This is a genomic window from Spirochaeta isovalerica, assembly GCF_014207565.1.
Classification (GTDB): Bacteria; Spirochaetota; Spirochaetia; order DSM-2461; family DSM-2461; genus Spirochaeta_F; species Spirochaeta_F isovalerica.
Map to the genome: position 1 here is coordinate 1 of NZ_JACHGJ010000001.1, position 57,671 is coordinate 57,671.

48 protein-coding genes and 2 rRNA genes (1 of these 50 running past the window's edge) are annotated in these 57,671 nt (G+C 44.5%); 21 read left to right on the forward strand and 29 right to left on the reverse strand.

Annotated features, from left to right (window positions below; genetic code table 11):
- From HNR50_RS00005 to HNR50_RS00025, 5 genes are all read left to right on the forward strand, one after another.
- A 23S ribosomal RNA gene (locus HNR50_RS00005) occupies window positions 1-89 on the forward strand; the annotation flags it as partial.
- A gap of 199 nt (window positions 90-288) precedes the next feature.
- A 5S ribosomal RNA gene (gene rrf / locus HNR50_RS00010) occupies window positions 289-399 on the forward strand.
- Window positions 400-1,045: 646 nt separating this feature from the next.
- Window positions 1,046-2,371 (forward strand): TrkH family potassium uptake protein, encoded by a 1,326-nt coding sequence (locus HNR50_RS00015; protein ID WP_184742139.1) that lies wholly within the window; start codon window positions 1,046-1,048, stop codon window positions 2,369-2,371.
- Window positions 2,371-3,084: a potassium channel family protein gene (locus tag HNR50_RS00020; RefSeq protein ID WP_184742140.1), complete on the forward strand. Its 714-nt coding sequence runs from the start codon at window positions 2,371-2,373 to the stop codon at window positions 3,082-3,084. Before HNR50_RS00015 ends, HNR50_RS00020 begins: the two co-directional genes overlap by 1 nt.
- Before the next feature lie 32 nt (window positions 3,085-3,116).
- Window positions 3,117-3,284, forward strand: coding sequence for an ATP-binding protein (locus HNR50_RS00025; RefSeq protein ID WP_281389008.1), 168 nt, complete (start codon window positions 3,117-3,119; stop codon window positions 3,282-3,284).
- A 44-nt stretch (window positions 3,285-3,328) separates the two neighbouring features.
- On the opposite strand, the gene nifJ is transcribed toward HNR50_RS00025, so the two are convergent.
- The 3 genes from nifJ to HNR50_RS00040 all read right to left on the reverse strand — a co-directional run bounded on the left by nifJ (window position 3,329) and on the right by HNR50_RS00040 (window position 9,806).
- Window positions 3,329-6,853, reverse strand: a complete 3,525-nt coding sequence (gene nifJ, locus HNR50_RS00030) for a pyruvate:ferredoxin (flavodoxin) oxidoreductase (protein ID WP_184742144.1) — start codon at window positions 6,851-6,853, stop codon at window positions 3,329-3,331.
- A gap of 131 nt (window positions 6,854-6,984) precedes the next feature.
- The gene (locus HNR50_RS00035; protein WP_184742146.1) at window positions 6,985-8,538 is read right to left on the reverse strand and encodes a glycosyltransferase family protein; all 1,554 of its coding nucleotides are present in this window, start codon (window positions 8,536-8,538) and stop codon (window positions 6,985-6,987) included.
- A gap of 5 nt (window positions 8,539-8,543) precedes the next feature.
- Entirely contained in the window at window positions 8,544-9,806 is a 1,263-nt protein-coding gene (locus HNR50_RS00040) for a glycosyltransferase family 4 protein (RefSeq protein ID WP_184742148.1), read from the reverse strand.
- Window positions 9,807-10,300: 494 nt separating this feature from the next.
- Between HNR50_RS00040 and HNR50_RS00045 the strand changes: the two genes are divergently transcribed.
- From HNR50_RS00045 to HNR50_RS00060, 4 genes are all read left to right on the forward strand, one after another.
- On the forward strand, window positions 10,301-11,068 hold the full coding sequence (locus HNR50_RS00045; RefSeq protein WP_184742149.1) for a head GIN domain-containing protein: 768 nt from the start codon (window positions 10,301-10,303) through the stop codon (window positions 11,066-11,068).
- Between the two features lie 82 nt (window positions 11,069-11,150).
- A complete protein-coding gene (locus HNR50_RS00050; RefSeq protein ID WP_184742151.1) occupies window positions 11,151-11,846 on the forward strand; it encodes a GIN domain-containing protein in 696 nt (231 codons plus the stop codon).
- 72 nt (window positions 11,847-11,918) lie between these two features.
- A complete protein-coding gene (pyrF, locus tag HNR50_RS00055) occupies window positions 11,919-13,337 on the forward strand; it encodes an orotidine-5'-phosphate decarboxylase (protein WP_184742154.1) in 1,419 nt (472 codons plus the stop codon).
- Between the two features lie 3 nt (window positions 13,338-13,340).
- Window positions 13,341-14,495, forward strand: coding sequence for a mechanosensitive ion channel family protein (locus HNR50_RS00060; RefSeq protein ID WP_184742156.1), 1,155 nt, complete (start codon window positions 13,341-13,343; stop codon window positions 14,493-14,495).
- A 1-nt stretch (window position 14,496) separates the two neighbouring features.
- On the opposite strand, the gene HNR50_RS00065 is transcribed toward HNR50_RS00060, so the two are convergent.
- The 10 genes from HNR50_RS00065 to mtnN all read right to left on the reverse strand — a co-directional run bounded on the left by HNR50_RS00065 (window position 14,497) and on the right by mtnN (window position 21,890).
- Window positions 14,497-15,633, reverse strand: a complete 1,137-nt coding sequence (locus HNR50_RS00065) for a methyltransferase (protein WP_184742158.1) — start codon at window positions 15,631-15,633, stop codon at window positions 14,497-14,499.
- 53 nt (window positions 15,634-15,686) lie between these two features.
- Entirely contained in the window at window positions 15,687-16,256 is a 570-nt protein-coding gene (gene efp, locus HNR50_RS00070; protein WP_184742160.1) for an elongation factor P, read from the reverse strand.
- Window positions 16,257-16,298: 42 nt separating this feature from the next.
- Window positions 16,299-17,255 (reverse strand): EF-P lysine aminoacylase EpmA, encoded by a 957-nt coding sequence (gene epmA / locus HNR50_RS00075; protein ID WP_184742162.1) that lies wholly within the window; start codon window positions 17,253-17,255, stop codon window positions 16,299-16,301.
- 73 nt (window positions 17,256-17,328) lie between these two features.
- Window positions 17,329-17,502, reverse strand: a complete 174-nt coding sequence (locus tag HNR50_RS00080) for a ferredoxin family protein (RefSeq protein ID WP_184742164.1) — start codon at window positions 17,500-17,502, stop codon at window positions 17,329-17,331.
- 108 nt (window positions 17,503-17,610) lie between these two features.
- A complete protein-coding gene (locus HNR50_RS00085; RefSeq protein WP_184742166.1) occupies window positions 17,611-18,030 on the reverse strand; it encodes a GNAT family N-acetyltransferase in 420 nt (139 codons plus the stop codon).
- Entirely contained in the window at window positions 18,021-18,950 is a 930-nt protein-coding gene (locus HNR50_RS00090; protein ID WP_184742168.1) for a cation diffusion facilitator family transporter, read from the reverse strand. Before HNR50_RS00090 ends, HNR50_RS00085 begins: the two co-directional genes overlap by 10 nt.
- A gap of 3 nt (window positions 18,951-18,953) precedes the next feature.
- Complete coding sequence (locus HNR50_RS00095; RefSeq protein ID WP_184742170.1) at window positions 18,954-19,916, reverse strand: PilZ domain-containing protein; 963 nt, start codon at window positions 19,914-19,916, stop codon at window positions 18,954-18,956.
- Window positions 19,917-19,930: 14 nt separating this feature from the next.
- A complete protein-coding gene (pgl, locus tag HNR50_RS00100; protein ID WP_184742172.1) occupies window positions 19,931-20,641 on the reverse strand; it encodes a 6-phosphogluconolactonase in 711 nt (236 codons plus the stop codon).
- Window positions 20,642-20,683: 42 nt separating this feature from the next.
- Window positions 20,684-21,163 (reverse strand): S-ribosylhomocysteine lyase, encoded by a 480-nt coding sequence (locus HNR50_RS00105; RefSeq protein WP_184742174.1) that lies wholly within the window; start codon window positions 21,161-21,163, stop codon window positions 20,684-20,686.
- 1 nt (window position 21,164) lies between these two features.
- Window positions 21,165-21,890 carry a 5'-methylthioadenosine/S-adenosylhomocysteine nucleosidase gene (mtnN, locus tag HNR50_RS00110; RefSeq protein ID WP_184742176.1) on the reverse strand — a complete coding sequence of 242 codons (726 nt, stop codon included), beginning with the start codon at window positions 21,888-21,890 and terminating at the stop codon, window positions 21,165-21,167.
- Between the two features lie 105 nt (window positions 21,891-21,995).
- Here mtnN and ahcY point away from each other — a divergent pair, with 105 nt between their 5' ends.
- Complete coding sequence (gene ahcY / locus HNR50_RS00115) at window positions 21,996-23,411, forward strand: adenosylhomocysteinase (RefSeq protein WP_184742178.1); 1,416 nt, start codon at window positions 21,996-21,998, stop codon at window positions 23,409-23,411.
- On the opposite strand, the gene HNR50_RS00120 is transcribed toward ahcY, so the two are convergent.
- From HNR50_RS00120 to HNR50_RS00130, 3 genes are read right to left on the reverse strand one after another with little or no spacing between them, the layout of a single operon-like run.
- Complete coding sequence (locus tag HNR50_RS00120) at window positions 23,405-24,352, reverse strand: VanZ family protein (RefSeq protein ID WP_184742180.1); 948 nt, start codon at window positions 24,350-24,352, stop codon at window positions 23,405-23,407. The genes ahcY and HNR50_RS00120 overlap by 7 nt on opposite strands.
- Before the next feature lie 31 nt (window positions 24,353-24,383).
- The gene (pth, locus tag HNR50_RS00125; RefSeq protein WP_184742182.1) at window positions 24,384-24,950 is read right to left on the reverse strand and encodes an aminoacyl-tRNA hydrolase; all 567 of its coding nucleotides are present in this window, start codon (window positions 24,948-24,950) and stop codon (window positions 24,384-24,386) included.
- Window positions 24,947-26,800, reverse strand: a complete 1,854-nt coding sequence (locus tag HNR50_RS00130; RefSeq protein ID WP_184742184.1) for an N-6 DNA methylase — start codon at window positions 26,798-26,800, stop codon at window positions 24,947-24,949. Before HNR50_RS00130 ends, pth begins: the two co-directional genes overlap by 4 nt.
- Before the next feature lie 88 nt (window positions 26,801-26,888).
- On the opposite strand from HNR50_RS00130, the gene HNR50_RS00135 reads away from it, so the two are divergent.
- Both HNR50_RS00135 and HNR50_RS00140 read left to right on the forward strand, forming a co-directional pair.
- A complete protein-coding gene (locus tag HNR50_RS00135; protein ID WP_184742186.1) occupies window positions 26,889-28,157 on the forward strand; it encodes a SelB domain-containing protein in 1,269 nt (422 codons plus the stop codon).
- On the forward strand, window positions 28,138-28,812 hold the full coding sequence (locus HNR50_RS00140; protein ID WP_184742188.1) for a hypothetical protein: 675 nt from the start codon (window positions 28,138-28,140) through the stop codon (window positions 28,810-28,812). The genes HNR50_RS00135 and HNR50_RS00140 overlap by 20 nt, the downstream gene beginning before the upstream one ends.
- Here the strand turns inward: HNR50_RS00140 and HNR50_RS00145 are convergent.
- The 3 genes from HNR50_RS00145 to HNR50_RS00155 are packed head-to-tail and all read right to left on the reverse strand — an operon-like array spanning window position 28,794 to window position 31,750.
- Window positions 28,794-29,714: a transcriptional regulator gene (locus HNR50_RS00145; protein ID WP_184742190.1), complete on the reverse strand. Its 921-nt coding sequence runs from the start codon at window positions 29,712-29,714 to the stop codon at window positions 28,794-28,796. The two genes, HNR50_RS00140 and HNR50_RS00145, sit on opposite strands and share 19 nt — an antisense overlap.
- Window positions 29,715-30,380, reverse strand: a complete 666-nt coding sequence (locus tag HNR50_RS00150; protein ID WP_184742192.1) for a metallophosphoesterase — start codon at window positions 30,378-30,380, stop codon at window positions 29,715-29,717. It lies immediately after the preceding gene.
- Complete coding sequence (locus HNR50_RS00155) at window positions 30,380-31,750, reverse strand: tetratricopeptide repeat protein (protein WP_184742194.1); 1,371 nt, start codon at window positions 31,748-31,750, stop codon at window positions 30,380-30,382. Before HNR50_RS00155 ends, HNR50_RS00150 begins: the two co-directional genes overlap by 1 nt.
- A 148-nt stretch (window positions 31,751-31,898) precedes the next feature.
- On the opposite strand from HNR50_RS00155, the gene HNR50_RS00160 reads away from it, so the two are divergent.
- Together HNR50_RS00160 and HNR50_RS00165 are read left to right on the forward strand one after the other, a co-directional pair.
- On the forward strand, window positions 31,899-32,684 hold the full coding sequence (locus HNR50_RS00160) for a tetratricopeptide repeat protein (protein ID WP_184742196.1): 786 nt from the start codon (window positions 31,899-31,901) through the stop codon (window positions 32,682-32,684).
- Between the two features lie 15 nt (window positions 32,685-32,699).
- A complete protein-coding gene (locus HNR50_RS00165) occupies window positions 32,700-34,727 on the forward strand; it encodes a tetratricopeptide repeat protein (RefSeq protein WP_184742198.1) in 2,028 nt (675 codons plus the stop codon).
- A 4-nt stretch (window positions 34,728-34,731) separates the two neighbouring features.
- On the opposite strand, the gene HNR50_RS00170 is transcribed toward HNR50_RS00165, so the two are convergent.
- The 5 genes from HNR50_RS00170 to HNR50_RS00190 all read right to left on the reverse strand — a co-directional run bounded on the left by HNR50_RS00170 (window position 34,732) and on the right by HNR50_RS00190 (window position 45,317).
- The gene (locus HNR50_RS00170; RefSeq protein WP_184742200.1) at window positions 34,732-34,998 is read right to left on the reverse strand and encodes a DUF1456 family protein; all 267 of its coding nucleotides are present in this window, start codon (window positions 34,996-34,998) and stop codon (window positions 34,732-34,734) included.
- Window positions 34,999-35,006: 8 nt separating this feature from the next.
- Window positions 35,007-36,848 carry a DNA mismatch repair endonuclease MutL gene (gene mutL / locus HNR50_RS00175; RefSeq protein ID WP_184742202.1) on the reverse strand — a complete coding sequence of 614 codons (1,842 nt, stop codon included), beginning with the start codon at window positions 36,846-36,848 and terminating at the stop codon, window positions 35,007-35,009.
- A 15-nt stretch (window positions 36,849-36,863) separates the two neighbouring features.
- Window positions 36,864-39,107, reverse strand: a complete 2,244-nt coding sequence (locus tag HNR50_RS00180) for a FecR family protein (RefSeq protein ID WP_184742204.1) — start codon at window positions 39,105-39,107, stop codon at window positions 36,864-36,866.
- 14 nt (window positions 39,108-39,121) lie between these two features.
- A complete protein-coding gene (locus HNR50_RS00185; protein WP_184742206.1) occupies window positions 39,122-40,561 on the reverse strand; it encodes a hypothetical protein in 1,440 nt (479 codons plus the stop codon).
- 67 nt (window positions 40,562-40,628) lie between these two features.
- Window positions 40,629-45,317, reverse strand: coding sequence for a hypothetical protein (locus tag HNR50_RS00190; protein ID WP_184742208.1), 4,689 nt, complete (start codon window positions 45,315-45,317; stop codon window positions 40,629-40,631).
- 53 nt (window positions 45,318-45,370) lie between these two features.
- Here HNR50_RS00190 and HNR50_RS00195 point away from each other — a divergent pair, with 53 nt between their 5' ends.
- Both HNR50_RS00195 and HNR50_RS00200 read left to right on the forward strand, forming a co-directional pair.
- A complete protein-coding gene (locus HNR50_RS00195; RefSeq protein WP_184742210.1) occupies window positions 45,371-46,300 on the forward strand; it encodes a hypothetical protein in 930 nt (309 codons plus the stop codon).
- A gap of 7 nt (window positions 46,301-46,307) precedes the next feature.
- Window positions 46,308-47,423 carry an ion transporter gene (locus HNR50_RS00200; RefSeq protein ID WP_184742212.1) on the forward strand — a complete coding sequence of 372 codons (1,116 nt, stop codon included), beginning with the start codon at window positions 46,308-46,310 and terminating at the stop codon, window positions 47,421-47,423.
- Here the strand turns inward: HNR50_RS00200 and HNR50_RS00205 are convergent.
- The gene (locus tag HNR50_RS00205; protein ID WP_184742214.1) at window positions 47,412-48,650 is read right to left on the reverse strand and encodes an HD domain-containing protein; all 1,239 of its coding nucleotides are present in this window, start codon (window positions 48,648-48,650) and stop codon (window positions 47,412-47,414) included. The genes HNR50_RS00200 and HNR50_RS00205 overlap by 12 nt on opposite strands.
- Window positions 48,651-48,750: 100 nt before the next feature.
- Here HNR50_RS00205 and HNR50_RS00210 point away from each other — a divergent pair, with 100 nt between their 5' ends.
- Window positions 48,751-49,458: a hypothetical protein gene (locus HNR50_RS00210; RefSeq protein WP_184742216.1), complete on the forward strand. Its 708-nt coding sequence runs from the start codon at window positions 48,751-48,753 to the stop codon at window positions 49,456-49,458.
- Window positions 49,459-49,507: 49 nt separating this feature from the next.
- Here HNR50_RS00210 and HNR50_RS00215 read toward each other — a convergent pair whose 3' ends face one another.
- From HNR50_RS00215 to HNR50_RS00225, 3 genes are all read right to left on the reverse strand, one after another.
- Window positions 49,508-50,050, reverse strand: coding sequence for an ATP-binding protein (locus HNR50_RS00215; protein ID WP_184742218.1), 543 nt, complete (start codon window positions 50,048-50,050; stop codon window positions 49,508-49,510).
- Window positions 50,051-50,061: 11 nt separating this feature from the next.
- On the reverse strand, window positions 50,062-50,403 hold the full coding sequence (locus HNR50_RS00220; RefSeq protein ID WP_184742220.1) for an anti-sigma factor antagonist: 342 nt from the start codon (window positions 50,401-50,403) through the stop codon (window positions 50,062-50,064).
- A 101-nt stretch (window positions 50,404-50,504) separates the two neighbouring features.
- Window positions 50,505-51,023 (reverse strand): ATP-binding protein, encoded by a 519-nt coding sequence (locus HNR50_RS00225; RefSeq protein ID WP_184742222.1) that lies wholly within the window; start codon window positions 51,021-51,023, stop codon window positions 50,505-50,507.
- Between the two features lie 38 nt (window positions 51,024-51,061).
- On the opposite strand from HNR50_RS00225, the gene HNR50_RS00230 reads away from it, so the two are divergent.
- The 3 genes from HNR50_RS00230 to HNR50_RS00240 are packed head-to-tail and all read left to right on the forward strand — an operon-like array spanning window position 51,062 to window position 55,935.
- The gene (locus HNR50_RS00230; RefSeq protein ID WP_184742224.1) at window positions 51,062-54,010 is read left to right on the forward strand and encodes a hypothetical protein; all 2,949 of its coding nucleotides are present in this window, start codon (window positions 51,062-51,064) and stop codon (window positions 54,008-54,010) included.
- Window positions 54,011-54,643, forward strand: coding sequence for an SET domain-containing protein-lysine N-methyltransferase (locus HNR50_RS00235; RefSeq protein WP_184742226.1), 633 nt, complete (start codon window positions 54,011-54,013; stop codon window positions 54,641-54,643). It abuts the gene before it with no gap.
- Complete coding sequence (locus HNR50_RS00240) at window positions 54,640-55,935, forward strand: inosine/guanosine kinase (RefSeq protein ID WP_184742228.1); 1,296 nt, start codon at window positions 54,640-54,642, stop codon at window positions 55,933-55,935. Before HNR50_RS00235 ends, HNR50_RS00240 begins: the two co-directional genes overlap by 4 nt.
- On the opposite strand, the gene HNR50_RS00245 is transcribed toward HNR50_RS00240, so the two are convergent.
- Window positions 55,932-56,951, reverse strand: a complete 1,020-nt coding sequence (locus tag HNR50_RS00245; protein ID WP_184742230.1) for a M42 family metallopeptidase — start codon at window positions 56,949-56,951, stop codon at window positions 55,932-55,934. The two genes, HNR50_RS00240 and HNR50_RS00245, sit on opposite strands and share 4 nt — an antisense overlap.
- A gap of 121 nt (window positions 56,952-57,072) precedes the next feature.
- On the opposite strand from HNR50_RS00245, the gene HNR50_RS00250 reads away from it, so the two are divergent.
- Window positions 57,073-57,671, forward strand: the start of a protein-coding gene (locus tag HNR50_RS00250) for an adenylate/guanylate cyclase domain-containing protein (RefSeq protein ID WP_184742232.1). Its footprint extends 1,060 nt past the window's final position; only the first 599 of its 1,659 coding nucleotides appear in the window; it begins with the start codon at window positions 57,073-57,075; its stop codon lies beyond the right edge, outside the window.

Genomic DNA, 57,671 nt, shown 5'->3' on the forward strand with positions numbered 1-57,671 from the left:
GAAAGAATATCTGTTTGATAGGCTGGCAGTGTAAGTGCAGAAATGCATGATCAGCTGACCAGTACTAATTTTCCGTGAGGCTTGACCATATTATTGTTTATCCCTTGCAAGGTGTAATTTCTATTTCACATTCAAATTATGATGTATGCGAGAGCGCAAGCGGCAGCATACTCGATAATTTGATAAAGTGAAAAGAAATTAGACCGTAGCCTTCAGCTTAAGGCTATATATTTCAAGAGAAAACAAAGCAATTGTGCATCGTGTCAAAAGCGGTACACAGTATTTATGTCTGGTGATAATAGCGTTGAGGTCACACCCGTTCCCATCCCGAACACGGAAGTTAAGCTCAACTGCGCCGATGGTACTGCAATTATGTGGGAGAGTAGGTCGTCGCCAGGCTTTTTTTTGTCCAAATCATTTTAGCGAATACACTAATTGTCATTTTGTGAGCTGCGACGACCCTTGGGCACAGCGCGTACCATGAGACGCGAAACTTGCAGCGTCGAACAAGCTGCTTTGCAGCGCTAAAACGAGGAACGCGCATAGGAAGTGAGCTTGAGCGAACTGGAACTGGCGGACTCGTTCCTCGGCAAGCCTGCGGTACTATCCTGATGTCGCCAGGCTTTTTTATTTATAAATGTTATCATAGCTATGAAACTTTTTTGATTTATTATAGCTGCGACGATCTGCGGCTGCTTAGCCTGGCAGTAGATCATAGACTGCATCCAGCCCCTGAGTTCAGTGAGTACTGAAGCGGAGCCTATCTTGTTTTTAGTGCTGATAGAATTATATTTCCCCGTTTCGTAATCTAATCTGCGAACTTTGATTGTTCCAAAATCTATGCTTCTAGATTTTTCTATTCTATTTCAAAATAATGTTAATCACTGTAAATACTTTAGATTCATTGATAAAAAAGAAATATTTCTTTTCTCTTGCAATTACTCTTTTGTAAGATCTTTATGAACCAGATGTATAATTCACAGATTTAACTAATTTTGACTTTTTTTGTTAGATCAAAAATTGATAGTATTTTATTATAGAGGCTATGAAAAGTTATTTTTCTTCGGGTAAACTGCTATTTTTTACCTATTTTATTATGAATATATTTCTCGGTTCATTATTGCTGAAATTACCTATAGCGTGGACAGGATCAGAGCCTATTCGTTATATAGACACTTTATTCACAGCAGTTTCAGCTGTATGCGTAACAGGCCTGGCTACTGTCGGAACAAATGAGTTCTCTAGATTCGGTCAGATTGTGATTCTTATTTTAATTCAAGCCGGAGGATTGGGTATAATTACATTCTCCACTATCTATCTGGCACTGCCCGGAAGTCGTGTCTCATTGCGGAATAGTAAAATTATCCGTGAATACTTTATTATGGATTCAAATTTTACTCCAAAGGATATTGTCAGAGCAATTTTAACTGTAACTTTAATTGCAGAGCTCACGGGAATGCTTCTTTTATTCATAGAGTTCAATAGGGCCGGCATAGACAGCCCTGTTTTTTCATCTTTGTTTCATTCTGTTTCTGCTTTCTGTAATGCCGGTTTTTCGCTGTTCCCAGACAGTCTTGAATCCTTTCAGAATAACAGGTTGATCACCATAACAATCGCTACATTAATTGTTGTTGGCGGTATTGGTTTTATGGTTATTTCGGATATCTATCAATTTTTCAGAGGTAAAAAAAGAAAACTCCGCTTTCATTCCAAGATGATGATTATTGCCACTATATCATTAATTTTCATAGGCGCTATTGTTTATGGCCTTCTTGAATGGAATGGGGTTTTTTCTGATATGAAAACCTCTGAAAAAATTATTCCAATATTTTTTCAATCAATAACAACGAGAACTGCCGGTTTTAACAGCGTTTCTCAATCGGCTTTATCACCACCTTCTAAATTTTTTACATTACTGATGATGTTTATCGGAGCCGGTTCCGGTTCAACGGCTGGAGGAATAAAAGTCTCAACAGCTTTTATTCTTTTCATTATCTTATTCAAAGGTGTCGATGACAAGGGTGAGGTTCGGATATTGGGGCGGAGATTATCTTCAGAACATCTTACCAGAGCTGCACTTTTCTTTGTTAAAGCTGTATTTATTCTGTTTTTAAGTATTTTCTTTCTGATATTTATGGAGTCTGGAAAAGGGTTTTCCTATCTGGATATTATTTTTGAGAGTTTTTCCGCATTGGGGACTGTCGGTTTATCTGCCGGTTTAACTCCCTATCTTTCAGTAGGAGGAAAAATGATAGTTATCGCTACTATGTTTGCAGGACGGGTCGGTTTGTTTGCACTCATAATGCCTATGCATATTAGTTATAAAGATAGATTTATAGATTATCCAAAAGGTGAGGTTTTAATAGGCTAATGAAACAGTTTGCAATTATCGGAGTTAGTACTTTCGGGAAAAGAGTCCTTGACGAGCTTGTAGAAGTCGATTGTGAAGTTATTCTTATAGATAAACGAAGTGAATTGATTGATTTATATAAAGATAGCGTCACAAGCGCTTATATTGCCGATGTCTTAAATGAAGAGACCATCAATAAACTAATTCCGGTAGATATCGACGCTGTTATCGTTGACCTGGGAGACAATATTGAAGCATCGATACTCGTTACCAAGTATTTGAAAAATAAAAATATTAAAAATATTGTTGTTAAGGCGGAAACAGATCAACATGGCGAAATCCTGACGATTGTCGGCGCTGACCATGTAGTTTTTCCCTATCGGGAAGCGGCCATTCGTGTCATACCCATGCTGGTTTCATCTTTACTCTTCAATTATATGGCTATCGGAAACGGCTTGGTGATGGCTGAAATCCGTGTACCGGACGTATTTATCGGTCAGTCTCTGATTGAAGCTAATATTCGGGCTACAAAAGGAATAAATGTTGTAGCCATTCGAAATGAAGAAACGGGTGGAAGTTTCGATTTCTTTTCTCCTGAAGTTCGTTTACAGGTTGGTGATGTACTTCTTGTAGTTGGCAAGGAAGAAAATGTTGTCTCCTTCGCTGAAGCCGATCTGCCTGAACGAAAGAAAGGGATAGGTTCCTTTTTTAAGTTCATATTCCCCAGAAAGTAAAGCAAGTCTTCAGGATATAAAAAAGGTTGATATTGAACAGAATTCCTTTCTTCACTACAAAAAAAGAAGGAAAAGGTACCGGCCTGGGATTGAGTTTGTCTTATTTTATAATAACTGATACACACAAAGGGAAAATGTATGTCTCTTCCGAGCTGAATAAAGGAACGACCTTTACAATTCTTCTGCCTCTTGAGCAATAAAAAAACCCGGCCTAAACCGGGTTTTTTTGTCCATTAAAGACGGTCTAGAGCAGACCACCCATTTTTTTATAGACTTCCATTCTCTTCTTCGCATCAGCTTCCGCTTCTTTGAAGAGTCTTTCAGCATCCTCAGGAGCTGTTTTTGTAAGAGTTGTATAACGTCTTTCAGCTCTGATGAAGTCCTGATAAGCATCTTTGGGATCTTTAGTTTCCCAGATGAACTTGGAACCGTCCTCAAGGGCAGGGTTGAATCTGTAGAGAGGCCAGTAACCGGCATCAACAGCGGCTTTCTGCCTGGACTGTGTCTTGGACATATCGATTCCGTGTGCAATACAGGGAGAGTACGCGAATACGATTGAAGGTCCGTCGTAAGCTTCAGCTTCCATAAGAGCTTTCTGAGCCTGGGCTCTGTTCGCTCCCATAGAGATTGATGCTGTGTAGACATATCCATAGCTCATTGCCATAAGTCCGAGGTTTTTCTTTCCGAGTCTCATCCCGGCGTTGGCGAACTTCGCAACAGCTCCGATAGGTGTTGCTTTAGATGCCTGACCACCTGTGTTGGAGTAAACTTCCGTATCGAGTACGAGAATGTTTACATTTCTTCCGGAAGCCATAACGTGGTCAACACCACCGTAACCGATGTCATAAGCCCATCCGTCACCACCGATGATCCAGACTGATTTATCCTGGAAGTAATCTTTCAGCTCGAGAATTTTGTTGAGAGCCGTTTTGGTCTCTCCGGAAGCTGCGCTGATTGCTGCAGGAAGAGCCTTTGCAACTGCAACCTGAGCTTCATATGCATCATCATCCTTGGATGACCACAATTCCATCGCTTTGTTGAGTGCTGCTGTCAGTTCAGGAGTTGTTCCGGCTGCAAGCACTTTCTCAACGTTAACCTGGAGAAGTTCTCTGTTGGAGTCGATAGCCAGTCTCATACCGAAACCGTATTCAGCGTTGTCTTCGAACAGCGAGTTACCCCATGCAGGTCCTCTTCCGTTATCGTCTTTAGTGTAGGGGATGGTCGGGAATGTACCACCGTAGATGGAGGAGCATCCTGTTGCGTTGGCCGCAACCATTCTTTCACCAAAGAGCTGGGAGACGAGTTTGACATAAGGAGTTTCACCACATCCCGCACAAGCTCCGGAGAACTCGAAGAGAGGCTTCTTGAACTGGGCACCTTTAACAGTATCGATCTTTGTTCCTTCCAGAACATTGTTGGGAAGATTTTCGAAGAACTGAGCCATTTCGGGCTGACCGATTTTTCTCTCATCGTGGAGTGAAGTCATGACAAGCGCTTTGTCTTTTGCGGGACATACATCCACACAGACTCCACAACCTGTACAATCCTCAACGTAAACCTGGATTCTGTATTCCAGATCATTTTCGTTTTTGGTTTTGGATTTGAGAGTTACAAATCCTTCTGGCTTGTTAGTCAGTTCTTTGGGGTTGATCTGTTTAGCTCTGACAACCGCGTGAGGACAAGCCATGGAACACTGGTTACACTGAATACAGTTTTCCGGGATCCATTTTGATACAAAAGCAGAGACACCGCGTTTCTCAAGTTTAGTAGTCCCTGTGGGAAGAACTCCGTCAAAAGACATATGAGAAACGGGAATGTTGTCACCTTTCTGTTTCATAACAGGCTCGACAATATTTTTAGCAAAATCATCTGCATCTGCAGGAATAAGTGCTTTGGGAACATAGGCATTTCCGACTGTTGCAGGAATAGTAACTTCGTGGAGTCCTTCACCTGCTTTGTCTACCGCGTTCCAGTTCATCTTAACTATATCTTCACCTTTTTTGATGAAGGATTTCTCGATGAATTTTTTAATCAGATCGATCGCCTGAGCTTCGGGAAGAATGTTGGATACTTTGAAGAATGCGGCCTGCATAACTGTGTTGATTCTGAATCCGAGACCGACTTCCTGTGCGATCTTAAGAGCATCGATGCAGTAGAATTTAATCTTTCTGTCAATAATGATCTGCTGCTCTTCCGCTGTCAGTGTTTCAAAAACCTTGTCTGCGGGAGTTTCAGTGTTAAGCATGAAGATCGCGCCCTCTTTGAGAGGTCCGAGCATATCGTATCTACCGATATAGGCATCGTTGTGACAAGCTACAAAGTCGGCGTGATCGATAAGCCAGGGCATATTTACAGAGCTCTTACCGAATCTGAGGTGAGATACAGTAACACCACCGGATTTTTTAGAGTCATAGGAGAAATAAGCCTGAGCATTCAGGTCAGTCGCATCACCGATGATTTTGATTGAGTTCTTGGAAGCTCCAACCGTTCCGTCGGCACCGAGTCCCCAGAACATGCAGCTCTTGATATCATCAGCGGAAACATCGATGTTTTCTTTAACAGGAATGGACAGGTTAGTCACGTCGTCGTTAATACCGACAGTAAAGTTATGGAAAGCGGCACCGTCGAGGTGATCGTATACGGCTTTAACCATGGAAGGTGTGAATTCTTTTGAAGAGAGACCGTATCTTCCGCCGATGATTTTTACATCCTTACCTGCCATAGACGCTACTACGTCGAGGAAAAGAGGTTCACCGATTGCGCCGGGCTCTTTTGTTCTGTCCAGAACAGCAATTTTTTTGACTGTTTTGGGCAGAGCATTCACAAAATGCTCAACAGAGAAAGGTCTGTAGAGTCTGACTTTAACAAGACCGACTTTTTCACCTTTTTTGTTGAGGTATCTTACTGTTTCATCAATGGTATCGCATCCTGATCCCATAGCGATGATAACTTTTTCGGCGTCAGCTGCTCCGACGTAATCGAAGAGGTGGTAGGCTCTTCCGGTTACTTTGGCAACTTCATCCATATATTTCTGAACAATTCCGGGAACTTCCGTATAGTATTTGTTGGAAGTTTCTCTTCCCTGGAAGTAAACGTCCGGGTTCTGAGCAGCAACCTTAACGATCGGTGCTTCAGGTCTCATGGATCTGTTTCTGAATCTTTCGATGTATTCAGGTTTTACCATGGACTTGATTGTTTCGTATGAAATTTCTTCCACTTTCTGGATTTCATGAGAGGTCCTGAAACCGTCGAAGAACGACAGGAAGGGAATCTGGCTTTCCAGAGTCGCGAGGTGAGCAACAAGTGCCATATCCATAGTTTCCTGGATTGAGGAAGCCGCTGTCATCGCGAAACCTGTGTTTCTGACAGACATAACGTCGGAGTGGTCTCCGAAGATGGAAAGTGACTGCGCAGCGATAGATCTGGCTGAAACATGTATTACACAGGGCATCATTTCCCCGGCAATTTTATGCATGTTGGGGATCATCAGAAGAAGTCCCTGTGATGCAGTAAATGTAGTTGTAAGAGCTCCTCCACTAAGAGACCCGTGTACCGCACCTGCAGCTCCCGCTTCAGACTGCAACTCAACAACATCTACGATTGTGCCGAATACGTTGGTTCTACCTGTACTGGCCCAAATCTCGGAATTCTCACCCATCGGTGACGACGGAGTGATAGGATAGATAGCTGCTACTTCACTGAATGCGTAAGCAACATGAGCTGCAGCCGTGTTACCATCGATGGTAACCATTTTTTTGTTATCTGACATTTACTCAGTCCTCTTTAATATAGAGTTTAAATTTTACAGTCAAATGCTAACATTTTTAGAGATAATTGCGCAATAGAAAGAAGGGGTTACAGGCAGAACCGATAAATAAATAACTATTTTACAAAAGACATCTATTCATCATAAATAAGTCGCAAATAGGGTATTGTAGCGAATTTTTGTAAAGTGGTTTCGTATATGAAATTAGATGGCCTTTTGTGTTTCGCAAGAGGAATTGTGTTTGAGAAACTGTGCAAAATGGCATCAGTTTTATCACTGTATATTTTATAACTCCAGTTTTTTTCCAGAATGTCTTTTCGATGACTGCAGTCAGTAATAAAGGATTTTTTTATATGGTCAACAACAATGCTGTTGTCCCTTCTGCATTGATTCATAAAATGAGAATCTTCCTTAAGCAGTTTCATAACCTCAATCTGCATTTTCAGCGTCAAAAGGGAAAAATCAATGCTGATTTGATTTAACTGATTATCAATCTCGGTTTCAAGCATTTCCAGAAGACTGTCCGGCAGATAAGTTGATAGACTCCCTATCTTTTCCCTGTAAAGTTGTACCAGCGCCGGGATATCCAGAGAGGAAGAGGGGACATTTAACCGATCATAAAAGAATGTTTCATGCTCGGCAAAAACGGGCTTGAAACTTTCGAGTACATCAAGGTCTCTGGCAATCAGCGGCTTTCCCCAGTTGAGAGAATTGAGAAACAAATATCCGAATCCTTCCTGAACGGAGGTCGAAAGAACAGCAGAGCAAGATGCTATGAGCTCGGGAAAAAACAAATCGGCCTTATCCAGATCAAACCCTATACCGAATAGTCCGGGAGCCAGTCCCGATTCAAAAATCTCTTTGATCCGTGTCGAGTATCCTTCTTCTCTCTGGGAAACGCCAGGTAGTGTGACTATAACATTTTTATCGGAAATCATTGCCAGAAAAGCCGCTTCAGCCACATTCTTACGGCGGATGGCACGTACGGGATAAATCATGTAAGGCTCATCGGCTTTCCAGCCGGGAAACTGCCGGGAAAAAGCTTTTGTAAGCGAAGAGCTGACATTAATCTCCTCCCGCTTCTTCAGATTCTCCAGAGAGATGGGGTTTTCCAGAAGAAAAAGCCTTCTGTCCGGGATCCCGGCATTTTTTAAATTATTGAAATCCCGGCTGTTGATAACCGCATATCTCACATTGTCTTCGCTGCTGTATATATCGCCTTTAATGATCGATGTGAGGCTATGAAAGAGCTCGTAGCGGGAGCACTCAGGGAAATCATGAATATGAAAAACCATTTTTTGGGAAGTGTCTCTGGCAATTTCCAGTAAGGCTTTTGTAAAATAGGGATTTTTCCCAAGATGGTAATTATGAATCCACCAGACTGATTCATCTCCGGAAAAATCGATAGTCAGCCGTTTTTTTATTGAATCTGAACAGACTCCTTTCTCCAAACGCTCCTGATAGTCTATTTCATCGATTATAATAATTTCCAGCCGTCTCTTCTGGTCTGAGGACAGAGAAAGGATGATTTTTTCCCGGACCTTGTCCATATTATCCTGACGACCGGAAACAATCGTTATTTTATCAATCTCTCCGCTGTTGCTGAGATAAGCCTGAACTGCAGATATGACAACATCTGTAACACCGCCGGGTAGAAAATGATAGTGGAAAATAATCAGGTGTTTCAATGATCTTAAATATCTCCGGTTCCGAAAAACTCAGCTAACAGAGTCTGCAGTTTCTGACGGACTACGCCATAGGAGTAGTATTTCAAACCCAGGTTATAGTTCACTTCTGCCATTCTGTCTACTTCATCTTTGTCATGCATCAGTTTTCTAGTCGTTTCAATGGTTTCCGAAGATATGAAATTATCCATTTCGATTACCTGGAATCCTTTCGGTTTGATATCTGTTGAGTAAATGGAATAATTGTTGACCAGTATCGGTTTTTTAAACCATAAAGTTTCCAGAAAGGCGTTCCCGAATCCTTCTACCAGAGAGGGATAAGTCACCAGATCGGCATGGGGATAAATGTCCTCCAGAGTATAGATTTTTCTTCCGTCGGAAGTCATCCCTCTTTTGTCAGCAATAATATCCTGAACGAATAGAGTCTTTGTGCCGACCATCTCGGCATATTCCTGTACACGCTGCTGATACTCATACCCCTCATCTCCCGATGCGTGGGAAATGACCAGCGTCGCTTTCATATTGAGCCTTGCAACAAGCTCCAGCGCGTGTTCTATGCCCTTTCTCTGAACGACACGGGTCGGCTGAAGAACCAGCAATTCATCATTTTCTATACCCAGTGCTTCTCTGACATCGGATGAGTACTCATCAACAGGATCGGGTTCCTGTTCGAAATGCATGACATTGGGAATCAGTGTCGAAGAGATTCCTGTCCGCAGTGCGAGCTGGTTCCCGGCGGAACTGTTGATGACAACGTGCTTGATGTTCGGCAGATGGGGAGGGTAGCAGGAGTTGATATAATCCCAGACACAGTTTCTGAGGAAACGTTTCCGCTCCCAGAAAAAGTCGTGGTGATGGGCAATTACAGGAATTCCCGATTCGGCTATCACTTCAGTCAAAGCCATCCCAAGAGGAATATTCAAAGGAATAGTTAAAGTGTTCTGAGGTATTATCAGATCTATATTGAATTTCTTTATGAAGTTGTAAATATGCTTTTTAATGGCTTCTCTCCGGTTATGGAGTTCTTTCGTCAGCCTTTCCGGTCTGTTTGTCAGGCCAAAACACTCGGAATAAAGGCGTCTGATTTCCGGGTGCTGGAAATGAAGTTCATCGTGGAAGTAGGAAATTTCATCGGGAGTATCCAGCTCACCTCCCATATAAAAACATTTATGACCGAGTTCGGTCAGAACATGATCCCATTTGTAAGTTTCAAGCGATACTCCGTCGGTTCCGGCAAAACGAAAAGAAATAAATCCAATGTTTTTAGACATATGATCCCCCTGATTAAACTATAGTTCAGAGAATTCGGTTTTTTCAAATTCAACAGGATCTCTATTCAGGAGTTTGAATCAACCAGGTTTATCCGTTGAAGCGAGAAACTTAAGGGCGATTGTCTCTTTTCCGATTCCTGAAGTAAATGGCAATATCCGTTAATACCATACTTCCATTAAGGATGTAGAGAATTAGGATCCGATCGGTATTTCCTGTTATCTTGAAGAGGATTCCGCAAAGGTAACCTATAAAAAGCACAGTCAGAAAAAAAAGACTTTTCCCTTTGTTCGTTCGTGAAGTCCAGGATTTATAGATGGAAAAAGGCCAGGCCAGGCCGAAACAAATAAGCATTAATGCTTCAAATATTGAACTGATCATAAACTGATTGTCATTTTTTTCGATAAAAATGTAAACAATAGTTTATAATTTTGTGGTGACAGAGAAACCTGATTCTTTTGTTGTATAGTTAGGATTAATTAGCGAGGTATAATATATGTCTTTAAGAAAAATATGTTTCCTGTCCCTTCTCCTGATTCCTGTTTTCCTGTTTTCAGGCGGACAGACAGAGATTTCTCAGGAGAACAGAATTGTATACGATATTGATAATTTCAACTCCATCGACGGTTCAGCTGCATTTGACATTGAAGTAAGGCAAAGCGATCGTTTTTCCCTTATCGTTTATGCTGATAAGTCCACTGCTGCCAAAATGCTTGTGGAAAAAAGAGGCCGAACTCTTGTTCTGGGGATGAAACCTTTTTCCGGTCCGGGATGGAACAAATCTCCAAAGGCTGTGATAACCATGCCTGAACTCGTCTCCGTTGAAATGTCCGGCGCATCGTCTATGATTGCCGCCGGTTTCCGTTCCGATAGAAGTTTTTCAGTCGATATTTCCGGTGCCAGTTCTCTTGAAATCGATATTACAGCGTCTTCGGCCGATCTTGAAATGAGCGGCGCTTCCAACCTGAAAGCCGTTCTCGAAGTCCCGGAGGTCAGGCTTGAGATATCGGGCAGCAGCGATCTGGAGCTGGTAGGCCGGGGAGGACGCCTCAAGGCGAAGATCAGCGGCGCTTCTTCGGGAGATTTAAGTGATTTTAAACTTTCGGAAGCTTCGATCGACCTGTCCGGAAGCAGCGACCTGACAATCCGCCTTGACGGAAAGCTTGATCTCGACGCATCCGGTGCTTCAAAATTATATTATTCAGGAGATGTGAACCTTGGATCGATTGAACTTTCCGGTGCATCTTCATTAAAAGAGAGGTAACCTAAGAATCCCGCTGTTTAAAAAGTTAGTAACAATCCCTATCCTCTTTTTTGTTCTATCGTCGATAGGAGCGGAAGGTGAGTTGGATACGTCCTTCGTTCAGAGGCGCTACGAGTTTTCCGGTTTCAATGGGATTTCGGCAAACGGTCCCGTCAGAATCAGGATCATGCAAGCCGAAGATTGGGATGTCCGGGTTTTCAGCTCCCGGGAAGATAGCGGCTCCATAAAAATCAGGCATAGAAATGAGATCTTTCAGATCCGAATAAACGAAAGACCGGTTACCCAGGCCCCGACACCGGTTATTGTTATCACCATGCCAGAATTAACCTCACTTGAACTGGAGGGAGCAGTTGAAATGGAAGCCGGCGGATTTTCCAGCAACTTGCCGTTGAATGTGCTGATGAAATCCGGCGCTTATCTGAATATCAATGGTTTTGAAGCTTCTGAATCAATTTTCACTATGGAAGGCCCCTGTATCCTTCACGCTTTCCTATCTGTTGACAGAATGGAAATAAACAGTACCGGAAAGATGGCTGCACGTCTTGGCGGAAGGATGGAAGAACTCTTTCTCTCAGCCGAAAGCTCTTCCCGGCTTGATGGTACAATGCTTCTTGTCGACAGGGTTGAGCTGGATTTAAAGGGAATCTGTGAAATACGCATATCGCCGGATCAATCTCTATCTGTAAGAAGTGACGATGAATCAATCATTTACTATAACGGGGAGTATTTGAAGGAAGAGCCCTCTGTTTATGGACCGGCTCTTTTGAGAAAGTACTGAAAAAAGTCTTTTTAGAATTGGACAGAATGCTGTTTTTTACTATAATCCATAAAAATCCCTGGAGTCTGATGAATGAAAGAAACCTTTTTTACTAAACTTGAAAAAGTGTGCCGCGAAAAGAACACACTTCTCTGTATCGGTCTGGATCCGAGAGTTTCTCCTTCTGATGGAGAATCGGCAGCAGATCTGATAATTGCTCAGAACAAAAAGATTATTGAAGAAACAGCGCCTTATGCAGCCTGCTTTAAACCCAATATCGCTTTTTACGAGATTTACGGACCGGAGGGATTAAAGGCTCTTGAAGAAACTCTGAATATGATTCCCGATGACATTCCTGTCATAATGGACTCGAAGCGCGGAGATATCGGCTCTACGGCCGAAGCCTATGCCGATTCCATTTTCGGTCATTATAAAGTAGGATCAACGACCCTTTCTCCCTATATGGGACGAGACGCCGTTGATCCTTTTTTGAAATGGGAAGACCGGGGTGTTTTTCTGCTCTGCAGAACATCAAATCCAAGCGCCGGAGCCGTTCAGGATCTGATGATTGGTGATAAGACGGTCTACGAGTATATGGCGTCGGAACTGACTTCTTGGAGCGACAGAGTCGGACTCGTTGTGGCCGGTAACGATATTCCGGCTATGGCCAAAGTCCGAGACATCGCTCCCGACGCCTGGTTTCTCGCACCCGGTATCGGCGCTCAGGGTGGTGATATGAAAGAGGCTGTTGAAGCGGGTATGCGGGAAGACGGTCTCGGAATCCTGCCCAATGTTTCCAGAGCCGTTTCAAATGCTCCGTCTCCCGGTGAAGCTGCAAGGAAATTCCGCGATGAAATGAACGAAGCCCGTGACGCCGTACTCAGGATGCGGAAATCAGAAGGCTACGAAAAGAAAGATTTTCTGATGGATAGGGTTGTAAAGGGACTTATCGATACTCAATGTTTCAAAGTCGGTGAATTCGTACTCAAATCGGGAAAGAAATCCCCCTTTTACATTGATATCAGAAGAGTCTCATCATCTGTGTCTCTTCTGAACGATGTCGCCGAAGCTTTCGCCAAAGTTCTTGAACCTGTAGAGTATGACCGAATAGCTGGTATTCCCGTAGCGGCTCTTCCTCTGGCGACGGCTGTTTCCCTGAAAACCGGTAAACCGATGATTTATCCCCGAATAACCATGAAAGCCCACGGTACGGGGAACAGAATTGAAGGGGAATACAATAAAGGTGAGAAGATTGTTCTTCTCGATGATCTGATCACTACGGGAAAGAGCAAGGTGGAAGCCATTGAAATCCTCCGTGAAGCCGGTCTGGTGGTGGATGATCTGGTTGTTCTTCTCGAAAGAGGGGCTCAGGGAAGAAAAGATATGGCTGCGGCTGAAATCAGTCTCCACGCTTACGCCCACGTCAGCGAACTTCTCGCTCCCTGCCACAAAATGGGGCTCATTGATGAGAAACAGTTTAACGAGATGACAGAATACGCATTAAAGGAATAGAATATGGCTGCGCTGGAGATTCTTCGCGATATTTTCTTTAAAGACATTTCCCTTGGAACTTTTAATTTACCTTTCAGCATTAGCGATGTCCTGCTGAAAGTTTTATTGCCTCTGATCGCTGTGATAATAACTTACAGAGTGATCCTGCTGGGATTGAAGCACCTGATGAAGGTCTTGAAAGTTAAAGAAGAACTGGCTGTCAGAATCTCCTCGTGGAGCCGCCGGATATTCCGGGTGGCCGCCTTCTTTGCCGGTATCGCTTTAATCGGTTCCCTCCTGGGGACCGAGATCGCCTTCTATATCGGCCAGTTTATCAACCTGCTCAATCAGCCCTTTTTCGAAACGGGAAATACGAAGATCTCTCTGGTTACGCTTCTCATGCTAATCCCTGTTTTCTGGGCCGCATCATGGGGCGGCAAATACACCAGGGTTCTTCTGGACCGGTCTTTTATCAGAAACCTCAATATCGATGAAGCGCGGAAATTTTCTATCGGAAGTATGACCCGTTATGCCGTTATGGCGGTAATTGTCCTCTTCGGATTGTCAATAATCGGTATCGACCTTTCTGCGCTGGGAGTTCTTTTCGGTGTACTGGGTATCGGTCTCGGTTTCGGTCTTCAGGGAACTGTAGCCAATTTCTTCGCCGGTCTTGTTCTTATCTCAACCGGGTATGTTAAGGAAAAAGACAGAATTGTCGTAAACAACAGCGAGGGGACTGTTATCAGCATAAAGATGCTTTCGACAATTGTCAGTACCGTGACTCATGAAAACCTGATCATACCCAACTCCCACCTTATGGAGAATGTCGTTCACAATTACTCCTTTGATGACAGGAAGGTTGTTATCATAAATAAGATACAGGTTTCATACGATTCGGACCTGGACAGAGTTCTTGAGATTATGGTCGATACGGTAAAGGAAAGCCCTTATCTGGTGAAAAGCGAAAATCCGGTCGCCCGTGTTCATTCTTTTGACGATTCGGGCATTACGATGAAGCTTATCAGCTGGATTAATGACAGCGCCAATAAATATGAGTTTCTGGGATGGGTTAATCTTGAACTGTGGAGAGCTTTCAAGAAGGAAGGAATTGAAATCCCATATCCTCAGCTGGACCTTCATGTGAAAAAAGAAAAAGGGGAGCCGGAACTCCCCGTTTGATTTACTTATTCCGTTTGAACAAAGCGGCTCTGATGCCTTTGTATTTTCTGTCTTCCACTGGTGTGAAGCCTTTGTTGTCTTTCAGGAGTTTGTGGATATCGGCGCTTTTTCCAATAACGAAAAACCATGCTCCGGGTTTCAGTATCTTTCTGGCCGCATCTTTCAAATCCTGTTCCCATTCGGTCCGTGTTACCGGCGTTATATCGAAACAGGCGAAATCGAGAGACTTTTCTTCAATCTTTTCAGGTAATAGAGACTCCGTATATAAGGGCAGTTCGACAATTTCGACCTGAGGCATTTCTCTTTTCAGATTTCTATCAGTCATTTTTATCTGAAGAAGATCTCTTCCCGAGAGATAAATCCTATCAAATCTATTGTTCTTTTTAACAGCTGTAAAAACGGGAATGTGTCCCTGACCGGGATTCCAGAAAAGACCGGTGCCCCGAATCTGGAAAGGATTGAGAACCTCCGCCGCATGGGTGATCCTGAAACCTGTATGATCGAAATCGGGAATATTATAGGCCGTTTCAAGCCTGTATTCTGTTTTCTTCAGTTGAAAAATATCGCTGTTGCGGACGTAGACCGCCATTTCATCATCGGGGTTTTCACACTTATGACCGCGGAAGTGAAAAACCGTGTAGTGATATGTCGCTTCTTTATGAAGGATTTCATGACCGTATTCAAGAATCTTCTGTTCTGCGAAATCCGCAAGTGGGGCAACAATGACCACTGCGACCCGTCCTTCGGCAGTTGTGAAATTGACAGATCTTCTGAAAAAATCTTCCAGAACTGTTTCCCCGGCTTTGGCGGGGATATTGGAAATGAGAAGATCGAAAGTCTTCTCCTCCAGATTTTCAAGAGAAAGGCTGGATTCAATGTTCAAGCCTTCAACTTTATTGATTCTGGCGTTCTCGAGGCTGAAAGCAACAGCCAGCGCATCCCTGTCTCTCATAGAGACGGAGGCTCCGGGAAAGCGTTTTTTTAAACTTATGCCGATAACACCGACGCCGCAACCCATATCGAGTACGGAATTTATCTTATCGTTTTCAATCTGCTGGGCAACCGTTTTAAGAAGCAGTTTTGAACCGCTGTCAATATCGTTGCTGCTGAACAAACCCAGGGAGAGAATGTATTTCATATTCTCTCCGCTGAATTTGAAAGGAACGTCCTTATTGACGAAATCGTTCAGTATCAATTGTTAATTCTTTCCTGATACTCTTTTGTTTCCACGTTGATTCGGATTTTCTCGCCCTGTTTTATGAATATGGGGACCTTGACAGTCAATCCCGTTTCAACGGTAACATATTTTGTCGCACCGGTAACTGTATCGCCTTTTACGCCGTCTTCAGCTTCTGTTACGATGAGATCCATTTTGGGAGGAAGTTTAATATCCAAAGCTTCATTATTCCAACGGACGACTCGGAAAGTCTCGCCTTCACGCATAAAATATCCCTTGTCTTCGAGACCTTCAACGGGAACTTCATACTGATCGAAGGTTTCGGAATTCATGAAGTGATAGCTTGAACCGTCAGAGTAGAGAAACTGGGAATCAACATCTTCCACATCGATTTCCTCGATATTGTCCTGCGTTTTATGGGTTACTTTAAGAACGGAGGCATTTCTGAGGTTTTTCAGTTTAAGTCTAACGAAAGAGGACCCTTTTCCGGGGTTAACAAAATCTCTTTCAACAACCAGGTAAGGAGCATCTTTTTCGAGAAGAAACATCCCTTTTTCGATAGCACCTGCTTTTATCTGACTCATGTTTATTCATTCCTTATCTATTAATTTCGAAAACAGAGTATATCATAAGTGAGGAAATAAGATCACCCCCCCAATCGATCTCTCTCCGGTTAATAGCATAATTAGTCGGTCTACGCCCATAGCGACACCGGAGCAACGGGGAAAGCCTTTCCCGAAAAACTCATGAAAATTCTCATCAACTTTATGGCTTACCGGGGAAAGGGCATCTTTCAGCGCTTTTTCCTCAGCATAATAATCACGGATTTTCTTCCGGTCATTCTCTTCGCTGAAGCAGTTCGCCAGCTCCATTCCCCCCGCGTAGAGTTCCCATCTTTCGGACCAGAGAGTTCCGTCGATTTCTTTTGCAAGAGTCTTGATACGCGAGGGATAATTGTAGAGAACGAGGGGCTTCTCCTGAGGCAGATTCGGTTCAACCCTGTCTATAAAAATCCGGTTGAAAAGAACCTCCCAGCTCTCATCTTCTTCGGGACCGAGATCCAGTTTGAGGCACTGGCTATAAAGCTGTTCCCTTTCATAGTGGGCTTCCAGGGAAAATCCGGCGTATCTGATGAAGGCTTCTTCCATAGACATCCGGGCAAAAGGAGGCTTGATGTTCCCCGGAGAGTTTTCATCAGTGAGAAAATGGAATAGTTCTTCCGTTTCCTGAATATTATCGAGATAGCCGAATCCGGTTTTATACCATTCCAGCATGGTGAATTCAGAATTGTGCTGCCTGCCGGACTGTTCGCTGTTGCGGAAGCTTTTGCATATTTGAAAAATATCTCCGCTGCCCATGGATAGCAGTTTTTTCATCCAGATTTCCGGGGAAGGGATGAGATAAAGATCTTTGTTTCCTTTGAAAGGATTAATCATCTCTGTCTTATAAATCTCAATGCTGGATTCGGGGATGAGATCAGGTGAAAGTAGGGGTGTATCGACTTCCAGATATCCTTTATTTATAAAGAAAGATCTGATTTGCATAATGATCTCAGAACGTTTTTTTATCAGTTCCCAGTTCATTGCCGCCTCCCGGCTGTATAAAGATTAAAAAAGCTCCCATAACAGGGAGCTCATGATTTCTGAAAAGAAACGCTTATGCTGGATTGATACACTCTGTGGGACATACGTCAACACAGGCACCACAATCGATACAAGTATCAGCGTCGATCACTCTCGCATCATCTTTTTCAGAAATTGCGTCAACGGGACATTCACCTTCACAGGCGCCGCAGTTTACGCAGTCATCTTTTACAATTGAATAAGCCATATTGTTCCCCATTAATCTTCAAAGAAGATTATAGAAGTAATTTATCCGGCAATTATATACCGAAATATTTATTTGAAGATAATCCATTGGATTTCTTTTATCAAGCCTTTAAAGCGTTTTTTTCATATGACGATGCTCTATTCCGGCATCCATGTATATATTCCCGAACGCCCTGTAGCCCAGTTTCTCGTAAAATGGCACAGCGTGAAGCTGCGCACCCAGTTCCACTTCATCAAATCCCAGTTCAAAGGCAATTTCCTCTATCTGGCGGATAAGTTCCCGGCCGATTCCAAGTTTTCTGTATTCTTTGAGCACAGCGACCCGGCCGATATGACCATCGGTTGTGAGTCTGGCTGTTCCTATCGGTATATCACCGTCTAAAGCCAGGATGTGGCTGTACCGGCTGTCCGATTCATCCTGTTCCAGTTCAAGAGGAACGTTCTGCCCTTTTACAAAAACCTCGTGTCGAACGGCGCTCAGCTGTTCTTTATGCTTGTCCCAGTCGGCCACTATATATCTTACTGCCATAAATCTTCCTTTTTCAGACCGAATCTCTCTTTGTGCTCTCCGGCTCCGGCAGGTTCAATGTGAATCATAATGTCATAAATATTATCTATAGAGCTTCTGATCTCTTCGTCGAGACGGAGGGAAATGTCGTGTCCCTCTTTTACGGTCAGATTGCCGTCGACCTCCACATCTAAATCGACCACATAGAACCGGTTCATTTTTCTTATACGCATCTTATGAGGGTTCTGAACTTCCTGAACCCTTTCCACCGCGGCGAAAATCCGGTTGTAGATCTCCTTGTCATCAATGGAATCCATGAGCTCCAGCGAGGTCTCTCTGAATATGGAAAAAGCGACAACCATGATCCAGAAGCTGACGATCAGGGCGATTACGGAATCGATCAGGGCAATATTGAACCAGCGGGTGAAAAGAAGCCCGATGAGCACGGTCAGAGAAATGATTATATCGTTTCTCATATTTTTTCCGTCGGCAATGAGCATGGGAGAGTCGGTTTTTTTTCCGGTATTGAATTTATAGAGAGCCAGTATCGTTTTGCCGGCTATGGAAAACAGAGTCGCGTATATAGCCCATAGCCCGGGCAGTTCTCTCATCGAACCGCTGAGAATATCCTGTACCGACTTCACAGCAAGCTGGCCGCCTGCGAAGAAAATAATAAAAGAGAGAATCTTTGTCGAAATGGTTTCGGCTCTCTCATGCCCCCAGGGGTGCTCTCTGTCCGGCGGCTCCGAAGATATGGACGCTGTAAAAAAAGTGAGCAGCGACGTGGCTATATCGGTTGCCGAATCAATTCCGTCACCCACAAGAGCAAGAGAATGACTGGCCAGGCCGATAACAATCTTTAATACGGCCAGAATCGTATTACCGAAAGCGCTGACAATAGAGGATCGTTTTATAAGTCGGCTTCTTGAGTTCTCGTTCATAATCTATTTCACTATAGTTTTGATTCTGCTTCTCAGTGTCAAGTCTCTATCGAGAAAAATTATATGGATGATTCGGCCTTTGGCGGACAGGCGGAGAACTTCTCCGCGTATCTGAAAACCTTCATCTGTATCAATATGATAATAGAGAACGATCCTGTCGTGTCTTTTGAAATGGAAGTCGGGATTCTCCAGGCTGGCGCCCCCTTCGCTGATATCGGTAATGTAGGAGTGTCGGGCCATTTCATCCAGATCAAGAAGTTTTACCATAACTGGAAGCTTGACTCTTTTCCGTTTAAAAGCTCTCCGCTTCTGTGATTGGAGAAGACTGTGGGAAACCGAAATGACATTTCCTTTCTGTTCCAGAAGATTGGAGTTAATTGTGAATATCTTCTGATTGTCATGAAAATAAACATTAAGAGGTGAACCTTCACGCAAGGGAGGGATCGGCTTCTTCGTCTGCAGGATAAGGGAGTCTCTTCGGTTTTCCTGTATTTTCGCGCTGTATTTGGCTGTTTCGCTCAAAATGACAAGAGAGGGCATTCCGACAGGTAATTCTTCGCTGGAGAAATAGTTGGCTGAAACGGTCTTGGAGGGGAAATTCAGTTTTTTTTCCAGTTCCGCTCTCAATCCTTCGGGAGGGGATTCCTTCCCGGCCAGGGCATTGGCGCAATCTGAAAAAGTCCGTTTATTCGTCAGCATGTGATATTTTAAATCTTCCGATTCGAGATAAGTTGTCAATTTCATAATATAGGCCAGTTCTCTATCGTTCAGGTTCAGCCTGAGGAGATAACTGTCAAATTTTTTCTTCATCAGTTTTGAATGTTCCTGATGCTGCTTGTTTTTGTAGAAGAAATAACTGTAGGCGATAATGCCGGTGAGAAGCAGGGCCATGAGAAAAACAATTGTGATTTCACCTGCTCCGGCCAGCCAGTTACCGAAGAGTGATAAGGGGTAGAGTGTTGTCATACTGTTAATTATATTCAGCTGCGCAGAATATACCAGGTCTGGCTGTTATGTGTTCCGTGAACCATCTCCGCTGGATAGCTGAATTTATCCTCTACCCTGCGGTCCATGATTTCATCGAGAAGGGAGGAGCAGTTTTCATCGCTGACAAAGAAGATGACTTTATTGGATTTGTTCAGAGCCTTAAGGGTCATGGTTATGCGTTGGACCCGGGGGTCGAGGAGTGATTTTTCGGTAAGAACCACAAGCTTTCTTTTTTCCATGAGAGCTGTAAATCCCGTAAACAGAGAAGCCACATGGCCATCGGGCCCCATGGACAGAAGGAGAAGGTCAAAGGAGTCTCCGCTGGATTCCAGATAATGGAACAATGTTTTTTCATATTCCCTGGCAGCCGTTTCAAGCGGTGTTATTTCCGTGTTGATCCAGTGGATATTCTGAAGGGGGATATTGCTTCTCTTGAGGAGGTTTTTTACGGCGTTTTTAAAATTACTGTCAAGATTTTCATTGGGCAGACAACGTTCGTCGGTAATAAAAAAATGTATTTTTTCCCAGGGGAGCGAATCGATATAAAAAAGAGTTCTGTATAGAGGTTGAAGCATAGAGCCGCCTGACAGTATCAGGGAAAACGATTCTTTGCTCCTCAGAACTTCAATCATGTATTCCCTGATGCACTGAGCGGCTTCATGACTCATCAGATCCAGATCCCTGTAGTTCTTCAGTTCTCTCATCAGAATTAATTATAAGAGAAGCTTTTATAAAAGGCTCAGAAATTATTCAGGATAGTTCAGGTTTTCCGGTTTGATGTTTTCGAGAACTTCCCTGAGGAATTTTTCCGCCTCGTATTTTGCCATGGGCAGATCCATGGAGAGGTAGTTTCCGCAGTCTTTTGCCGAGGCCCCGGGTATTTCCCCTTCGTAAAGGGCAATGAACCCGAAGAGTTTTTTCATGATTTCGACAATATCTTCCGGTTCAAGTTTTCCTTTGAAAAGGACATAATTCCCTGTCCGGCAGCCCATGGGACCGAAATATACGGTTTTATCCGCCCATTCGGGGTCATTCCTCAGAAAAGTCGCAGCCAGGTGCTCCATGGCATGAAGGGCAGGTATGTCGATTACCGGCTCGCGGTTCGGTTCTTTCATTCTTATATCAAAGGTGGATACGTAATCGCCGCCGACTTCGTCTACTCGGGATAAATATATCCCCCGGAGGAGCTTTATGTGATCTATGGTAAAACTTGCAATTTTTTTCATGTTAATCTCCAAAATTTTTGATTTCGTACTGATTTATAAGTGTAATGATTTCTCTGACCATTGTAGCTGAATTGACAGCGGCCACTTTCAGAAATTCTTCGAATTCGATCTGATTGTCCTTATCTCCCGTAATATCGGAAATGGCTCTTATGATAACAAAAGGTATAGCGAAATTATGGCAGCACTGGGCAATGGCGGCTGCTTCCATTTCGGCAGCCATGATTGTCGGTAGCTTTTCCCTGACGGCATGAATATGATCGTCCTTATGCATGAACGAATCACCTGTTGCGATCAGCCCTTTCATTGTGCCGACGTTGTCGAGTTTTTCAACGACTTTCTCGGCAATTTCCACAAGTATATTATTGGGGATATAAGCGGCAGGCATACGGGGAACCTGACCGTATTCATATCCGAAGACCGTAGCGTCCACGTCATGGTGTCTGACTTCCGTGGAGATGACGACATCTCCGATTGAGAGGTCGGCCGAAAAACCACCGGCTGAGCCGGTATTGATGATGCAGTCGGGGCTGTATCTTTCTATCATCAGCGTTGTGCCCATCGCGGCATTGACTTTTCCGATTCCCGACAGAAGGAGGATGATCTCTTCCTTATTCAATATACCTTTGTAAAATGTGAAACCGGCTCTCTCTTCGGTGGTGTAGTCGTTCATGCGGTTTTTCAGGTCTTCTATTTCTTCGGACATTGCGCCGATTATTCCTATTTTCATGGCCTAATGTTAATCATTGACCGGTAAATATTCAATAGAGAAGGATTTATTTGCTCAAAAAGTCAAGCGGCATAATAATGAATATTAGAGGTAAAGGAGTGCGCTATGAACCTGTTTGACAATACGCCGTTTCTGGTTGCCGATCCGGATCTCGCCGACTGGGGGCGAAAAGAGATTGTAATCGCTGAAAAAGAAATGCCCGGACTTATGGCCATAAGAAGGAAGTACGGTGACAGCAAACCTCTTAAAGGGGCCCGGATAACGGGCTCCCTCCACATGACGATTCAAACCGCTGTGCTGATAGAAACCCTGGTTGAACTGGGGGCCGATGTCCGGTGGGCTTCCTGTAATATTTTTTCCACTCAGGACCATGCTGCCGCGGCAGTAGCTGCAAGGGGAATTCCTGTTTTTGCCTGGAAAGGGGAGTCTCTGACCGAGTACTGGGAATGCACCTTCCGGGCCCTTAAGCACAGGGAATCGGGTCCCCATCTGATTGTCGATGATGGAGGAGATGCTTCCCTTCTAGTTCATAAAGGACTGGAAATGGAAAAGGGCGATAAGTGGGTCGATACTTCTTCTGATTCCGAGGAGGAAGATATTATAAAAAAACTTCTGAAAAAGGTCCGGATGGAGGACGATCATTTCTGGCGCCGTGTAACGGAGAGTCTTCAGGGCATTTCCGAAGAGACGACGACCGGAGTCAACCGGCTTTACAGGATGGCCCGGGAAAAAACTCTTCTTGTTCCCGCTATCAATGTAAATGATTCAGTGACCAAATCGAAGTTCGACAACAAATACGGATGCCGCGAATCCCTTGCGGACGGAATAAAAAGAGCCACCGATGTCATGATTGCCGGAAAAACAGTTGTTATCTGCGGTTTCGGAGATGTGGGAAAGGGCTGCGCCGAGTCTATGAGAGGCCTCGGTGCAAAGGTCATCATTAATGAGATCGACCCCATATGCGCTTTACAGGCCGCTATGGCCGGATACGTTGTAAAGCCGATCGAGGATTCTTTGAAAGAAGGGGACATTTTTGTTACGGCAACCGGCAACCGGGATATAATCCGCCTGGAACATATGATGAAAATGAAAGATCACGCCATCTGCTGCAATATCGGCCATTTTGATAATGAGATACAGATTAGCCGGTTGAAAGCCATGGAAGGAGTAGAGCGAACGGAAGTCAAACCGCAGGTTGACCTGTATACATTTCCCGATGGCCATTCCATCTTCATTCTGGCTGAAGGACGTCTTGTCAACCTCGGATGTGCCACCGGCCATCCTTCCTTCGTTATGTCCTGTTCTTTTTCAAATCAGGTTCTGGCGCAGATGGATCTCTGGGAAAGGGGAAAAGAGCGGGATGTGTCCGTATACACTCTTCCCAGAAAACTCGATGAGGAAGTGGCGGCGCTCCATCTCGAACATCTGGGCGTTAAGCTGTCGAAGCTCAATGAGGAGCAGGCCGAATACATCGGAGTGACTGTGGATGGCCCCTTCAAGCCCGGGCATTACCGCTATTGAGATTTTTTACCGGAAAAGGTGTAATACAGGGCAGCACCCAGAAAGCCTCCCGCGCTATTGAGAATAAGATCCAGAAGGGAGGAATCCCGTCCGGGAATCCAGACCTGGCTGATCTCGATTGAGAGACTGAAGAAAAGAGTTAGTATTCCGGAGATGAACAGCGCTTTTCTCCGGGATAGCCAGCCATTGCGGTAAAGGTTCAGGGATAAAAGAATTCCCAGAGGAATAAAGCCGAAAAAATTCATGAAAACATCAAGAGACATTACAGCTGATCCCAGGGTAGAAAAAGAGGGAAAACCGAGAACTTCGGGATCAAGATCTTTTATTTGACCGGGAACAGAGAAAACCTGAAAGCCGGCAGAATCGATCGTAGCAAAATCGAAGTCTGCAGTTTCATTGTTCCCTGAGTAAATGGCTAATGATGAAAGCTCTCCAGACCAGGGCGTGGTGCCGTTCATACCGTTTCCGAGAATAATTGTATTTTTTTCGGCCGGAAGGGGAAGAGATAGGCGAAGTTCTCTGTGTGCCGCTATCTGAGAGCTGTTTACCACAAGACTCGTCCCCTTATTGTCTGAATGAATCCCGATCTGTTTCAGATCCTCTTCCTTTCCGAGGTCTCCGTATATTTTGGGGGTTCTATTCCGGTTGCTGTAGTCCTGATCGGACAGAACCATCAGTGAGGTTCCCCATTGGCCGATGGTTATCCCCTCATTGGTTTCCCGGTTGTAAATTTGCAGAATAATTCCGAAACGCAGACGTTCGGGATACACAGGTGTCATCCGGAGAAATAGAGAGAAGTTGTCCTCTTCACGGTGAATGGATCGGAATATATCGTTTGAGAAGACCATGCTGTTTCCTGTAAATACAAGACCTTTGCCGGGAATTATCTTTGCCTGATTCGTTGCAGAGCGTGCCGCGGGATAAAACCCGAAAAGTACCATAATTCCCCAAAGGGTCAGGAGCGGCAATAATCTAATTAATAACTTTGATTTTGCTTTGAACAACTTTGTTTATCTCTTTCCCGGGATAGGATAGAAGCATGTCTGCGGATTTTTCCAGTATTAATGACAAATGGATTTCCTCTTCGCCGGAGAACCGGCCGGTTACCCATGATGAAATGGAACCGTGAACCGGTCTGCCGATTCCGATGCGGAAACGGTGAAAATCTCTGGTTCCCAGATGGGATGAAATGGATTTCAGGCCGTTGTGGCCGGCGAGACCGCCCCCTGTCCTGAAGCCGATTTCTCCGAATGGCAGCTCCAGGTCATCATGGACAACAAGAATTTCTTCCGGTTTTATTTTGAAAAAGGAAGCTGCGGCTCCAACCGATTCGCCGCTTTTGTTCATATAGGTTTCCGGTTTCAGGTAAATGACCTTTCTGTCTTCCGAACCGCATGAGAGCCAGCTGCCTTTGAATTTGTTCTGCCAGTGGCCATTCTTCAGTTCATCCATATAATCACTGCAAAGCCAGGCGGCATTATGCCTTGTGTTTTTGTATTGCAATCCGGGATTTCCCAGAAAAACCATCATTCGGATCATAGGTCGAACTCCCTTATATACGTGCTGTCACTATGATTTATTTTAAAAAGATTGAAAACCCTGTTTTCGATTTCGAGAATGACTGAACCTGTTTCATCTGACTGCTTTTCCGCTTTTAATGCCAATTCCTTCAGAATCCGACGTTCGGATTTTTCCATATGGGGAACAGGTAGATATTCCAGATGGCTTCTCAGAATTTTTATGCTGTTAAACTTTTTTTTAAGAATATAGCGGTAGAGAGCGGAGTTGAATAGCAATGTGATTATTTCAGGATCGAGACCGGTTTCCGGATAAAATGAATTGGCCGAGTTTAACGTTACATAACCTGATCTGTCCAGGGCGAATACAGGTTTCCCCGTTATGAACCGGTAGACTATCTTCGGGTTTTTTCTGTACTGGCTCAGCGGAGCACATTGCTGTAGGATTTTCCTGTCGAAATAGAGGTATTTTTCCGGAGCTTTTATAGAGAACGCTTGAATGTCCTTACCGCATATGATGGGATAATATCCTTCAGAAGGAGTAGAAGAAATAAACCTCTTGTTATTTCCCGATACGACTCCCAGCGTCCAAAGAGCTTTTCCTTCAAGATTCGTATGGGGGTAACTGAATATCCTCTCGAAAATCTCTATGTCCCTGCCGGTCATATTCAGGTCATAGATGCAGTCGGGGTTGCGGGAAAAACGGGTGCTGTCGACTCTGTAAAAGTGATTGTCTCTCTGGACAAGTGTTCCGGGACGGTCGGATTTTTTTTTGACTTCAAGCAGTATGACAGGAGTCTGGACCTTGCTGAAAATCTTTCCCAGAAACACAGAACGGCATATAGCATAGTGTTCAATCAGATCTTTTCTGATATCTCTGTGCGCTTTTACATTTAAAAACGCTTCAGGGAGGAGGAAAGAGAGAGCGCCGTTTTTTCTGAGATGGGGAAGAGCTGCTTTTAAAAAAAAGGAAAAAGATTCCCCGGAACGAATTTCCGGAAAACGTTCTTTGAGTTTTTTGATTTCCTTCTTTCTGAAGTGATGTCCCCATGGAGGATTGGAAGCGATAAGATCAAACTTCTGCGGAAATGGTTTATCCGATAAGGTGTTTCTTACTGCTATAGCCGGTTCAAAATCCATATCCGGAAACTGCAGCATTAAATTCAACCTGGCGATGTGTATGGCCGTACGGTCCGTATCCCAACCAGTTATATTGATCGGAGAGCCGCTTTGTCGTGCCGCGGAAATAAGAAAAATGCCCGATCCGCAGCAGGGATCGAGGAAGGTTTTCCATTGTCCCCGGTAATAAGAGAGAATTTCTCCGGCCAGTGCGGGCGGTGTGTAATAGGAGCCCCGTTCGGATTTTCTGCCTTCTCTCTGAAGAGTCTGATAAATCAGGCCGGCTATATCGGGATGGTCCGGCAGAGAGAGGGTTGAAAGACTCTTCTGAAGGTCTTTTGTATCGGGCGATCCCAATTCTATAAACCAGAGCTCCATTTCTTTTTTTATGCGATTTATATTTCTACTTTTGAGCTTGTGAATCCTGTTCAGAAAATAACAGTATACGACTTTCGCCGGATCTATTGCTTTCCGGTCATCCAAAGCCGAGATGGCTGGTAAAAACGATTTTTCTACAACGGAGAGAGCGTATTCTTCGGGGAAAAACGTTCCCCCGGCGGATTTCTTATTTGCCCTCTTTTTGAGTCTTGGCGATTTTCCTCCGGCTATGTCATTCCTGACAGATCTGACAGAACGGCGTGGAATAAGCGCATCCGGGCCGGCTGGCAACAGACCCTGCCTGGTCCAGTTCCGGATCGTAGCCGGTGAGACATTTAAATAGTCAGCTGCTTCTCTATAAGTAAGATCACTCATTGGCTTTATAAGTCAGATAATATACAATTGATACAAAACAATATTAGCATGACAGATTCTCTCTGTACAGGAATCTGCAGGGGGCCATTTGGCGGAACAGAGGATTAACAGAATAAATATCTCCTGTCTGGAGATTCTGGATAATAAAGACCAGGGGGAAGGGGGGAAATTCATCTCCATTCTCTGCCGGATTATTGGAGAAGATCCTTTCGAGCATACAGGAGCCGCGGTTCTGCTACCTTCCGGTAATAAACTGACAATCCGAAAAGTGGAAAAGAAAGAAAAAGACGAGTGCATCGTCGTCCTCAAAGGAATCGTCCGCGGCGAATTAAAGCGGAGACAGGTTATTGTTCCCCGCTCCTTCGCCGTAACGGCAGGACGGGAAGCTTTTTTTCTTCTCCCGTCGTCCAGAGACAGATTTGAAAAAGGCAATTTTTTTGTAAGCGGCGGTCTTTATCCGGAGTACAATGACAAAAACTCCAAGCCTTCGGCAGCTGTCACTTTTCATGGGAGAGTCGCATCTTTCCGTTTCTTCTACAACTTCCCCCTTGTCCCCGGAGCCAGGTATTACATTTCCGCTGAAGACAACCGGGATCTCAGAACTCCTGTAACGCTGGTATATCCGGGAAAGCTGAATCAGAAAGAGAGTTCACGTTTTGCCGACAGGCTTCTTAAATACGGAGGACGGCCTTCTTTGAAGGCTATTTATTCCATAATCCTGAGAACGGATTCCATGGTTCAGATCCCCGATTTTTTTAAAGGTGAAAGCTTTGACGGCAGCATAACTTCCGGCAACTGGGTCATCATGTCCCGTGAGTATGAAAGAATCAGAAGCGCCGCCCTGAAACGCTCGGCGGCTTTCGGGGGAGTTCCGGAAAAAGAGCTGGCCGATCTGATCAGAGGAATAAAGCCGGCAGTCATTCAGATAATTGACGAAATGATTGATGAAGGGGTTTTGCTGAAACGGGATGGTTATATCATTAATGGCTCACGTGACGCCGGTCATTCTCTCTCTCCCATGGCTGCTAAACTTTTAGATGATCTTATGGAAGAGGAGGGGGGTGTCAGCCTTTCTCTGATAAGCAATCCGCTGGTTGCCAATACCTATAAAGCTTTATACCGTCTCGATCTGGTAAAAAAACTCGGTGAAGATATTATCCTCCATAAAGACCGTTTTGAGACAATGAAAAAGTCGCTCATGGAAAAGATCCTACCCGACGCTGAGCTCGATCTGGCTGAACTGAAAGAACTGCTTCCTGTCAGCCGCCGGCTCCTGATACCCTTTCTGGAAGAATTGGATCAGGATGGATATTTTCAATGGAAGGGAGAGAAAAGGGTTGTTCTTAAAACCGAATAGAGCGATTTTTTTTCTGCTGCCGTTTTTTATCTTCTCCTGTTCCGGGAAAGCCCCGGAAGTTTCGCAAATCTGGTGGCAGCTCAATATTGAAGAAGATCACGGAAAAGGTGAGATGACCGAATCGCTTTCTCTATTCGTCCATGGCGAAGATGAAGATGGTGAGGAAGATCTGGAGAGCTTGTATCTGATAAATGATGAACATCAGCTCTTCTGGGAAATCCGTTCTGACGAGTGGAATGAATACAGTGAACAGAGTATCAAATGGATAGGTTCCAATGGGATTCTGGCGCCCGGGGAAGGTCATTTCCCCGATGGAGAATATCGCGTTCTTCTCATTGATCGAGCGGGAGAAAGGGATGAGAAAGAATTCTTTCTGAAAAACCGCATACCCGATCTGCAGGAGATCCAGAGCCCGGAAGTTTCATACGACTTGTCCGGCATCACAGTCAGGACGGAAAATCCCCTGTTCCAGATCTGGTTTTACAATGATCAGAACGAGCTTGTCGAAAAAAGCCGGTCCTACAGTCCCGGTCAATATGACTGGAACCAGCTCTCCCGGAATATTGTCCGCCGTTCCGTTTCTTTCGTCCTTTATACCGAACCCGAATCAGGTTCCTGGGGATGGATATCCCGTTCCTATTCTTTTTCCGAGTGAATACCCAGGACCTTCTTTAAAAACTCCCGCAATTGCTGAAAAAAGCCCTTTCCATAAATTTTACTATACTCTTTTACAGCTTCATCCATAGGGTATTCCTGGCCATACTTCCATTTCAGGCCGTCCCAGTGTTTGATCGTCCAGATGTAAATGTCGCTTTCGGTTCGTCCCGGGAACCGGCTCAGCATATTTTCATTGCGGATAATGTTAACTATGGGACTGTAAACGTTATCAAACCAGCTCTGAGCTGCTTCTTTCAGACTGATCTCTTTTTTAATTCCCTGGTTGATGTAATATTTGTGTCCATGGATGTGGCGAAGCATTTCTTCATAGCGTCCCAGGGACGTGAAACGGATCTGCTCCATATCGAGCATTTTATCAAGGCCCGTCTCTTTGAGCATCTGGTCTCTTTCGTATTTGAGCACAGCTTCCCTCAAGTCGCTTTTGGTCATATGGGGTTCGATTTTTATCTCTGAAGTCAATTCTACAACTTCCGCATCTATAGACTGAATCCCCTGCATTTTCGCGACAGAAACGCGATGGTTCCCATCTCTGACAAAATAGGCATCGCCGATTTTAAAGAGCGATATGGGCGGCAGTATCACATCGCCCAGGTGGGCTCTGTCAATACTTTCCCATCGCTGTCTCAAATGCTCTTTTTTAGGCAGAAAGGCTTTGCTGAAATCCTTATACCGTCCTTCAGAACCGATAATCTGCTTTATTTTTACAACCTGCATTCCCTTATAGATCTGACTTTTGGGTTTCGCCATTTCCTTTACGTCATAATAGGAGAGCAGTTCCTTTTTCTCGGGATTGATTATATTAAAAATACTATCGAAGCGGGCTTTGTTTCTTGCTCTGTTAAAGTCATCGCTCGCCTGCGATTTAATAAACTCATTCATTTATAACTCCGGTTCCAATACATAATAATCGAACACATTGATTATTTTTGTATTTTTGTATTGAATTTCTCTGGGGATATTTCTTTCGTACAAGTGTATATGACCATGAAGCATATATTTCGGTTTGAATCTGTCCAGAAACCAGACGAAGGATTTGAATCCCCTGTGGCAGGGATCCTCCCGGTCATTCAAACCTCTGGGAGGAGAATGGGTCAGAAAGATATCCATATATCTGCCGTGGATTAACTTATTCCATAAAAGCCTGGGAATCAATCTGAATAGTTTTAAATACATCTGGGAATCGGTGTACTGATTGACTCCGTGGTTGTAATCTATCGAGCCGCCCATGCCTACGATGATCAACCCGGTCTTTTTATCCCTGATGACTCTTCCCGTGGCCAGAATCGATCCGAAAGAATGCTGGTTGACAGATTCGGGATCAAAGGAAAAAGCCTGGCTTTTTCTGGCTAAACGGTCATAGTGCTTTAAATTATGATTTCCGAAAACAAAATAAAGCCTTTTATTCAGGCTGCTTACGATATATCCGTAATAATCCATGGGCAGATCGCCGGCGCCAAGGACGAGATCAACATCTTTAAATCGTTCTTTAATCCCTGTCGAGTATACTAAAGGGGATCTCTGGTCGGCAACGCAAAGTATTTTCATCAGCTGTTCTTCATGGCCAGCCTGAGATATTTCTGAAGGGATTCTTTATTGACCAGAATGATAGGTCTCGATTCAGCGAACTCAATAGAGGATCTCGAAAATGAAGAACTGGAAATAAACTGACCTCGGGTTATACCGAGCTGTTTCATGTCCTCATGAAAACCGCGGACCTTTTCCATATCGATGTTTTCCGGAATCCTGGAAAAATACAAAAGCTGGGGCATTTTCTTGAGGTTTCGCCAATCCTGTTTCTTAGCCTGCTCAACAGCAATGATCTTTATTCCGCCGTTGATTTTTGATATGTCCTGAACGGAAAGGTTCATGATTTTAGCAATGGAGAGACATATATCGTTGAACTCTGCGGCGCTGGCTGTCAGATAGTCTTTCAGATAATCATCGGTCCTCAGATCCTGGTACTGGGTCAGCTTTTCTGCCACATCTTTAAAATCCGGTTTAGTTTTGTAGATCTTTTCCCATTGCTCAATGGCTCCGTCCACATCTCTTTTTTTCTCATAACACATGGAAAGAAAATATCGGGCATAGAGAATATCGTTGGACGTTTCGTCTTTGGCCATGCTTATGGCTCTTTCAAATTCGCTAGCCGCCTGGCTGTAGTTCTTCATCGCCAGGTAGCAATGCCCGCTTGAAACTATGGATTTGGTTCGGAACTCAGGATCTTTTTGCGCTCTTTCAAAACTTTTCAAGGCTCCCTGATAATCTTTCATTTCCTGAAAAATCTTTCCCAGATAATAAGAGGCCTGATAATTGGACGAATCGTATCTGATCGCCGTTTCGAGAGAGACTTTAGCGTCATTTAACCGTTTTGAACGGAAGAGTATATAGCCGAGCCTGAAATGGGCATTTGAATCATGGGGATTCAGTTCCAGGGCTTTTTTGTAGTATTTGTGGGCCTGTCCGCCTTTGTTTCGCATTTCGAAATGGTAACCGGCTCTATAGTAGTGATCGCCTTCATAGGGTTCGAGCTTTGTCAGCAGAAGATATTCTGTCAGCGCTTCTTCGGAATTACCGAATTTCTCGAAGAGCTCGGCAATGGTTTTCCGAAAACTCACTTCCGAACAGATCCCTCCGAAATTACCCAGATCGTTGATCTTTTTCAGCTCCATCAGAGCCAGCTCGGATTTATTCTGGGAGATATACGACAGAGCCAGAATATAATGGAGTTCGACGTTTCTGTTATCTTTCGCAAGCAGTTGCTTGGCCATTCGCGTGACTTGAGGATATTTTCCCTGTTTAAGCATATTTTCAAGTGCTGTCAGTTTTTTCGGCGCAAAAAAAGCCTTTATCATAAAAGTGATAAACACAGCCAGTATAGCGCCGAAAATAATAATAAGAATAATTGTGATACTCATCTATCTACCATCAGATTATGTTCTATTAGATATAATATTAAATATAGAGCATTTTTGGTAGATATTTCAGATTTATTTTTCCGGGTTGATCAAATCATCGCATTTGCCGATGTGAAAAACAGATGAAATGGGTAATATTGTAATTAGTATGAAAAAACAAATCGCTTTTCTTATCCTTCTCGTTGCCGTTTCTTCGGGGTTCGCCGGAACATTTGAAGAGGGCAAAGAGTTCTTTATGAACGATCAGCCCGCAGAAGCGGCAGTCTATTTCGAAAAAGCGCTTTCCGAAGAGCCATCCAATGAGAATGTGTATATGTATCTTGGAATGTCATATATCCAGAATGGCCTGGCGGAAAAGGCTGTAAGCATATTCACGAAGGGAGCGGAGTTGAAAGGCCCTCAGGAAGGGCGCTTTTATCTCAATGCCGGCAACGCATACTATTCCATCAATAGAATGGAAGATGCTTTGTATATGTACGACAAAGTCATCGAGGAAAATCTTCCGGAAAAAAGCCGGGCCATGCTGAACCGCGCTAATATTTATATGAAGCAGGAAGATTATTCCGGAGCGGTGGGTCTCTATAAAGAATATCTCGATGCCGATCCCCGATCGGAACAGAAGGAAAAAATTCTTCAGCTGATCGCTCTGATTGAAACAAAAATGGCCCAGGAAGCGGCTGAAGCGGAAAGGCTGGCCGCCGAAGCTGAACGGCTCAGGCTGGAAGAAGAAAAACGCCAGGCTGATGCCGCAGCTGAAGCGGAACGGCTGAGACTGGCAGAAGAGCAGAGGAAAGCCGAAGAAGCGGCCCGGCAGCAGGCGCTCATGAACGAAATCCTCAATTCTCTGAGCAATATCGGAGAAGAAACTCAGAATATTGCGGCAGAAAGCGAGACCATCATCCAGGAGGATGAAGAATCGGATATCGACGATTAAAAACAGGAATAGGGCATGAATAAAAAAACTATCATTATCATAGGTGCGGCGATCCTTGCCATTGCATTGGGGATCGGAAGTTTCTTCATCTTCAGAGGCGAGGGAAACGTTAAGCCGGACAGAAGAGCGAACACGATTACGCTGGCAGAAGAGTATTACAATCACGGAGAGTTTCAGCAGGCCATGGACCTTCTCAACGGGCTGCTGATTGAAGACAGCACCGATCAGGAAGCCAGGACTTTACTCAATGAGATAATTGAAGCAAAAAAGAATTATGAAGAAGAGAAAGCCCGCGAAGAGCAGGAAGCGCTCGCGGCTCAGCAGGAAGGTTTGAAAGAAAGTCTCGATACATTGGGAGACTCGCTCCAGAATCAGGGAGGAAGCAGCAACACCAGTACGGAAGCCATGAATGCTCTTCTGGCCAGAGAAGAGGAAAGGGCTAAGGAAGAGAAACTCCAGAAAGAAGTGGATGCGCTTCTCAATGCGGCGCGAAATGCTCTTGATGACAAAGATTTCGATTCAGCTGAATCGCTGGTCAAGCAAGCTCTTAACCTCAAGCCCGATTCAGGAACCGCCAGGGCTCTTCAGGTTGAAATAGACCGGAAGAGAAAAGAAGCTGAATCTGAAGCCGAACGGTTAGCCAGGGAAGAAAAGGAAAAGAAAATCAACAGTCTTTTAAGTGATGCCAGAAGGGCTCTTGACCGCAAAGACTGGTCCGGTGCGCGGAATATGGCCGAACAGGTTCTGGAGATGGATCCGGGAAACGGCGAGGCATATGCGATTATCGGAGATTCATATTACAATGAAAATCCCGATAGCGCGGCTAACAGGAACAGGGCCCAGAGCGAATATGAAAAAGCCATTGCTGATAATCCCGACGACTGGCAGTCCCGGTTCAAGCTCGGGCAGATCTATGCGGCAGAAGGCGATCTCAATCGTGCGATCGAAGAGATGCAGAAAGCCGCAGACCTCAACGGTCAGAATGGTTCTCTGTATTATGAGCTCGGAAAAAACCAGTACAGAGCGGGACTGTTCCGCAATGCTCTGGCATCGTTTAAAAGCTGCGAATTACTCGATCCCAAAGTTGAGGGAAACTATTTTGCTCTCGGGCTGACGGAAAAGAAACTCTCCATGAATTCCAATGCTCTCAATGCCTTTATCGAGAGTTCCAGATTAAGGCCGACCCATGCCCCTTCATTCTGGGAAGCGGGAAAACTGTATTTTAGTTCCGGTAAGACTTCCGATGCCTTGAAAACACTGAAAATGGCGGTAGAACTGGAACCGAATGACGCCCGTTATCGTAAAAGTCTTGCTCTGGCCCAGTTTTCCGCCTCTGATTTTGACGGGGCTGAAATCAATTATGAAAAGGCGGCAGAGCTCGAACCGGATAATGGAGAAAACTACCACAACCTTGCGCTGGTTCAGATGATGAAAGCCGATTATTCGACAGCGATTGTCAGCGCTTCGAAAGCTATTAAACTGGATTCTTCCAACGCGCGGTATTATTTTACCATGGGTGAGATAAACGAAGCACTCGCAATGAAAGACTCGGCCGTTCAGATGTATAAGCAGTCAATAAATCTCGATAGCGGCTATATTAAGCCCTATATCAATCTGGCTTTGATACTGGATGAATCGGGAAATTACAACGAAGCATTGAATTACATGAAAGAAGCGGAAAAAATCGATTCCGAGTCCTTTGTCGTCTGGAATAATCTGGGCTCGATTTATCTTCATATCGAAGATTATGATAACTGCATCAAGTACTACCGCAAAGCAGCCGCGGTCAAGCCCGGCGATACGGATGTTCTCTTTAATCTCTCAATCGCCTATATTGAAACGAAAAAGAACACTGAAGCGATAGCGCACCTCAAAAGCATTATCGCGATTGACCGGACTTATTGGGATGCCTATTACAGACTGGCTCATGTCCAGTTTTCATCGGGTGATAAAGAAGGGGCCTCGGCAACAGTTAAAAGTCTTTTGTCAGCCAATCCCGATTATGAAAAAGCCGATGAACTGAAAGCGCTCATCGGCCAGTAGAAATCTATTCTTTCGGCATAAGGACACGGCCGGTTTTGTGCCCCGTGTCCTTTTCTCCTCTCCGGAAGGTAATAAGCCCGTCGAGAAAATACTCCAGATTTTTATCAGTGCATTCTCTGTATGAAGGATTCTCCTCTTTCGTAAGATAAGCAGCCACTTCGTTGAGCGATGCATTTCCTCCGCCCAGTTCAAAAATGTGCTTCATTTGTTCATCTTTCAGATTCATGGCATACCGAAGCTTTTTCAGTACATCATTATTGCTCAATCCCATTTTATCTCCTATATCACTCTGCCGACCAGTTCGAACAATTCATCTTTTGATAATTCAAACCATATGGGTCTGCCATGAGGACAGCGGGCACTTTCAAGCCTGAAAGCTCCCTTAATCAACTCCAATGCCGATAAAGCATCAACCGGATCTCCGTCTTTCACCGCCGCTCGACAGGACATGGTGGCGTAGAGCTCTTTTTCCAGTTCCCCAATAGAACCCTGTTGTGTTTTCAGGAATTCCACAAGATCACCTTCCATATCAAGGGCTGATTTCGGTATGGAGGTCATCTGCCACAATCCCTGTTGCAGGCGATTGACAGATATTCCCAGATCTCTGTATTTATCTTTGTTTTTTTCCAGATTGATCTCTTCGGCTTCATCTGTCTCGAATTCAACAGGTATCAGGAGTTCCTGAACCGCAGAAGCTTTTTTCTTGAAGACTTCGAACAGGATTCTTTCGTGCGCAGCGTGCTGATCCACTATAAATAATCTGTTGTCATATTCCGCCAGAAGAAACAGATCCATAATCTGTCCCATATAGCGCAATCCCTCAAAATCATCGGACTGTTCAGGAACTTTATCAACAAGGGGAGTTATGCGGTTCATCGTTTCCCTTACAGATTGAACTGGTTCATAGCTGTCACTGTAATGGGTTGCCGGCATTCCCTGAAAAGATGTATTCGCTTTTCCGTAGAAGTTACTGCCCGAAGCCGCAGCACCGCGCCACTCATTCCAGGATGTTTTCTTTGCGGCCGGAGGTGCAAAAGAAGGATGCTCCATTTCCCGGGATGGAAAGGTGTGCTGCTGAGCTTCTTTCTCTTCTGTACGGAAACGGAAGGTGTATTCAGCAAGGAAGTCTTTTATCATCTGTACTATCTTGTGATGGATTGCCGGCTGATTTCTGAATCGCGCCTCCCGTTTGGCCGGATGTATGTTGAAATCTACAAGGTGCGGTTCCACTTCGATAAAAACAAAGCATACGGGGAAGACCCCTCCGGGAAGAGCATCGTCAAAACCGTATTGGACGGCCTGGATAAAAGCATATTCATCTATTCTGCGATTATTGGCGAAGATCTGAATATACCTGCGGTCTTTCCGGTTCTGCTCCGGTCTTCCCGCGATTATCGAGATTTTAAAACCCTCATCTTCGCTTTCCAGTTCGTGAAGCAGCGAAGGATTGAAAGTGCCTTTCCATGCGGCCAGTATCCGCTCTTTCCGGGTCGAAGCGGGAAGAAAAAGTTTCAGGTTATTATCCGTATAGAGCTTGAAGCTTATTTCCGGAAAGGGAAGGGCTTTTTCCAGAAAGGTTTTCTGGCACATGGTTGTTTCGGCCGAGGAACGCTTGAGGAATTTTTTTCTTGCGGGAATGGAGTAAAACAACTCCGAAGCATCGATTATGGTTCCCCGGCTTCCCCGCCAATCCTCCAGAGCGATTTCCCGGCCGCCGTGAACAATAAGCCTGTGGGCCGTATCGTCTTCTTCCCGGCGGCTTACCACTTCCATTCTTGTACATGTCGAGATGCTGGATAAAGCTTCGCCTCTGAATCCCAGACTGTTTATGGAAAGAAGGTCGTCTTCGGTTTCGATTTTACTGGTGGCGTGGGGGAGGTAGCACAATCGGAGATCCTCTTCGGACATTCCGCATCCGTTGTCTACAACGCGGATCCGGCTGATTCCGCCATTCTCCAGATAAAGGGAAATTTCCGTACTTCCCGCATCGATCGAATTGTCCAGAAGTTCCCGGACAACAGAATTAGGCCGGTCGATTACCTCGCCGGCCGCTATTTTTCTCGCGACAGAATCCCGAAGCATTTTAACGCTTCGGGATTGTCTCGTATCTCTACCATTCATAGTAGAGATTTTACTTTAAAAATGGATTCTTGTCTCTATGTTGATTACAGGCGCAACCTGAGGTTTGGTCGTTCCCGGTTCAAATAGAGTGTCCCCTGTATCGGGATCAACAAGAATTGTCGTTGAAGCTCCGAGCACAAGATCCACTACGGGAGCGAGAGGATAGACAAGCTCTCCGTATACAACTGTGTTCGCATCAAACAGGGTCAGATCTCCTTCCCCCTTGAAAGTGTTGATAAGCTGAGATCTCTGATAGGTTATGCTTCCGTGAATGGGGAAAGCGGGGATGAGCTTTTCAGTGACGGCAAAGGTAATATTGATTACGTCCTCTCCGGCAAAGGAAACTCCTCCGGCGCTATCGATTTCCCAGGGCCAGTAGTAACCTGCGGAAAGCGAGAGTTTGTCTTTCAGAGAAAATCCGGCTTCTCCGTATATACCCATAACGATTTCCTGAGCATCGGGAGAGCCGCTTTCAATTTGATCGAGGTAGGTGATAATCTCTGTGAGGTAAGTCAGTTTGTTTCTGTCATAAAGACTGTTGAACAATGTGGGCTTGTAAATTCCCGAACTCATTCTGTACTCGAGAGACCAATTGAAGCTGAAGACGTTTCCTCTCAACCCGGCTATGATGCCATAGTTCTTGAGTTTTCCGTCCTGCAGCCACAACCCGGGAGCGACTCCGGGCTCTATGTAAATACTGCTGTACAGGCTTGTCTGCTCCCTGAAAACAGGCATCATGGAAGAAAAATCACCGAACATCATCATCCGGAAATTATCTTTGTTGATTTTAAACAACTCCATATCCACTCCGAAAGCCAGGAGCCAGGGGTCACCATAAACAGCCGGATCCTCTTCCGTACCCCTCGCCGGGAATAGATCGACGATACCCGTTACCCCTATCTGGAAAGGATCATAAGCTTTAATAGGATTGACATACAGCCGGCCTCCGACAATGGAAGGATCGGCGAGATTGTCTCCCACAAATTCCATTCCGAAAATGCCTAGATCGAACCCGGTATTGAGGCCGACTTTTCTGATAGCCGGGAATTCCGTATCATTGGCATAACCATTCATAATGGCGCCGTGTCCTATCGACATATTATTCAGGTTTCCGACTTTGAGATAAAAGGGATCCCATCCCTGATCGCCGTACTCCACGTATTTGAGTTTCAGCATGGTGTCTTTCAGGATGTCGAGAAGGATTGCCGGCACGTCGCCGTTCTGGTCCGTACCGAAAGACCATTCGTTGTTCCCCTGGGGCTTATACCACTGGGAAGGTTCAAACATATTGTCAGTGTAGATGATGGGGAGATACAGACCGAGTTTGAATTTTCCCAATTCGATTCTAGGCTGGAAAATAACCTTCGAATAGGTATTTCCATTGATAGTCGTCGTACCGATCTCCATTCCGATAATATCTCTTAGGATTTGAGACAGTTTGGAATCGGATGCCGGTTTATCATCTTTCTTGTCGTTAGCTTCCTGAGCATCGGCCATCTCCTGTTCATCGAGAACCGGAGCCTCCGGAGCCGGCGCATCTTTTTCTGCTACTTCTTCTTCCTCAGCGGGCTGTTCCTCTTCTTCCGCTACAGGTTCCTCATCGGCTACGGGTGTGTGGCCGGGAACATCTGAGGGCGAGAGTTTTTTGAAACCCATGTTTCTGAACATCTGGTTCACCTGCTGAGGTGGAAGGTTTGTCGCCTGGAATACATTTGCCAGCGTATTGACTGACTGATTCGCCGATGCCATAACAGGAGTTCCGCTGAAGGGGATGACTTCCACAAGCCCTTCCCGGACGACAACATTCGCCGCTCCGGGTCCGACTTCGTTAATGAAATCTGTTCCGCGTACGCCCATAACCGCAGTCGGAGTGCGGACATTGTAGTAATTGGAACCAGAAGTTCTGGCGGCAATGGTTCTCATTTTTCCGGCAAGAAGGGAGAATTCATTGGAAGGACTTCCCTTGTAGCCTTGCAGATTTGTAATGGAAAAATCAGTATCTTCAGCCAGCTTGACGATGGTTCCGTTGGGGTAAAGGCGGATCTCCGCGAGCCCGCCGCCTGTGCTGATGGAAAATCCCGGAGGAAGATTTTCCCCGAAATCGAAATAATCGAGAGCTGTTCCCGTATCATCGGTGATAATCATATCCCCGTAAGGATCTTCAAAATATTCAAGAACGGCTGTCGGCTCTTCCTGAGCTATCAGGGAAACAGGCAGCCAGATCAGAATCATTAGTAATGGCAGTATTAGTTTTTTCATCTGAGCCTCCTATATCAGAACTGGATTCCTGTTTCCAGTTTGGTTGTCACATCCCATGACTCGGCTTGAGCGGGATCGTATTTCACATCGACCTGTAGTGATATAACGGCAGGTTCCATCCGGAAATTCAGACGGCCTCCGATCAGGGCGTTTTCAGCGCTTACGAGGGCCGCGAACTCATCAATTCCCTGTTTATCATACCAGAAACTCATATCAAAGTAGGGAATGATGCCTTCGGCAATTGTGAATAGAGCCATCAGGTGCGGATATTGCAGCGGGGCTTCCAAAGCCGGTTTGGTCGGGGCGGCAAATGGTCCGCTGATCTGAGTCACGAAAGAAATGCCTCCGTCCATGAAATTGAATCCCAGAGAGGCGTTGTAGTCTATACCGGCGGGAGCGAGATCGGGATCAAGACCATTGTTATTATAGACGTAATACTTCGTCAGGCGGTCCAGATCGTAATTCCTGTTGAAATAGGTGGGAACAAAATCCTCTCCCCGGAAAATAAGACCGGCATTCCAGCCGATGAATTTAAAGAGAGAACCGTTGAGTCCCGACGTTCCACCCAAAGCAGGTGTCTGCGTTCCCTGGAGAACAAAATCGCCGTACAAAGCCATGGTGAAGACTTTTATATCGACCAGGGGCTGCATAACATCGAAACCGTATACGAGAACGGTATTGGGGCTCTCGTTTACTGAAATCGATGTGTAGTCATATATTTCGTCAGGAGTGGTATCTACACCCGGAACAGTGGCTTCATCATAAAGGAAAAAATAGGGTTTTCTGTCTACAGCGATAGTCGCCCCGATTTCCAGGCCGCTGAATACGGGAGACTTGATTCCTCCGAGCGGTTTTACATAATATCTGGCTGCCATAAGATCAAAAACTGAAATATTTGAAGTAAACAGCTCTATTCCCATATAAGGCCAGTTGAATAAGGCTGTATCGAGTTCAAAGCGCAGACCAGTGTATTTTTTAGCCGGCTTAAACATTTCGTTCGTATAGCCGCCGACTATAAAACCATTTCCGACTGTTACATTTTCAAGAGAACCGATTTTTGCAAAAAGGTCATCTCCCGATTGTCCCCATCGGATATAATCGAATTTTGAAAGATACAGGTTAAGATATTCCGAAAACGATCCGTCTTCCAGAACCCAGTCGGGCTTGTAGACGCGGAACCCTGAATCTCCGTTTGAAGTGTCCATGGTAAAGCGGAAATCAATATCCAGACCGATCCCGAATTTTCCGATTGCCAGATCGGGATTGAGTTTGATGGAATTGTAGACCGTATTGTTACCGTTCTCATCAATTAAATTTACAGCACCTATGGCTAGTCCGAAACCGAAATCCAGCCCTCCGGTACCGCTTTCGCTCACCTCATCCTGTGAGAAAAGGGGTAATGATAGTATAAATATGAGCGACACTGAAATCAGCATGGCTTTTCTAATAGGCATAAATCTCCTCCTGTGTAGTACTAATATATAACGAAAGTACCAGAAAAACACTAGTACGGAGAAAAAACTAAAAGCTGATTTCCATTTCAATACCGGCTTCAAAGCCTGTTCTGAATAACTCATCATCAGTATAAAAACCTAGAGTAAGCCAGCCTCTCAGGGCTCCCAGTCCCGGAACATTAATCGTGGAAAGATGTTTCATAAAAATATTAAATGAAGTCACTTCTTCCTCATTCACCTGCCACGGGTGATTAAACTCAAGCTGAAGACTTTCTTCGTGGGACCAGAAATGCTCTTTATCAATAATATTATTGATGAAATCCAGAGCAAACTTTTCCTTCATTTCTCCGCTCCAGAGGAATTTAAAGTCCAGAGTATCGGAAAGAACCGTATCGACAAATTGTGTAGAAAACCTGTTTTCGAGAGTCAGAGCTCTGTTCTGTTTCCCGTAAAAAGCGAAATAATTCTGATACACCAATTCTTTCGGGGTGGGGAACTCTCCGTTACGTCCTTCCAAGACAAATTGAACTGAAGAAGTGATGTCCTCGCTGTCGTAAAAGTCGAAAGTCTCATACACGCCAAAGCGGCCGAACAGATTAATAGCCGACTGCTTAATCGTCAGATCATAAGTGTTTACATTGGAATAGCTGTCATCCGTTTTTGTAAAAGTGCGGGAGAAGGATAAATCTATTTTATCAGGTAAAAAAAGATCGGTTATGGTTGAACCGGAATTCCTTGAGAAGTTTATGGCAAATTCCGGTGTGTAACTGGCGGAATTGAAAGAGGCAGTTTTTTCTTCGAATGTATTGACCGGATTCTGAGCGAACAGCTCATAAAAAGGGATAAAACTGGTTAAAGGCATCCAGGTTGCAAGATCGTCAAAGAGATTGATAAAACCCTGTCTGTAAGAGCCTGAATCGACATTGTTGCTTTTTTCAGTGAAAATGCGACTGTATGAGGGGGTTAGTGACCAGGTTTTATCGTTCCTGCTCATAAATGTCAGAGGTATGGAAATAACCATATTTCCCCGGTTCGACTGGATTTTATCTCCCTTCTCATCCAGATCGAAAAATATCGAAGGGGTAAAGGAAAAACCAACCGGTTGTGTATCCAGGTTGATATGGAAAGATGAGCTGAAGTTTCTGTCAGAAACATTTTCATCAAAAGGGACAAGAAGTTTATAATCCAGAATCCAATTCGAGAAATAATTCCCACTATCTCTGAAGTCCCATAATTCTGTCTGTTCCAGCTGACCTTTCAGGTTGAGTGTTAGCCTATCAAAAAGTGCCCAGTCGGTCTCCGCGGACCAGCTTTGGACAAGGTTATCACCGTTACCATCGGCTTCAGTTGAAAATGCCACAAAACCCAGACCGGGAATTGCCAGTTTTAAACTGTTGCTTCTGAACATGGCGGTAGTCTCATCAGATCCCGAACGGCTGTAATTATCGGTGAATGTTCCGAAGGAAAAGCCTGAAGGGAAGAGAAGGCTGTGGCTGCCAGCCAGATCTGTCCCCGATTTGTCATAGCTGATTTTGGCATTGGCCTGGATTTCCATCAGAAGCATGGTTATGCCGATTGAAGTATAGTTCTCCAGGGAGTGGTACGAGTCGGAAACATCGGAAAGTACTTTCCCCCCATAATAGGTGAAATTATTGGAGATGAAAAAATCGGCAAAGAAGGGAAAACCGCCAGAGGACGCGAGCAGGAGGCCATCCTGTCTGTAGTCTGCCAGTATATCCACAGTGCCGTCGAGAGAAAAGGAGGGATCGCTGTAGTGCAGTTCATCGAGGTATAGAGTTCCGGTATTGGAAATCGAATTCTGTCCCTTTATGGAGAATCTGTTCAGCTCTCCCATATTTTCATCTATAACCGCAGCGGTGATCTGATTTCCCTCTTCATCTGTAACGTTTCCGGTTTCGAGGGAAAGGTTTAGTTTTTCCCAGTTTGTCGTAGAAGGGGAGTAGGTGAAGTGATATCCTCTGTTCCGGCTGTCTGTCAGGTCAATATTGTAAGTCGATCCCGATATCGTATCGCTGTGTGCATAAAAACTGAAAACGCCGTATGATTCAGGTGAGACTGATGTCGTGTGGGTTTCGGATGTCCAGTAATCGCCATCTCCGGATGTTAAATCCCAGTAGATTTTTACCGCTTTCTGTTCATCTCCCGATGAGTGGAAGAGGCTTACAGTTTCCGGATATTCTGTTGATAGGGATGCGGCTGTCGCGTCTCTGGCTTCTGTGATAGTCAATTCGACCGTGTTGGATGAATAATCGATTTCATTATCAGGATCGGCATTGGTATAAACTCCGCCTTTAAAGATTGAGCCTTCAAAATGGAGTCCTCCGGCCATCAGGCGACCGGAAGTGGGTGATGTCTTTTCTTCTATGATAATCCTTGCTGAACGACTTTTTGATAGTTTTTTAAGTTCAATCGGAGTGAACTCGTGTTCTATCTTGTACCAGTTGTTGTCTGTTTCCGCTAAATCGGAAGTGCTGATATCAATAGTGACAATTTGCGCTTCATCATAATCGTCTGTAAAACTATCCCCATCATAATCTTCAGCTTCTCCATTCTCTCCTAAAAGAAGTTTCACATCTATTTCGGAAGGATTATCAGTCCAGAGATACAGAGATACAGACTCATAATTCGAAAGATCAATTGGTCCATCTGAAGACAGAAGCAAGTCTCCCGCCGACCATTGCCCCGCACCCAGGCTGTAATCGAAAACCATGACATTGCCGTCAAAAGGGTCGGACGATAATTCAGATGCCGGTGAAGGGCCTTCTTTCTCTGTATCTTCTATAGCACCGTTCCAGGTATAAGTGTTGAGAAAATATTGTCCGAGGCCGTCAGTTGTAAGATAATCTGTGTAAGTTAAGTCAGTTCTGCCTGATGATAGAGGTGCAGTTCCATCCCAGATTTCGTCAGGAGCCGGTTTCACAAGATCCCTGCCGGCAGAAAAGCTGTAACCGCTTTCCTCCATGCCTGCAACGCGCAGGGTTCCCGTTGTATTGGACGTGTTAAATCCACCGGAGGCATTGATCGACAGATTGAAATTGTCTGTATTAAAATCCAGACCACCGGCGATTGTCAGTCCGCCCGGTGAGCTTTCCAGTTCTGACGCGGCGGTTTCTCCGGCTATATTCCATCGGAACATTTCGGCGAAATAAAGTTCCAGATTTTCTGCAGGAAAAAAACGGTTACCCTGAGCGACCAGAAGATCGCCGCCGGCCAGGTCTGTCGTTTCTGTCCGATAGATAATTTCAATCCGGTCATGAGGATAGATAAAACGGTTGAACGTTACTCTTCCCGAGCTGTAATCGACTGTCGCCGCACCGGTGAGAAATCCGTTAACGTATATCTGCTCCGAACCGGGAACAACCCCCGATCCCAGAGATATACCGTTCCCGTTTCTGACAGAAAGCATGATCACTTTGCCCGTTTTTGCCCGATCCAGGGGCTCAACAGTGTAAATCTGAGGATAGGATTCGGCAAAAGGGTAGCGGTTATAGGCTGACCGGGGATCGGTTGTTCCATTGATGTTGGCAATTAATGTGGATGAGTCGGGATCGGCGGTGAAACTGAAAGTATCCGAATCATCTGCTTCTGTCAGGCTGTTGTCAGCGAGAAAAGTTTCAGTTTTCCATTTTTCTGAAGGAAGCTGTGTTTTGATATCATATCGGTTATAGCTTTCGAAAGGACTGATTCGTCCGGGGGAGAATATGCGAAGTGTTTTTTTTGAGTTGATTGTTACAGAGCTTGAAGTCGTAAATGATACATCGGTTTCCGGGAAACTCCATTTATCATATGTCAATGCATTCCAGTTAAAGTTCGAGGTTGAGCCTTCCGGATAAGGCTCTCCATTAAATAGTGGTACTATGAATCCTGAACCCAGTAAATCATTACCAATCGGCAAATTTCCTTTCATATAAAAAACCAGAACATCGCTCTCAGCCGGTTCCGTTAAACTCACCGTCCCCTTCAGAAGCGAATAGGAATACTCGTCTGGTTCAGCCTTGCGGAAATTTCTGTATGGATTGCCGCTGCCGTCAACAGAGGTATAGATCCCGTTCTTATCAGCAATATAGAATTCAAGGGAACCGGCATCGATATTGTCATCGGGAAGGATAAAATACTGACCCCGTTTAAAATTTCCCAGTTCAATCAATTCTTCGGTGACTTCATATTCTCCGAGAAAAGTCTTTTTCTGCTCGCTCGTCGGGTCATATCGGATAAGCACATCATGGGATGATAAGGCTGTTTGGAATTCGGCGCTGACGCCGGGAGTGTTGTAATCCGGTGAGGGAACATTGATTCCTTCGTAATCATCTATGGTAATCTCCGAATTCCCGATTCGCACAGCCTGAAGGACTTCTCCTTCCTGCCCGCGATATCCGATCGCATATGTGTTCTTGTCAAATCCTTCGAGGAAAGTCGTTTCCAGATAATAGCGGTTTTTCAGCCATAGCGATATGGTAACATCGGGTTCCTGATAGAAATTGAAATCCGTGAGACCGGGGAAGGCCGCCGGAAAAACAATACCCGCAGGCCCTGATTCAAAAGAGACCCCTCCTTTGACGCCGATTTTCCAGTAACCGGTGATATAAAGGTCCACTTCGCTGTCGTTAATATCCATATCCCAAACTGCTGCCGGAGCTTCTTCCCGCTCAATTGTTGAAGAGTCCTGACCGAATATATAGTAACTGCTGGTGGAAATGAGGATTAGAACTGAAAAAAAATATGTAAATAATCTCACTTCGTATTATTATTTACTTTAAACAGGAATGGTGCAAATACAATTTACCGAATATGATAACTGAACAGGAAAAAGCAAAACAATTTATTCTTAAGCTTCTGGCTAATCCGACTCTATCCGATCTTTCTGAATTGCAAAAGGAAGAGCAGATTCTGCAATTCCTTCACATTAACGGAAACAAACTCTATCCCACATTGAGTTCTCCTGCTTTTTTCCCCGGCAGGAACCTTATGGATATAAGCAATATCCTCTATACTGCTCTTTTTGATATAACTGACTCTTTATTGATCCCTGAATTACGAACCATAATCTATGAAAAAATAAATTATTCTTTCTTTGCTTTTCTGGGTGCCAAAGCGCTTAATGAAGAGGGAATCCGCTTTCAGATTTTTAAATTTCTGGAAAAGAATATCAAAAAACCCGTTATCAGAAGGAACCTGACAGGGCCTCATCGAGCTATAACAACGGCACTTCCGGTAAAATACCTCGTGCCGGCTTTCGAAAGAAGAAAATATATCCTTTTTGAATTAACTAAAGTTCAGCGGCTGAGAATGGCCCAGTCAGAAATTCAGAATTTTATTTATCTCACCATGCTTCTCCGTCCGGCAATTCATCTGATGGAAGCGCCCGGAAGAATGGGTGCCAATAAAAGCAATTCCGGAATGGTTCAGACCCATTACGTTCAGAAAGTTATCGAAGAGTTGAAAAAAGAGCTGACTCTTATTCCCGAAGAAGTCATCTGCAGCGGAATAAACAGCAACCTCTCCTTTCAGGATAATAATTCACTGGAAGCTACGGCGCGTATGGCCTCCTTATTCGCATCAATGGGTACCAATTACAGACCGGCAATGAAGATCGACCGCGGAGCTGTTTCCGCTGACAGCAGCTGGTTCAATATCGCAAGGAAAAATTACCGCTTCAACGGATTCGATAAGGATATGCTGAGCGAGTTGTATAACATTTCAGTGGAAAACGGGTGGTAGAAGGATTATGAAAGCGTTCAAGAAATTTCTGGAAAACCTGGTCATGATCGCCATCACACTGGTCATTCTTTTCACTTTTGTCGAAGATCTGGCCGCTTATCTCATGTGGGACTGGAACATACGGAAAATCCTGCTTTTTACAGGATTCGGTTTCGACCTTTTCTTTACTCTCGAATTTCTTATCAGGTACACCGCTTCCATAGCAAAAGGGGATACCGTTGAATATCTGGTGCACCGGAGAGGGTGGGTCGATTTCATCGCCTCTGTTCCTCTTCTGCTGTTTAATTCCGGTCCATCGGTTTATTTTCTCCTTTCCGGAGCGGCTTTTGCCGGCGGCGCAGGTGTCCTCAATATTCTGAAGGTTGTCAAGGCCGTGCGGGTAGCCCGCATACTGAGGATGCTGAGAGTCTTGAAAATATTCCGAAGCATAAAATCTGTCGACTCCCTGATGACCCAGCGGCATATGACCAGAATCATTTCAACCGTAGTCGTTTCGATTATCGCTGTAATGTTCTTCGGTTCTCTTCTTTTTTCCGAAGGTCTGATATCCTCCCCCGCAGTGGAAGCCAGGAATGATATCAGGGATAGAGTCGTTGATCAGATAGATTCTTCCATCCAGGAGGGAAATAGTCTTTCTCAGATTCTCAACACCAGAAATGACATTCTTCTGGTGAAAAGCGAAGGGAAGTCGGTATTCTCACGCTTTACGGACAAACAGTATGATGTGAATTTCGGTCCCGGTGATTATCAGTATGTATACAGGAATAAAACCGAAGTCTTTTTCGATCTCCGGTATAGCAATGCCGAAGAGGCTCTGCCGGGTATGCTGCTTCTGCTGACCATAGTCTTTACCGTTGTTATCCTTATGTTGTTTTACAGTCCCCATTTTGCCATGACAATTTCGGATCCAGTCTTTGTAATGCTGAAAGGCATGAGGGAAAAGAATTACAATCTTGAAGTCGATATCCCGGGCAGATACAGAAATGATGACATTTTCCGCCTTTCAGCGGAGTATAACGACCGGTTCCTCACTCTCAAAGCCAGGGGTGATGAAGAGGATAGTGAAGGGGACAGTGTTCTGAAAATGGAAGATCTCGGCGATCTTTCAGACTTACTCGGCTGATAATCCGTTCAGATCTATATTTTTTTCTCTCAGTTTATGCGCCGTCTCCTCTTTTACAATCAAACGGATCCGTCGCAGGGCTTCTGTAAACCCATCGACTACGGGCCGGGTGAAAACCGTTTCCGACTTGAAAGGGAGTTCGAAGGATATGCGTGAGGGAACATCTATCAGAACATCATACTTTCCCGGGTCGATGCCGGTTTCATTTTTTATTCTATAATTCAGCTCGCTCTCATAATTCGATTTGTAGTCGGCATCGGTCAGCTTGTTATGCAGCTGCGAATCATTATTGAAACAAACATCCTCTATCACTTTGTACTTCCAGGGAAACTCGGCTTTATCTACCAGATGGAGCGCTTCTTCTTTGCTTTCGGAACAGAATTTGTGAAAATCGTGATCATTCATTCTGTAAAGCTGTTCTTTTTCCAGATAACCGTATTTTAAAGCTTCGTAAATTGCTTTGCGAATCAATGCTGTGGATATGCGCACGGACTTGTGCCAGTAAACAGATTTATACATAAGGTATTTTGAGAAGAGAACGTTTTCCAGCGCTGAGGTTCCTTTTCGGCTGATGGCTATGCCTTCTCTGGTTGGATAGATCTGAGAAATCACAAAATCAATATCCTGCGTTCCATAAGGCACACCGCAGAAATAGGCATCTCTATTCAGATAATCCAGCTTGTCGGGATCAACGGGAGAGGAAAGGAGATTTCTGAAAAAGAGGATTTCGCTGCTTCCTTTCCAATCGCTTTTCTTATCGATAATCGCTGCTGTCATATCCGGGTCGGTCAGAGCCGAGTCTTTGATTATTTTCCTGATCGATCCATTTCGGATAATCTCTCCCGACAACACTTCGTGATCCTTTAAGGGAAAATCCTGGAGCGTGTGGGCGTGGGGAAAATGTCCGATATCATGGAGCAGTGCCGCGCTGAGAAATGCTTTAACACCATCAAGTGTAATAGGGGGACAGTATGGTGAAATAATGATTGCCCGCACCATCTGTCTCGCCAGATAAAAAACCCCGATGCTGTGGCTGAGCCTTGTATGAATAGCTCCGGGATACACATGGCTTGCCGGACCAAGCTGCCTTAATCCGTCAAGAAATCTGAAATCTTTATGGTTGATGATGTCCCGGTGGCCTTTCGTCATATAGATATGTTTCCAGAGGGGATCGCGGACCGGAACGGAAAATTGCTCTTCCAGGTAGCTGATAATTTCTGCTTTCATATTTTTTTTCCTTAAAATCAATAATATAAGCCTTGCTGCCTTTTTACCACCCTGCATTTCTTGACTGCTTCAGGAGGGGAGGACATAATATCAACTGTTTATGAAAGCAGAAATAATTTTACTAGTTCTTATACCAACTCTTTTTATTTTTTCCTGCAACGGTAAATCCGAAAGCAGACCCGAAAAAAACAATGAAGACACCAAAGTTAATCTTACAGTCAACCGGGAGGGGCAGAATCCTCTTCCTGCCATTCCGCTTCCCGGTGTCGCTCAACCGGAAGAGGAAGTCTTGCAGCCTGAGACTGTTGACAATAGTGAAATTCTTCAACAGGAGAATAACTCTTTTCTCAGTGGACGGACGGAGCTTCTAGCTTTACCTTTTCTTGAACCTGTATCTCCGAAAGGTTTTATCCTCGGAGAGCTTTATAACAACTTTCTCAGTATCGATAATGTTCGGGAGATCATAGCCCAATGCGATACTTTTCTTTCATCGTTACAAAATAATAATTTCAACGACCGGACGATCGTCGATGCCAGAAAAGAGGAGATAAAAAGCTACTGGGAGTACTATTTAAAAGATAAAATAGCAATTGAATCAGTATTGTATGGTGTGCCGGTGGCCGTCGGCAGAGAATATGAAGTCCCCTTTATGATAAAGCCTGACAATAAAGCAGGACGGATTTACCTTAGTCCTGAGGGACAAAGCTGGAAAATCAGCGGACTGGAAATAGATCTGCGTGATAAAAAGCAAAGCGACGATATGGAGAAATGGGCGCCGACAATTAATCCTATGCCTATGGGGTTTTAAAAGAATAAAAAAAGGCGGCCCGAAAGCCGCCTTAACTCCTTTTTTTTCACTATTCGCCGATAGTGATACCCTTTTGTTTTTTGGGATATGTTTTACCGACGGCCACACAATTGGCCTTTTCAGTGAACACGACACCTTCATTCCAGAATTCCAGAGCGGCGAACATAGCGTTTCCGCCATCGTGATAATCGCTTTCCTCTGTTGTGTAGGCAACATAGTCAGCCAGTTTTTCAAAATCGTTGTTTTTCAGACATTCCTGTCGTTTGGCATTGAAGTCGTTCCATTCATCAATTTTGGTGAATCCTTTCCCTTCATCTTCCACGATCAACCGTGTTTCTTCCTGGGAAAAATAATACCAGACTTTAATCTTTTTATCCGGATCGCTCTTATTGCCGTGCTTTACGGCATTTTTGATAAGCTCGCTTATCTGTTGCTCGAGCAGGTTGAGTTCCTTGATTTCAGGCGGGGCTTTCTGAACGATCAGTAGTGTAAAATAACGGATCTGACGGAAGTCGCTGGGAAATTCCTTGAAGAACATCTGATCTGTATTGAATAGTGGATGATTGTCATCTTTCAGAATCATTTTTGACATAAATATACCTCTTATACCTTCTTCAGTAATTCCAGTGCATCCTGGACCGTTCCCGCCAGAGGGAGATAGCCGGTCAGCTTAGTCAGTTCAATAACTTTTTTTACAGAACCGCGGATGTTGCTGATATAGAGATGAAGATTGCTTTTCTTTAAAGTTGAACAGATAAAAATAAGAGCACCGATACCACTGGAATCGATATATTCCACATTGTTCAGGTTGATAATGAATTTATTAACCTTTTTATCAAGCATTTTGATTACGAGATCTTTTAATTTGTAAGAGTTATACAAATCCATCTCTCCATTTACATCAATGATATAAATGTCATTGCTCTTCATGATTTTTAATTCCAAATTGATATCCTCATAAATCTGAATTTCTAAAGGCCTTTAAATTCGGCCGGTATGAACCTGTTGTTTTTTAATGCGATTTTAGCATTGTATAAAAGTCACAGTCAAGAAAGTTTTGTTTTAAGCTTTACGAGAGTTCCCTCTATTACCTGTGAATCATAAGGAAGAACCCTGTCTGACTGATCGAAAAAATAGAGCTCAAAACTGTCAAAAATCTTTTTGGCGTTAAATAAACCCGTTCCGAACCGTTTGTAATTGTATTTTTCCCTGTAAATCTGAAATTTTTTGCCGTTAATATCAATAGCGGAAACAGGATCATCGAGATTGTACGGTAGATCATTCGTATCGAATCCCTTTCCTTTATCGCGGATTGTGATAACAAGATCGTCATTTTCCACGGAGAAACGCAAGCGGACCGGCTGGTCGACGTTTTTCTCTCTGTGGGCGCATATGGAATTGTTGACCAGTTCGGAAATAGAGTGAAAAAAAAGGTCTTTTTCGATTTTTAATCCGGGAATTATCATTTCCCCGATATTTTCGAGAATGGAGCTGAGATCGGAACGGCTGTTGATGTTGAAATTAATGTGTTTGTATTCTTTTCCTCTGAATTGGATCATCCGCATGGACTTATCTTAATCAGTGTACAGGGAGATTGCAATCGATGTTTTATCTGCATGTGGAAATAATTAATTACAAGCAGTTGAAAATTATCATTCCCGATAAAATCGAACCTCTTGAAAAAAAAATCGGACAGATTATTTCAGCTTCCGGTGGAGAACCGCATCCTTCCGTTCAGGGGCTGTTCAGTTTTCATTCCACTTTCCGGGAAACCTCTCTCGCTCTTATCAGCGCGGCGTTCCAGATTTATAAAAATCTTGCCGCTCTTGCGGATAAGCTGTACGGTTTTTCTCTGATTCTTTCCGACTCCAACTGGTCCGATGAAGAAGTCGAAAGCCGCATACGGAATTATATTTACAGAATTCCCTTACAGGATAGCATCTGGCTTCTGGAAGACAGGAAGAGAAATCTGGAAACGCATATCGTCACTGAAAGCGCCAGAGGTCTGACAAAGATAGTTGAACAGAAGGAAGAGCTTCCCGGTACGGTTGAAAGAATGAGGCATTTCTGCCGCCGAGATGCCCATATCGACAGCATTGTTGAAACCGTTGAAGAGCTGGGAAACCCACTCGGAGAAAGGGCTCTGGTATATCTCAATGGAAACAGGTTTAACGGCGTTGATTATAATCTTGATGCCGTTCTGGAGAAACTTTGCCCCGAAGATAATGTCCCTCTTATATTCTTAAATAACTGCAGCAGTGAAAATCCTCTGGATCCCTTTGTCTGGAGTATAAATAAAGAAATCGAAGATAAAGTCTCTCCCTATCTGGATAATGGCGAGTTGGATCTCTGGCGGTCCTTATCCTCGGCTATGGATCTGTTCAGGAATTCATGGAACGCTGAACAATGCAGTGATTTTATAGAAAAAGATTTCTTTACACTTTATTCTCTTTATCTGAAAGCTTATATCAAGATTAGAAAAGATAATAATCTGCTTCCGCTGATTATCTGTAAAAATGTCGATAAATGGAAATCAGACAGCCTTAAGCTCCTTGTCGATCTCTTCCAGACTCTGATCTCGCGGGAAGGATTGATTCCCCTCTGTACCGGTGATGATATTGACTGGTCTGATCGGATGAAGCAGGGAAAAGTGAAAACTATCCACTTCAAGCCTTATTCCGTCGAGGAATTGAGGAAGAGAATTGCAAATGCTTTTCCGGATCTGACTATTGAAGAACGGGAGCTCTATTCCCTTTACAAAAACAGCGATGCCCTTGCTATTCCCATGTTTCACAGCCTTCTTTCCCGTCTGGAATCCGGTCGCTTTTTTGAAAATCACCATTCCCTCAAAGGTGTTCTCGAAGGATTCGATGAGTTGACGCTGACACTGCTTTATCTCATACAGATTGCCGGCGGACTGATCAGGAAGGAAGATTATTCTGATTTTTTTGAGAGCAGAGGCTACAGTGAGTCACGAATCAGTGAGAGGTTTGAACATCTCTATCTCTTCTCACTGATCGAAGGATCGCAATATCCCCGTCCGGTTTTCAAAGATCTCAACAGCCATGTCGAATCCGCATTGCCGGTGCAGAAAAAAGATCTTGTCAATAGTTTCACCAATTATCTTTTTTCTCTTTGGGAAAAGGGAACACATATAAATATCGAGAACCTTTTCCGGGTCATGATTTCTTATGGGCAGGTGGGTAAAAGTCTGCAGATTTATCAGGTCATTCTGGACAGATTTCTGAACAACAAGCAATTCAAGCTTGCCGATCATTATCTCTCAATGATTTTTTTCGATCTTAAAAAACTGTCGGTCGGAGAAAAAGATGCCTTGAAAAACATAATTTTCGCAGGACGAATGAGATCGGCGCTTTTGAAAGAAGACTACCGTGAAGTGCAAAACATAATCAGCGAAAGCGAGATAATCAAAGTCCACAAAAAATCAACCTATTCCTCTCATACATCTCTTCAGCATTCCCTGTATATGAACAGCATGGGAGATTACAGCCGGGGACTTAATCTGGCAAAAGAAGCGTTGTTTGAGTTTCAGCAGTCCGGTGACAATGCGGGTGAGGCGAAAGCCAATATTGAATTGGCCACGGCTTTGCTCGGACAGGGGAAAATCCGGACATCCCAGGATTATTTTGAAATTTCCAGAAGGGCCAGTTTTCAATCGAAAGACCTTCTCTGTCAGATTAGAAGTTCCTTTTTTAAATCCCTCTCGGACTTTATTTTCGGCAATATTCCGATGGCTCTTCGTGGCGTAAACGATATTCTTCCCGTGGCAGAGCGCGCGGGGCGTAGAGAGTGGCAGTTGATGCTTATACATCTGAAAGGCCGGATTCTGTTCGATCTGGGAAGATATCGCGATTGCGAGGATATTTACAAAGAAGCCTATGAGATGGCAGTCTATTACGGAATGGATAGGGCCGCATCTCTTTTGAGGCGCTGGAACGCCCGCTCCCTGATTTACAACGAAAGATACCGTGATGGGATTGATATTCTGAAGGAAATGGAATACACCGATGAATCGCTCTTCTTCCTTGCTGAAGCGGCGTATTTCGGTAGAAGAGAAGATAAAGCCCTGGAATATCTCAATAATGCCGGTATGAAATACCGCCGGATCGATTTTATTCCAAGCGAAACTCCTCTCTGGAAGGATGGTTTTTCATCTGTAGAAGGTTACTCTCTTTCCCGGGATAGCGAGAGTGATGTCCTGATGAACCAGATCCAGGCTTTCCGCTACTATCTGACCGGTCTGAACGGTGATTTAAATAATGCGATGGCCGGATTCAGTGAACTTACGGGACGCTATAGTAATCAGGGAGCAAACCACTACTATCATAAATACTTCTTCCTTTATTCCGATATCCTCCCGGATTCTGTCAGCGATGAAGAAAACCGGTTGAAAATCCTCTCCAATTCTGTAAAACTTCTCCAATCCAGAGCCGGACGCTTTGATGACCAGAAAATGAAACACTCATTTCTGAATTACAACGTCTGGAACAAGAGAATAACCGAAGAATCAGTGAAGAGGAATTTTATCTAAATGTCGTCGGAGATTATTGCCGGTAAAGAGGATATCCGGCTTTTTTTTAAAGAGAGAAACATAACTTACCTGAAGCGGTGCCGTATCGAGTGGAAACCGCTTCTTGAAAAGAAGCTCCATAAAAGTCCTTATTATCTTGAGAACAGAGAAGAATTTATCGATCTTGATAATCGTTACGGCGTTCAGATCGACCGTTCGGAAATGGCTCCCGTCTATATTAAAAAGATCAACGATAAAGTCGGATACGGATTATTCGCAGCGGATAATTTGAAAAAAGATGATTTCATCGGCGAGTATACGGGAGTTGTCAGGGAAACCATTGAACTGACGGAAGCCTTTGAAGATGGCTCGTGGGAAACGGATTTTTCCTGGGATTACCCCGATGAAGTCGGTGATGCCGCACTTGAAATCAATGGTCGCCTGGAAGGAAATGAACTCCGCTATGTCAATCATGGTAAGGAATGCAATCTCGATGTGGAGCACACCCTGCACGATGGTTTGTGGGTTATCTTTTTTATCGCCAACAGGGATATAGCCAAAGACGAACAACTCCTGGTTTCATATGGGGAAGAATACTGGAACGGAGGTTTCAGGAAGCTGGACGAACTGAATATCAGGGAGGATGGAAAATGAAATTTCCCGGCAGGAGAAAAACAAAACATTATTTCCCCGTAGGCAGTCATGGTAGAATTCCGCTGGATCAGACGCTCGAAAAGAACAATGAGAGCTATATTACCGGGATTGAACAGCTTCTGATCGACATAGAAGTGAATGTCAGCGATGAATTTCTGAAAGAGTTCGGTATTTCCAAAGGACAGTCGATGGTTCTTGACGACCGGATGGTGGCTTCCATTCTAACCAGACTTGAGGAAGAGCAGATCGTGGCTGAGTTTGCCGGGGGAACCATCGGAAATACCCTCCATAATTACTCAGTTCTGACCGATGACAGATCCGTCCTTCTGGGAACAATCAGCGAAACCATGAGAGTGGGGGATTACGCTTTCAATTATGTCTGCAATACTTCCAGCCACGTGAGCCTCTCCTATCTTCAGCCTGTTGATGGAGATTTGGCAAAAGCCATTTGTTTTGTTACACCTGACAAGGAAAGGACATTCTGCATCAGCAAGGGAATCATGAACGAACTGGATCCCTCATACGTCAACGAAGAGGTTATAAAGGGAAGTTCCGCACTTCTTATTACAGCGTATCTGCTACGGGATGAAAATGCTCCCATATTCCACTCAACGATGAAAGCTGTCTCCATTGCGAGGGAGTACAACGTTCCGGTTGTTCTGACCATGGGAACGAGTTCCCTTATTCAAGAAAAACATGATTTTCTTGTGGAGTTTATAAAAAATTATGTCAATGTCGCTGCCATGAATGATGAAGAAGCCAAAGCCCTTTCCGGAACGGATGATCCTCTTCTGGCTGGAACAAAAATCCTGGAGATGACGGATCTTGTACTCCTTACAGTCGGTTCTCAGGGCTTGTATATGTGCGGATATGTGGATAGAGAGGCTGCCAGGGAGACGAAAGACCAGATTCACAGCAAATCCATAGCCGAATACAATAAATTCGAATACAGCCGGTCCATGAAGAGGCAGGACTGCAAGGATCCCGTGAAAATATACACCCATATCAATCCTTACATGGGAGGCCCCGGAGCCATTACCAATACGAACGGCGCCGGAGATGCCGCTCTGGCAGCTGTTCTTCACGATATAGCAGCAAATGCTTTCCACAGAAAGCTGCAGCCTTCATCGCCGAAGCACTCGGCTCCTTTCCTGACCTATTCATCCATACATCAGATCAGCAAATATGCCAACAGAGTCAGTTTTGAAGTGCTGAGTCAGAATTCTCCCCGTCTCTCGAGAGGTCTTCCCGATAGAGAGGAGAATCTGAAGGATGCGTACTGGGATCTTTAGGAAACGGCAATATAGGCTTTTATCAAGCTGAACGTTGCCTCCAGTCCTTCTCTGTGAACTCTTTCGTATCCGTGGGAGGCTGATACGCCCGGACCGATCAGGCCGTGCCTGAGGTTGGCCCCCGCATAGAGCGCCGCGCTGGCGTCGGAAGAGTAGTAGGGGTATATGGCCACTGCATAGTTGAGTTTCAGCTGCTCAGCGAGTCTGACAAGCGCTGTGGTTACATCATTATTATAGGGGCCGCTTGAATCTTTGGCGCAAATGGACACTTTAAACTCATCGGTTTCCAGATCATCCCCTACAGCACCCATATCGATCGCCAGAATTTCCACAGCATCGTCGGGTAGAGCTGCCGCGCTTCCATGGCCTGTCTCTTCGAAATTGGAGAAAAACAGATAGACTTTCCGTTTCAGCTTCGAAGAGCTTAGCTCTTCTGCCAGATTGAGAAGCAGAGCGGCGCCGGCTTTGTCATCAAGGTGACGGCTTTTAATAAAACCCGAATCTGTTTCAACAGCATTGGCATCAATACTGATAAAATCGCCGGGAGCTATGCCAAGAGAATGAACAGCATCAGAATCGAAAACCTTTTCGTCTATTACGACTTCCAGGTTCGTATCATCCCTTTTTTCATCGCCCAGTTTATTGTTGACATGTACCGCCGGTTCTACAGCCTGAAAAGTCCCGCTGAAAACTTTACCAGTAAGTCGGCTGTGGATCGAACAATTGACTCCGGTAAGATTTGATTCGGGGTAGCCGCCGATTCTGGATATTCGCAGCCTTCCGTTGTTTTTCACTGATCGGACCATGGCTCCGAGAGTGTCGATGTGGGCGGAAAGAATTATCGGTTCTCCTTCTCCGCCGAGTTCTGCGATCAGAGAACCCTTTACTGTGCGTTTACAGGCAACGCCGGCTTCAGCCAGCCTCTTCCCGATATATTTTGCAGCCTCTTCGGTGTAACCCGTAGGACTGGGAATCCTGCATAAGTTCAATGTGTCGGTCATTATTTTGTTAATCATATTTTTACCTGCCTGAGCGATTTTTCTTATGTTAAACAATATATTATAATAAGAGTATTGGTAATAGAAACTTGCGGTTTATAGGTTGTGCTGCCGATAAAAGAAGGGAAAAGGGACCTCAATGAGAATCAGAACTAAAATAATCTCCATAGTTCTCCCGTTGATCATAGTCACTCTGACCCTCGCCGGGTTCAGTGCCTACTTCGCTTCGACTTCGGGAATTTCCGAGATCGCCCGGAATTTTCTGGGTTTTAAAGCGGAAGAACTGGAGAAATATACGGAAAACCAGTGGAAACTCCTGGTTGATAACAATTTTACAGATCGCTCGGATATGGTCGCCGCTACTAAAGCCGGTGTTGAAGCTTTCGCCTACAGCATAATCCGCAGCAACACGGAGCTTATTGCCGCTTTCGACAAGGAAGGAGTGATTCAGATGCAGACCGGTGAGCTTGACCTTTCACCGGCTGAATTGCGTCAGATCCGCATTCTTATTTCCGATCAGTCCACTGAAATGAAAGAGATCTCTTTAGGCGGGATTGAAAGGGTCGGAAAGGGTTTCTGGTTCGAACCCTTCGGATGGTATGTCTTTCTCACAGAGGAGAGAGATACATTTTATTCATCGGTAAACAGGATCACCACACAGACCATATACATCATCGCCATCGGTGTTGTTGTCGCTGTAGTCATGCTGGCATGGCTTGCCAACTACTTAACCCGTCC

Bases quoted from the DNA above. Each gene is read 5' to 3' on its own strand.
- mutL (WP_184742202.1), bottom strand. From the start codon at position 36,848: ATGAATGGTAGAGATACGAGACAATCCCGAAGCGTTAAAATGCTTCGG.
- HNR50_RS00200 (WP_184742212.1), top strand. From the start codon at position 46,308: ATGAAAGCGTTCAAGAAATTTCTGGAAAACCTGGTCATGATCGCCATC.
- nifJ (WP_184742144.1), bottom strand. From the start codon at position 6,853: ATGTCAGATAACAAAAAAATGGTTACCATCGATGGTAACACGGCTGCA.
- pgl (WP_184742172.1), bottom strand. From the start codon at position 20,641: ATGAGAGAACTGAAGAACTACAGGGATCTGGATCTGATGAGTCATGAA.
- HNR50_RS00150 (WP_184742192.1), bottom strand. From the start codon at position 30,380: ATGAAAATACTTTGCGTTGCCGACCAGAGATCCCCTTTAGTATACTCG.
- HNR50_RS00085 (WP_184742166.1), bottom strand. From the start codon at position 18,030: ATGGCAGTAAGATATATAGTGGCCGACTGGGACAAGCATAAAGAACAG.
- HNR50_RS00185 (WP_184742206.1), bottom strand. From the start codon at position 40,561: ATGCCTATTAGAAAAGCCATGCTGATTTCAGTGTCGCTCATATTTATA.
- HNR50_RS00195 (WP_184742210.1), top strand. From the start codon at position 45,371: ATGATAACTGAACAGGAAAAAGCAAAACAATTTATTCTTAAGCTTCTG.
- HNR50_RS00230 (WP_184742224.1), top strand. From the start codon at position 51,062: ATGTTTTATCTGCATGTGGAAATAATTAATTACAAGCAGTTGAAAATT.
- HNR50_RS00245 (WP_184742230.1), bottom strand. From the start codon at position 56,951: ATGATTAACAAAATAATGACCGACACATTGAACTTATGCAGGATTCCC.
- HNR50_RS00210 (WP_184742216.1), top strand. From the start codon at position 48,751: ATGAAAGCAGAAATAATTTTACTAGTTCTTATACCAACTCTTTTTATT.
- HNR50_RS00215 (WP_184742218.1), bottom strand. From the start codon at position 50,050: ATGTCAAAAATGATTCTGAAAGATGACAATCATCCACTATTCAATACA.
- HNR50_RS00180 (WP_184742204.1), bottom strand. From the start codon at position 39,107: ATGAAAAAACTAATACTGCCATTACTAATGATTCTGATCTGGCTGCCT.
- mtnN (WP_184742176.1), bottom strand. From the start codon at position 21,890: ATGAAAATAGGAATAATCGGCGCAATGTCCGAAGAAATAGAAGACCTG.
- HNR50_RS00160 (WP_184742196.1), top strand. From the start codon at position 31,899: ATGAAAAAACAAATCGCTTTTCTTATCCTTCTCGTTGCCGTTTCTTCG.
- HNR50_RS00045 (WP_184742149.1), top strand. From the start codon at position 10,301: ATGTCTTTAAGAAAAATATGTTTCCTGTCCCTTCTCCTGATTCCTGTT.
- HNR50_RS00145 (WP_184742190.1), bottom strand. From the start codon at position 29,714: ATGAATGAGTTTATTAAATCGCAGGCGAGCGATGACTTTAACAGAGCA.
- HNR50_RS00165 (WP_184742198.1), top strand. From the start codon at position 32,700: ATGAATAAAAAAACTATCATTATCATAGGTGCGGCGATCCTTGCCATT.
- HNR50_RS00040 (WP_184742148.1), bottom strand. From the start codon at position 9,806: ATGTCTAAAAACATTGGATTTATTTCTTTTCGTTTTGCCGGAACCGAC.
- HNR50_RS00065 (WP_184742158.1), bottom strand. From the start codon at position 15,633: ATGAAATACATTCTCTCCCTGGGTTTGTTCAGCAGCAACGATATTGAC.
- HNR50_RS00020 (WP_184742140.1), top strand. From the start codon at position 2,371: ATGAAACAGTTTGCAATTATCGGAGTTAGTACTTTCGGGAAAAGAGTC.
- HNR50_RS00080 (WP_184742164.1), bottom strand. From the start codon at position 17,502: ATGGCTTATTCAATTGTAAAAGATGACTGCGTAAACTGCGGCGCCTGT.
- HNR50_RS00155 (WP_184742194.1), bottom strand. From the start codon at position 31,750: ATGAGTATCACAATTATTCTTATTATTATTTTCGGCGCTATACTGGCT.
- HNR50_RS00240 (WP_184742228.1), top strand. From the start codon at position 54,640: ATGAAATTTCCCGGCAGGAGAAAAACAAAACATTATTTCCCCGTAGGC.
- HNR50_RS00170 (WP_184742200.1), bottom strand. From the start codon at position 34,998: ATGGGATTGAGCAATAATGATGTACTGAAAAAGCTTCGGTATGCCATG.
- pth (WP_184742182.1), bottom strand. From the start codon at position 24,950: ATGATCCGAATGATGGTTTTTCTGGGAAATCCCGGATTGCAATACAAA.
- HNR50_RS00090 (WP_184742168.1), bottom strand. From the start codon at position 18,950: ATGAACGAGAACTCAAGAAGCCGACTTATAAAACGATCCTCTATTGTC.
- efp (WP_184742160.1), bottom strand. From the start codon at position 16,256: ATGAGTCAGATAAAAGCAGGTGCTATCGAAAAAGGGATGTTTCTTCTC.
- HNR50_RS00205 (WP_184742214.1), bottom strand. From the start codon at position 48,650: ATGAAAGCAGAAATTATCAGCTACCTGGAAGAGCAATTTTCCGTTCCG.
- HNR50_RS00095 (WP_184742170.1), bottom strand. From the start codon at position 19,916: ATGACAACACTCTACCCCTTATCACTCTTCGGTAACTGGCTGGCCGGA.
- HNR50_RS00015 (WP_184742139.1), top strand. From the start codon at position 1,046: ATGAAAAGTTATTTTTCTTCGGGTAAACTGCTATTTTTTACCTATTTT.
- pyrF (WP_184742154.1), top strand. From the start codon at position 11,919: ATGAAAGAAACCTTTTTTACTAAACTTGAAAAAGTGTGCCGCGAAAAG.
- HNR50_RS00235 (WP_184742226.1), top strand. From the start codon at position 54,011: ATGTCGTCGGAGATTATTGCCGGTAAAGAGGATATCCGGCTTTTTTTT.
- HNR50_RS00120 (WP_184742180.1), bottom strand. From the start codon at position 24,352: ATGGTACTTTTCGGGTTTTATCCCGCGGCACGCTCTGCAACGAATCAG.
- HNR50_RS00060 (WP_184742156.1), top strand. From the start codon at position 13,341: ATGGCTGCGCTGGAGATTCTTCGCGATATTTTCTTTAAAGACATTTCC.
- HNR50_RS00130 (WP_184742184.1), bottom strand. From the start codon at position 26,800: ATGAGTGATCTTACTTATAGAGAAGCAGCTGACTATTTAAATGTCTCA.
- HNR50_RS00225 (WP_184742222.1), bottom strand. From the start codon at position 51,023: ATGCGGATGATCCAATTCAGAGGAAAAGAATACAAACACATTAATTTC.
- HNR50_RS00105 (WP_184742174.1), bottom strand. From the start codon at position 21,163: ATGAAAAAAATTGCAAGTTTTACCATAGATCACATAAAGCTCCTCCGG.
- ahcY (WP_184742178.1), top strand. From the start codon at position 21,996: ATGAACCTGTTTGACAATACGCCGTTTCTGGTTGCCGATCCGGATCTC.
- epmA (WP_184742162.1), bottom strand. From the start codon at position 17,255: ATGAACTGGGAACTGATAAAAAAACGTTCTGAGATCATTATGCAAATC.